At 59.6% G+C, this 57671-nt stretch carries 49 protein-coding genes (1 of these 49 running past the window's edge); 28 read left to right on the forward strand and 21 right to left on the reverse strand.

Annotated elements, in window-relative coordinates; translation table 11 throughout:
• Window positions 1-68: 68 nt before the first annotated feature.
• Both E7002_RS07485 and E7002_RS07490 read right to left on the reverse strand, forming a co-directional pair.
• Window positions 69-527, reverse strand: a complete 459-nt coding sequence (locus E7002_RS07485) for an MFS transporter (RefSeq protein WP_369692500.1) — start codon at window positions 525-527, stop codon at window positions 69-71.
• 459 nt (window positions 528-986) lie between these two features.
• The gene (locus E7002_RS07490; protein ID WP_303728246.1) at window positions 987-1196 is read right to left on the reverse strand and encodes a hypothetical protein; all 210 of its coding nucleotides are present in this window, start codon (window positions 1194-1196) and stop codon (window positions 987-989) included.
• 299 nt (window positions 1197-1495) lie between these two features.
• On the opposite strand from E7002_RS07490, the gene E7002_RS07495 reads away from it, so the two are divergent.
• Window positions 1496-2179, forward strand: coding sequence for a hypothetical protein (locus tag E7002_RS07495; protein ID WP_303728247.1), 684 nt, complete (start codon window positions 1496-1498; stop codon window positions 2177-2179).
• 24 nt (window positions 2180-2203) lie between these two features.
• Window positions 2204-2998, forward strand: a complete 795-nt coding sequence (locus E7002_RS07500) for a DUF1295 domain-containing protein (RefSeq protein ID WP_303728248.1) — start codon at window positions 2204-2206, stop codon at window positions 2996-2998.
• 42 nt (window positions 2999-3040) lie between these two features.
• Here E7002_RS07500 and E7002_RS07505 read toward each other — a convergent pair whose 3' ends face one another.
• Complete coding sequence (locus tag E7002_RS07505; protein WP_303728249.1) at window positions 3041-4333, reverse strand: hypothetical protein; 1293 nt, start codon at window positions 4331-4333, stop codon at window positions 3041-3043.
• Between the two features lie 184 nt (window positions 4334-4517).
• Here E7002_RS07505 and E7002_RS07510 point away from each other — a divergent pair, with 184 nt between their 5' ends.
• Together E7002_RS07510 and E7002_RS07515 are read left to right on the forward strand one after the other, a co-directional pair.
• Window positions 4518-4733 (forward strand): hypothetical protein, encoded by a 216-nt coding sequence (locus E7002_RS07510; RefSeq protein ID WP_303728250.1) that lies wholly within the window; start codon window positions 4518-4520, stop codon window positions 4731-4733.
• A 66-nt stretch (window positions 4734-4799) separates the two neighbouring features.
• Window positions 4800-5234 carry a hypothetical protein gene (locus E7002_RS07515; protein ID WP_303728251.1) on the forward strand — a complete coding sequence of 145 codons (435 nt, stop codon included), beginning with the start codon at window positions 4800-4802 and terminating at the stop codon, window positions 5232-5234.
• A gap of 322 nt (window positions 5235-5556) precedes the next feature.
• Here the strand turns inward: E7002_RS07515 and E7002_RS07520 are convergent, their stop codons facing one another.
• From E7002_RS07520 to E7002_RS07560, 9 genes are all read right to left on the reverse strand, one after another.
• Window positions 5557-6162, reverse strand: coding sequence for a flavodoxin family protein (locus E7002_RS07520; protein ID WP_303728252.1), 606 nt, complete (start codon window positions 6160-6162; stop codon window positions 5557-5559).
• 210 nt (window positions 6163-6372) lie between these two features.
• The gene (locus E7002_RS07525; RefSeq protein ID WP_303728253.1) at window positions 6373-7686 is read right to left on the reverse strand and encodes an amidohydrolase; all 1314 of its coding nucleotides are present in this window, start codon (window positions 7684-7686) and stop codon (window positions 6373-6375) included.
• A gap of 162 nt (window positions 7687-7848) precedes the next feature.
• The gene (locus tag E7002_RS07530) at window positions 7849-9168 is read right to left on the reverse strand and encodes a (Fe-S)-binding protein (RefSeq protein ID WP_303728254.1); all 1320 of its coding nucleotides are present in this window, start codon (window positions 9166-9168) and stop codon (window positions 7849-7851) included.
• The gene (locus E7002_RS07535) at window positions 9161-9628 is read right to left on the reverse strand and encodes a GNAT family N-acetyltransferase (protein WP_303728255.1); all 468 of its coding nucleotides are present in this window, start codon (window positions 9626-9628) and stop codon (window positions 9161-9163) included. The genes E7002_RS07530 and E7002_RS07535 overlap by 8 nt, the downstream gene beginning before the upstream one ends.
• A gap of 14 nt (window positions 9629-9642) precedes the next feature.
• On the reverse strand, window positions 9643-10668 hold the full coding sequence (locus E7002_RS07540; RefSeq protein ID WP_303728256.1) for a DUF169 domain-containing protein: 1026 nt from the start codon (window positions 10666-10668) through the stop codon (window positions 9643-9645).
• Window positions 10665-11963, reverse strand: coding sequence for a radical SAM protein (locus E7002_RS07545; RefSeq protein WP_303728257.1), 1299 nt, complete (start codon window positions 11961-11963; stop codon window positions 10665-10667). The genes E7002_RS07540 and E7002_RS07545 overlap by 4 nt, the downstream gene beginning before the upstream one ends.
• Window positions 11964-11971: 8 nt before the next feature.
• Complete coding sequence (locus E7002_RS07550; RefSeq protein ID WP_303728258.1) at window positions 11972-12838, reverse strand: DUF2064 domain-containing protein; 867 nt, start codon at window positions 12836-12838, stop codon at window positions 11972-11974.
• Between the two features lie 13 nt (window positions 12839-12851).
• Window positions 12852-15074, reverse strand: coding sequence for a molybdopterin-dependent oxidoreductase (locus E7002_RS07555; RefSeq protein ID WP_303728260.1), 2223 nt, complete (start codon window positions 15072-15074; stop codon window positions 12852-12854).
• Window positions 15075-15208: 134 nt separating this feature from the next.
• Window positions 15209-16399, reverse strand: a complete 1191-nt coding sequence (locus tag E7002_RS07560) for a (Fe-S)-binding protein (protein ID WP_303728261.1) — start codon at window positions 16397-16399, stop codon at window positions 15209-15211.
• 142 nt (window positions 16400-16541) lie between these two features.
• Between E7002_RS07560 and E7002_RS07565 the strand changes: the two genes are divergently transcribed.
• The 7 genes from E7002_RS07565 (at window position 16542) to E7002_RS07595 (ending at window position 26756) form a co-directional block, all read left to right on the forward strand.
• Window positions 16542-16955: a hypothetical protein gene (locus E7002_RS07565; RefSeq protein ID WP_303728262.1), complete on the forward strand. Its 414-nt coding sequence runs from the start codon at window positions 16542-16544 to the stop codon at window positions 16953-16955.
• A gap of 10 nt (window positions 16956-16965) precedes the next feature.
• The gene (locus tag E7002_RS07570; RefSeq protein WP_303728263.1) at window positions 16966-19140 is read left to right on the forward strand and encodes an NHLP family bacteriocin export ABC transporter peptidase/permease/ATPase subunit; all 2175 of its coding nucleotides are present in this window, start codon (window positions 16966-16968) and stop codon (window positions 19138-19140) included.
• A gap of 14 nt (window positions 19141-19154) precedes the next feature.
• Window positions 19155-21335 carry an ATP-binding cassette domain-containing protein gene (locus tag E7002_RS07575; protein WP_303728264.1) on the forward strand — a complete coding sequence of 727 codons (2181 nt, stop codon included), beginning with the start codon at window positions 19155-19157 and terminating at the stop codon, window positions 21333-21335.
• Between the two features lie 145 nt (window positions 21336-21480).
• Window positions 21481-22923, forward strand: a complete 1443-nt coding sequence (locus E7002_RS07580; RefSeq protein ID WP_303728265.1) for a dicarboxylate/amino acid:cation symporter — start codon at window positions 21481-21483, stop codon at window positions 22921-22923.
• 309 nt (window positions 22924-23232) lie between these two features.
• A complete protein-coding gene (locus E7002_RS07585) occupies window positions 23233-24483 on the forward strand; it encodes a chloride channel protein (RefSeq protein WP_303728266.1) in 1251 nt (416 codons plus the stop codon).
• A gap of 186 nt (window positions 24484-24669) precedes the next feature.
• Window positions 24670-25455: an SDR family NAD(P)-dependent oxidoreductase gene (locus tag E7002_RS07590; protein ID WP_303728267.1), complete on the forward strand. Its 786-nt coding sequence runs from the start codon at window positions 24670-24672 to the stop codon at window positions 25453-25455.
• Between the two features lie 125 nt (window positions 25456-25580).
• Window positions 25581-26756: an SLC13 family permease gene (locus E7002_RS07595; RefSeq protein WP_303728268.1), complete on the forward strand. Its 1176-nt coding sequence runs from the start codon at window positions 25581-25583 to the stop codon at window positions 26754-26756.
• A gap of 9 nt (window positions 26757-26765) precedes the next feature.
• On the opposite strand, the gene E7002_RS07600 is transcribed toward E7002_RS07595, so the two are convergent.
• The 3 genes from E7002_RS07600 to E7002_RS07610 all read right to left on the reverse strand — a co-directional run bounded on the left by E7002_RS07600 (window position 26766) and on the right by E7002_RS07610 (window position 30505).
• Window positions 26766-27326 (reverse strand): CDP-alcohol phosphatidyltransferase family protein, encoded by a 561-nt coding sequence (locus E7002_RS07600; protein WP_303728270.1) that lies wholly within the window; start codon window positions 27324-27326, stop codon window positions 26766-26768.
• A 386-nt stretch (window positions 27327-27712) separates the two neighbouring features.
• Window positions 27713-30034 (reverse strand): lectin like domain-containing protein, encoded by a 2322-nt coding sequence (locus E7002_RS07605; RefSeq protein WP_303728271.1) that lies wholly within the window; start codon window positions 30032-30034, stop codon window positions 27713-27715.
• Between the two features lie 192 nt (window positions 30035-30226).
• The gene (locus E7002_RS07610; RefSeq protein ID WP_303728273.1) at window positions 30227-30505 is read right to left on the reverse strand and encodes a hypothetical protein; all 279 of its coding nucleotides are present in this window, start codon (window positions 30503-30505) and stop codon (window positions 30227-30229) included.
• A 364-nt stretch (window positions 30506-30869) separates the two neighbouring features.
• On the opposite strand from E7002_RS07610, the gene E7002_RS07615 reads away from it, so the two are divergent.
• From E7002_RS07615 to E7002_RS07640, 6 genes are all read left to right on the forward strand, one after another.
• Window positions 30870-33068: an EAL domain-containing protein gene (locus E7002_RS07615; protein ID WP_303728274.1), complete on the forward strand. Its 2199-nt coding sequence runs from the start codon at window positions 30870-30872 to the stop codon at window positions 33066-33068.
• Between the two features lie 282 nt (window positions 33069-33350).
• Window positions 33351-34304, forward strand: coding sequence for a 1-phosphofructokinase family hexose kinase (locus E7002_RS07620; RefSeq protein WP_303728276.1), 954 nt, complete (start codon window positions 33351-33353; stop codon window positions 34302-34304).
• A 61-nt stretch (window positions 34305-34365) separates the two neighbouring features.
• Window positions 34366-36300, forward strand: coding sequence for a fructose-specific PTS transporter subunit EIIC (locus E7002_RS07625; RefSeq protein ID WP_303728277.1), 1935 nt, complete (start codon window positions 34366-34368; stop codon window positions 36298-36300).
• Between the two features lie 3 nt (window positions 36301-36303).
• Window positions 36304-36567, forward strand: coding sequence for an HPr family phosphocarrier protein (locus tag E7002_RS07630; protein ID WP_066664438.1), 264 nt, complete (start codon window positions 36304-36306; stop codon window positions 36565-36567).
• Complete coding sequence (ptsP, locus tag E7002_RS07635; protein ID WP_303728278.1) at window positions 36567-38273, forward strand: phosphoenolpyruvate--protein phosphotransferase; 1707 nt, start codon at window positions 36567-36569, stop codon at window positions 38271-38273. The genes E7002_RS07630 and ptsP overlap by 1 nt, the downstream gene beginning before the upstream one ends.
• Window positions 38274-38305: 32 nt before the next feature.
• Complete coding sequence (locus E7002_RS07640; RefSeq protein ID WP_303728279.1) at window positions 38306-38515, forward strand: hypothetical protein; 210 nt, start codon at window positions 38306-38308, stop codon at window positions 38513-38515.
• Here the strand turns inward: E7002_RS07640 and E7002_RS07645 are convergent.
• Window positions 38456-39835, reverse strand: coding sequence for a radical SAM protein (locus E7002_RS07645; RefSeq protein WP_303728280.1), 1380 nt, complete (start codon window positions 39833-39835; stop codon window positions 38456-38458). The genes E7002_RS07640 and E7002_RS07645 overlap by 60 nt on opposite strands.
• A gap of 191 nt (window positions 39836-40026) precedes the next feature.
• Between E7002_RS07645 and E7002_RS07650 the strand changes: the two genes are divergently transcribed.
• From E7002_RS07650 to E7002_RS07670, 5 genes are read left to right on the forward strand one after another with little or no spacing between them, the layout of a single operon-like run.
• On the forward strand, window positions 40027-40533 hold the full coding sequence (locus tag E7002_RS07650; protein ID WP_303728281.1) for a hypothetical protein: 507 nt from the start codon (window positions 40027-40029) through the stop codon (window positions 40531-40533).
• Between the two features lie 3 nt (window positions 40534-40536).
• Entirely contained in the window at window positions 40537-42696 is a 2160-nt protein-coding gene (locus E7002_RS07655; protein ID WP_303728283.1) for an NHLP family bacteriocin export ABC transporter peptidase/permease/ATPase subunit, read from the forward strand.
• Complete coding sequence (locus tag E7002_RS07660) at window positions 42689-44875, forward strand: ATP-binding cassette domain-containing protein (protein ID WP_303728284.1); 2187 nt, start codon at window positions 42689-42691, stop codon at window positions 44873-44875. Before E7002_RS07655 ends, E7002_RS07660 begins: the two co-directional genes overlap by 8 nt.
• Before the next feature lie 39 nt (window positions 44876-44914).
• On the forward strand, window positions 44915-45907 hold the full coding sequence (locus E7002_RS07665; RefSeq protein WP_303728285.1) for a hypothetical protein: 993 nt from the start codon (window positions 44915-44917) through the stop codon (window positions 45905-45907).
• On the forward strand, window positions 45904-46923 hold the full coding sequence (locus tag E7002_RS07670; protein WP_303728286.1) for a hypothetical protein: 1020 nt from the start codon (window positions 45904-45906) through the stop codon (window positions 46921-46923). Before E7002_RS07665 ends, E7002_RS07670 begins: the two co-directional genes overlap by 4 nt.
• Window positions 46924-46948: 25 nt before the next feature.
• Here the strand turns inward: E7002_RS07670 and E7002_RS07675 are convergent, their stop codons facing one another.
• Together E7002_RS07675 and E7002_RS07680 are read right to left on the reverse strand one after the other, a co-directional pair.
• Window positions 46949-47698: an LrgB family protein gene (locus E7002_RS07675; RefSeq protein WP_303728287.1), complete on the reverse strand. Its 750-nt coding sequence runs from the start codon at window positions 47696-47698 to the stop codon at window positions 46949-46951.
• 4 nt (window positions 47699-47702) lie between these two features.
• Window positions 47703-48272, reverse strand: coding sequence for a CidA/LrgA family protein (locus E7002_RS07680; protein ID WP_303728289.1), 570 nt, complete (start codon window positions 48270-48272; stop codon window positions 47703-47705).
• Window positions 48273-48477: 205 nt separating this feature from the next.
• Here E7002_RS07680 and E7002_RS07685 point away from each other — a divergent pair, with 205 nt between their 5' ends.
• Window positions 48478-48780: an STAS domain-containing protein gene (locus E7002_RS07685; RefSeq protein WP_303728291.1), complete on the forward strand. Its 303-nt coding sequence runs from the start codon at window positions 48478-48480 to the stop codon at window positions 48778-48780.
• Between the two features lie 234 nt (window positions 48781-49014).
• On the opposite strand, the gene E7002_RS07690 is transcribed toward E7002_RS07685, so the two are convergent.
• Window positions 49015-50637: an FAD-dependent oxidoreductase gene (locus tag E7002_RS07690; protein ID WP_303728293.1), complete on the reverse strand. Its 1623-nt coding sequence runs from the start codon at window positions 50635-50637 to the stop codon at window positions 49015-49017.
• A gap of 185 nt (window positions 50638-50822) precedes the next feature.
• Here E7002_RS07690 and E7002_RS07695 point away from each other — a divergent pair, with 185 nt between their 5' ends.
• The gene (locus tag E7002_RS07695; RefSeq protein ID WP_303728294.1) at window positions 50823-51713 is read left to right on the forward strand and encodes a LysR family transcriptional regulator; all 891 of its coding nucleotides are present in this window, start codon (window positions 50823-50825) and stop codon (window positions 51711-51713) included.
• Between the two features lie 101 nt (window positions 51714-51814).
• Here the strand turns inward: E7002_RS07695 and E7002_RS07700 are convergent, their stop codons facing one another.
• Both E7002_RS07700 and E7002_RS07705 read right to left on the reverse strand, forming a co-directional pair.
• Window positions 51815-53935: a C69 family dipeptidase gene (locus E7002_RS07700; protein ID WP_303728295.1), complete on the reverse strand. Its 2121-nt coding sequence runs from the start codon at window positions 53933-53935 to the stop codon at window positions 51815-51817.
• A 458-nt stretch (window positions 53936-54393) separates the two neighbouring features.
• Window positions 54394-54825, reverse strand: a complete 432-nt coding sequence (locus E7002_RS07705) for a C-GCAxxG-C-C family protein (RefSeq protein ID WP_303728297.1) — start codon at window positions 54823-54825, stop codon at window positions 54394-54396.
• A gap of 259 nt (window positions 54826-55084) precedes the next feature.
• Here E7002_RS07705 and E7002_RS07710 point away from each other — a divergent pair, with 259 nt between their 5' ends.
• The 4 genes from E7002_RS07710 to E7002_RS07725 form a co-directional block, all read left to right on the forward strand.
• Window positions 55085-55951 (forward strand): aldo/keto reductase, encoded by an 867-nt coding sequence (locus tag E7002_RS07710; RefSeq protein WP_303728298.1) that lies wholly within the window; start codon window positions 55085-55087, stop codon window positions 55949-55951.
• A 41-nt stretch (window positions 55952-55992) separates the two neighbouring features.
• A complete protein-coding gene (locus E7002_RS07715; RefSeq protein ID WP_303728299.1) occupies window positions 55993-56619 on the forward strand; it encodes a hypothetical protein in 627 nt (208 codons plus the stop codon).
• A gap of 48 nt (window positions 56620-56667) precedes the next feature.
• A complete protein-coding gene (locus E7002_RS07720; RefSeq protein WP_303728300.1) occupies window positions 56668-57141 on the forward strand; it encodes a flavodoxin in 474 nt (157 codons plus the stop codon).
• Between the two features lie 183 nt (window positions 57142-57324).
• Window positions 57325-57671 carry the beginning of a hypothetical protein gene (locus E7002_RS07725; protein WP_303728301.1) on the forward strand. The gene runs 1687 nt beyond the window's last position, so the window shows 347 of its 2034 coding nt (coding positions 1-347); its start codon is at window positions 57325-57327; the stop codon falls past the right edge of the window.

Genomic DNA, 57671 nt, shown 5'->3' on the forward strand with positions numbered 1-57671 from the left:
AGGAAGGGCCTGGCCCCTCGAATTGGGGGTCAGGCCCGGTTTTGCCTCTTGACAATGTCCTGCTCATATTAAAAAGGCGCGCGCCACCCGAGCAGCGAGAGGAATCCGCCGCTCGTTTCGAGCACGAGCACGCTGGCCCCCGAAGCGGCGCTTTGCCAGCTGAAGACCTTTGCGCGCATCTCTTCGTCGTAGTATTCAGACGCGAGTGCAGCCGAAGTGGTAGCAATGCCCGCGATGGCAATGCCAAGCACGAAACGGCCTACGAGCAGCGTCTCGAGCGTGGGAGCGGCAAGTCCCCAGAGGCCCGCTGCCGTGAATGCCGCCAGCGAGATAACGAGCGTGCGCGCCTTGCCAACGCGGTCAGCCAGTACGCCCACGAACAAGCCCGAAAGCGCTACCGCCAATGAAGGCAGTGTAATCACGAGGGAAACAATTGCTTCGGAGGCTTCGGGGTAGGCTTCGCTTATGGCGGGAAGCGCCGGTGCAACCGCGGCACCGCCCATCACGTTGAGCATAGCCACAAGCACCAGCGTGATGAGCGCGCCCCTTCCGGGCGCGAAGCGTTCCTTGCCATCGTTCTCCTGGGTGGGCGGTGAATGCGGTTGTCGTTCAGACGCAACAAAGGAGCGTCCCTGGTAAGAGGGATTCTCCTTAGTTGCGATTACATTATAGGTTGCGCAGTAGCGCGGCGAGTGCAACTCGCGGTGCGTTCCCCTCTAGAGGATCCTGGGGTTGTTGCCCGGATTCTGTGCGTCACCCTCGTTGGTGGGATTGGTGGGGATGGGGTTGCCGCAATACGGGCACGTGCCGGATGTGGTGCCGGCGTCTGCCGCCACGGGCTGCCCGCAGCTTGGGCACGTCCCCGTTTCGATCTGCGACCCTGATGCGTTTAGCGCGCTAGGCCTGAAGCACATGATGAACCTCCTGTCGGTTTGCCGAGCGTTCGGTCTCGGCTATCTTATGTGACCCTTCGTGGGAAATTGAAACTACCAGGTGCTGCCGCACTTGCCGCAACGCGATTTCCCAGTGCCGGGGCAATACATAGTGCCCGTATGCCCGCACGTGGGGCAGGCTTCGTTTTTCCACTCGCCGCCACCGACGACGCTTTCAAGCTCTTCGTCCGAAAGCGCGTAGCCTTCTCCCTTTGCGGCTTCCAGTATCTCCTCGGGGGTCAATTTCTTGCCCTGTTCTGTCATTCGCGATCCTTCCCCTCGTTTCGGTATCGTTAGCGAATGAAACTGCTTGTGCGTGCTTATTATCGCGTGGGGTCGTGTTGCGCATCTTCGTTTCCGGCCTTTGTTGCGTTCCCATTTCGTAATTGATACTGCTTTGTTGCCATTCGTTGGAATCTACGAGATGTTTTCCGTTGGGCGAAGGGGTCTGGTTGCTGCCTGATGGGGCGCGTGTTTTCGGGGTCTGCGGTATACGTCGAGTACAATTGTGAGTAGTCGAAAGGCGCATGGCGCATGCCGCTTGCGGAATGAAAGGAGGTCCCATGGCAAAACGAACGACGCTTCGCGATAGCGTTCTTCCTGCGCTGGAGCATACGTACGAATTGCGACAAGACGACCTGGGGGCAGATGCCCGCATGTCCGCGAAGGGAATGACATTCGAAACCGAGAGTTGGGATGTTTCGGGGGTTGGCCATCTTTGCATCATGCGGATGAAAGCGTTTTTCGGATTGATGCGCATGGAGACGGCGATCATTGCCCCCACCTGCGTTGACGCTCCGCTTTTCAATCTCGATTGGGTGAAGGCCTTTGGCACTGAGACTCAGATTGCGGAAGTGTACGACACGCAGCTTCAGCCTTGGCCAGCGGAATGCCTGGAGGCGCTTGAGTCTGTTCGCGCTCAATACGAGGATGTTCCCGATGCGCCTGCGGGGGATCCCCGTTGGTACGACGATGTGCTGTATCCCTGTTCGTTTCACAAGAAGGCAAAGGGGATGACGGAGCGGATGTCGCAAGCCTCCGTGGATTTCCTGGCGGGCTATGTGGCGTCGCTTGCTTCCGCCCTGGCCTGCGACAAGGCGCAGAAGGTTGCGAAGGTGCAGGCGTTCGCCGAAAGGCTGTTCGATGAGGGTGGCCCTGCGGTTGACCAGGTCACCAAGCTGTTTGGCAATCGCACGGCGAAGCGTCTCATTTTGCGTCATATGTACGGAGTTCGGGTGCCTGAGTAACGCAATCTTGTTCGGAGGATTGAAATGCTATTGTTTGTAGCGATGCTGGCTGTCGCGCTCGTGTTTAGCGCCGTCGGTTTCAAGAAGTACGTCTGGTTTATCTCGATTGGCTACGGTCTTTCGATTGCGGCCATTGGCGCGGCATTGCTTATTGCGGCGCGCGAGCAGCTGACTGCGGGCGTAGTGTGCGCCTGCATTCTGTTCATTGCGTACGGTATCAGGCTTGGTGGGTACCTTATCTTCCGAGAGCTGCGTTCGTCGAGCTACAACTCCAAGATGAAGACCGAAATCAAAAGCGGAGACGGCATGAGCATGGTCGCCAAGTGCGCCATCTGGATTACCGCGGCGCTTCTGTATGCGTGCCAGACGTCCCCGGTTATCTTCCGAATTGCCAATGGCGCGGGCGGCGATGCCCTGCTGGTGGTCGGGATGGTCATTAGTCTCGTGGGCCTGGTGGTGGAGTCTATGGCTGACCTGCAGAAGAATGCCGCGAAGAAGGTAAATCCCGGCCGCTTCGTCGATACCGGCCTGTTCCGCATCGTTCGCTGCCCGAACTACTTCGGCGAGATGCTGTTCTGGACGGGCGTGTTTGTTGGCGGCATTTCGATTTATGCCGATCCGCTGCAATGGATCGTGGCGCTTCTGGGCTACCTGGGCATTATCTACGTCATGTTCGGCGGCGCCCGCAGGCTGGAGATTCGCCAGAACAAGTCATATGGCGATGACCCGGAATACCAGCGCTACGTGAAGACGACACCCATTATGATTCCGCTCATTCCGCTGTATAGCGTCGAGAAATACAAGTGGCTGGTAGCGTAGTTGCGGAGTAGCCCTTGCGCGCCAAGGCGCTTCGAGGTGAAGCTAGTATTCCTCGCCCGCTACGATCTTGCTGACGTAATCGCGTTGCGAGACGAACAGGTGGGAGATGAGCTCCGCGAACCCTAGGGGAAGCCCCTGGCAGGAGGAGTATGCCTTCATGATGGTGTCCTCGAAGCCGTCGAGCACGTGCGGGTCGCACCACGACCAGTCCCAAGACGATTTGAGGAATGCGAAACGGTGCGCGCAGAGCAGCTGAACGAACATGGGGTTTTCGCATAGGGAGGCAATCGAAATGCCGTTGAACGGGAAGCCGAACGAGCCGTCGTAGTCGAAGAGGGGCGCCACGCGCCATTCGTTCGAGCCGACTGCGCGGATGGCGCCGAAATTACCCGAGGTGTAATCTAGAAGCAGCGAGAGGCTGAAGAAGCAGGCGCGTCGCGCCACCTGCGCCGAGGCATCCTGCACCCCGATGGCGGTATAGGCGTCTATGAGCTCGTCGCATGCTTCCGTCGTGACGCTGCCCTTTCCCAGGTGGGGGCTATCCCACATGTCGGCCATTGCGTAAACCTGGTTGCCGTCGGCGAACTCCTCGTTGGAGTTCAGCATGAGCGGGCTTACCGAACATGGTTTGCCATGGCGTTCCGTCATCTCCATGGGTATGCAGTGATCCTTGCCAAGGAGGAGGGAACAGAGGATGAATCCGAGTTTGGCGCCGATGAGTTCGGCTCCGTTGGGGAATTCGCCCGTCTTGATGAGGTAGATGCCCTTGCTGGTGCGTTCCCATGCCTTGATGGCGTGCCCGGGCGTCGTGACTTCGGGCACGTCAAGCGCGCAATCTGGTAGGTGGGCGTAATCGCCCCGCAGGATGGTCGAGCCGAATTGCGGATCCCATTCGTTGTCGAAGAAGTTGATGTCGGCCCAGCGCTCGGTTGAATGGGGCTCGCGATACCAGAATTGGTCGGATAGGGAGAGGCCGTGTCCCTTGAATGCGAGTTCGAGGAGCGACTTTGCCCTGAATGCCGCCAGGATTTTGCTTTTGTCCCTGCGCATGCGCGACATGGACCGCCGCTGGATGAGGGCGGTTAGCATTTCGTCCCTGTTTTTTGTGCCGAGCCCGATGGCGGTGCAGAGCTCGTTGTTGTGTGTTTCAACGACGTGAGCCGTGCCCGTTGCCGGATCTATCTCGAAATCGACCAATTCCTGGTCGCGTTGCATGAGCGTGCGCCTGATCAAGGTCTCTCCTCTTGCTTCTTTGGCGAGCGCCAATACCTCTTCGGGCGTCTTGCACTTGCGCGCCTTGTCTTGCAATTCGGGTGATAGACCCTTGAAGTCCATGGTGGCCTCCTTGGTCGAGTTGCACACGCGCCAGTGTATGTCGCGAGGGAATGGTGGGCGATTCCCCTTGCGCGTTCGTCAACGTAACGTGAACAAGAGGTGGAGGTTTGTCCGGACGCGTTCTTTGACTTTCGGAAGGCTGAACGCTTCCTTGCCAAGCTTGATGCTCTTGATGAGGAACGCCATGTTGCGCGCAACGACGCGCATTCGCGACGAGAAGGCGTCTGAAATCATTCGTTCGCTTGGCGTTGATGTGAGTAAGTACGACCACTTCATGTCGCATGAAGGTGTTGTGGCGCGAACCATCATGTTTGCCGACACGCTGCGTAGGCTTATCGTACGGTACCCCGATGCCATATGCGTGAACCTGGGGTGTGGCTTCGACGACAAGTTCACCTAGGTCGACAACCAGCGCATTAATTGGTTCGACGTCGACCTGCCCGACCAGATCGAGGTTCGGCGCAAGGTGTTTACCGATCGCCCGCGATGCGTCATGGTAAGCGGCAGCGCGCTCGACGATGCATGGACAAAGCAGCTGCCGAAGGGTCGCATGTGCATAGTGGTGGTGGAGGGCGTATTCCAGTACTTCACCAAGGGGGAAACCGCGCAGTGCCTGTGCATGCTCTGCGACAGCTTCGATCATGGTTTTCTGCTGGCGGAAATGAACTCTCCGAAGCTGGCGAAGTATACCGACCATCACGACACTGTGAAGAACACGAACGCCAAGTTCAAGTGGGGTACCGACAGTGGTCAGGCATTTGTTGCGCTGGAGCCTCGCTTGCACTTGGAGTCCGAAACGAGCTTCAATGCCGAAATGAGCAAGTACACGCTGCGAGGCAAATTGTTTGCCGCTACCGTTGGGAAGAACCTGAACAACCGCTTGGCAGTGTTCAGCTGGTAGCTGTCGCCTCCGCCTCGTGCATTAATCCGGAAAAGGACGGGTTTTCGCGCGGCTTGGGGCGATCTTCCGTTCGCAAAATCTCGCGACCTGGGTAAATGTAATGGTATAAGCGCGGTGTCACAACATTAATCCGGAAAAGGCATCTTCCCAGGTTGGGGGCAGATGCGAGGACGTGGAGGGGTGCGAACTGGGGAAATGCGCGGGTGGACGTACCCCTGGAATGAAAAAGGGAAGCGGAACTTCCTGTCGTTGTCGCTGTACGCTATGCATTGACGGGGTGTTAACGGGTGGCGGGGCTCTGAAACCACCCCCTTGTCACCCTTTATCGAATGAAGTTGGTGCGCACCCGCTGCTCTGGCTTTGGCAAACCGAACGCGTCCTTGCCGAGTTTGATGCTCTTGATGAGGAATGACATGTTGCGCGCAACGACGCGCATTTGCTGGAGGCCCTCTTCGTCCTGAGAGCCTTCGCCTTGGGCGCGTCCGTGCAGCCCGTTCCAATACTGGCCGGTCGCGATGGGCATGCCGGTAAGGGCGAAGAACTTGTTGAGCTCATCATAGGTGGCCGACGTGCCGCCGCGGCGTGCCACGGAAAAGCCTGCGCCCACCTTCATGGTCTTGTCGAAATGCGTGCTGTAGAACAGGCGATCGAGCAGGGCGACAAGCGTGGGGTTGGCGCTGCCGAAGTACACGGGCGTGCCAACCACCAGGCCATCTGCCTTTTCGAACTCGTCGGCGATTTCGTTCACGATGTCGTCGAACGTGCACTTCCCCGTCTTTCCGCATGCATCGCATGCGATGCAGCCGCGTATGTCCATCTGTCCAACTTGGCGGATGGTGCAGGAGATGCCCTCTTCCTGGAATACGCGTTCCATTTCGTCGAGGGCCAGTGCGGTGTTGCTGTGCGAACGGGGGCTTCCGTTAAGCATGAGGACGTTCATATGCTTCTCGCTTCTATTTTCTTGCGGTCTGACTTCGCGCCGCGCTGGGCTGCCACAATCTGAGCTGACTTTGCTCCGCGCTGGGCTGTCGTGACCTGGGCTGACTTTGTGCGGGGCTGGGTTGCCATGACCCGCTGGCTTCGCGCGAGGCCAGGCTGCCGCGACCTGCGCGCATGGCAGCAGCCTCGCCAGAGGTGGCTATTCGTGCAGCGCGTCGAGAATCTCGCCAACGCTTCGACACACTTCGGCCTTTGCCTTCTCGATGTCGATGGTCTTGTATTCGCCATTCTCGTAGAGCACCTTGCCATCGCACATGGTCAGCAGCACGTCTGCGCCGTTTGCGCTGTACAGCAGGTTCGTCGCCATGTCGTAGACGGGACACATCCAGGGCGTATCGACATCGATGACCACCAGGTCGGCTTTCTTGTCTACGGCAAGGACGCCGCAATCGGAGCGCCCCTGCGCGCGTGCGCCGTTGATCGTGAGCATTTGCAGCGCTTGCTTTGGCGTGATGACGGTTGGGTCGAGCGCGTTGCCCTTCTGCGAGCAGGCAAGCAGGTATGCGCTCTGCAGGATGTTGTGCGTGTTGTTCGAGGCCATGCCGTCGGTGCCCAGGCTGCAGTTCACGCCGGCGTCGATCATGGCTTGCACGGGCGCAAACCCGCTGGCCAGCTTCATGTTGCTGGCGGGATTCAGGCTTACGTTCACGCCCTTGCGCGCCATGAGTTCGATGTCGCTGGGCTCGACCCACACGCAGTGGGCGGCGGTAACGGGAACGTCGAACGCGCCGAGTGAATCGAACCAGGCGGCCGGGGTCATGCCGTCGTGCCGCTGCTTGCATTCTTCGTGCTCGGTCTGCGTTTCCGACATGTGGATATGCAGGCCGGCGTTGTTCGCCTTGGCTTCCGCCACGCAGCGCTCGATCATGCCCTGCGGCGTGGTGTATTCGGCGTGCACGCACATGTCGATGCGAATGCGCCCGTCGGCCGCCAGATGGTATTCGTCGAAGAGCTGCTTGTTCAGCGCGGCAACGGGAAGCGTGTCGTAGTCGGTTTCCACGAAGCACATGGTGCCGCCGTCGCAATGGTTCGCCTTCATGCCCGCTTCGATGGCGGCCTTGCAGCGATCGATGGTCCCGAAGTACATGTCGGTGTAGCCCACGATGCCGTAGCGCAGCATTTCGGCTTGCGCGAGCATGCAGCCCCAATAATGGTGGCCGTGTTCCACGCTCATCTTTCCCTCGAAGGGCCAAACGGTATCGTTGAGCCATTGCTGTAGGGGCTGGTTTTCCGCGTAGCCACGCAGGAGCGTCATGGGAGTGTGGGCATGCGTGTTGTAGAAGGCGCTCATGAGGAGCTTGCCGTGTCCGTCGTAGCGCTCTCCAAAGCGTTCGGGATCGGTGGGCTCGGTGGCGCCTACGTAGGTGATGGTGCTGCCTTCAACTCCTACGAACTGATCTTTCTGCCAGTCGAGGTTTTCATCGAGAACATTGATGTGGGTGAATAGCATCATCGGCCCCCTTCGCTGCGCCCTTCGTTATGTAAGGATGATACCCACGCGATATCCTTTTCGCAAGGGAACGCCAGTTGATGCGATAGACCAGATCTTCGGTGACGTAGCAAATGCAATCGCCGGCGATCTCGTCGATGGCTACGTCGGCCCTACGCGTGTTGGCTAGGATTTGCTGCCTGGTTCGCTTTGGGAGAGCCGTTCGGCCACCCAGGCGCCCTGTTCGCCTTGCCACATGTTCGTGAGGTTGGCGAACACCCGTGACCAGTCGATGCGCATGTCGAATGCCACTTCCAGGTAATTCAGGCTGCCTATGCCATTCCATCGTGCGTTACCTTCCTGCGCCTGCATCCATCGTTCGAAGGCGTAGGTATACGCGCAGGTGGGGCACACGGTAACGAGCGTATGCGCGCCTGCTTGCTCGCAGAGGCGGAAGGACCGGCAGGTGCGGCTGCGAGCCAGGTTGGGATCGTAGGCGTTCACGGCGCCGCCTGCACCGCAGCACCAAGCGTCTTCGTCCGTACAGGGGAAGGGCTTGGCGTTTGTGCGCTCGAAGAGAGCGCGCACCGCAGGGCCATGAATGCTTGCGCGGTCGTTGCAGGAGGTCACAACAGACAAGGGGAGCGTGCAATCGGGCAGGCTCTCGTCGTCCATGCGCACTCCCGCATCAAAAAGAAGCTGGGCAAGGGGTACGAATTCCATGCCGGGGGCAACCGCTGCGGCTGCGGCTTCCAGCTGCCTATCGCAACCAGGGCATACGCCCACGATGCGGCGAACGCCTTGGTCCTTTGCGGCTGCGATGACGCGCTCTCGCCAGGTCTGCGCTCGCTCAACTTCGCCCGCGCATTCCAGGGGCCATGCGCAGCACTGCGTAGCGAGTAGGGTGGGCCCAACGTGCTCGTTGAGCCATGCGTATGCTGCGCGCGTGAGCTCGGGTGCGTAGGTACAGAGCGTGCATCCGGGGAAGAACAGCGTCTCGGCATGCGCTTTGCGCGCGGCCGCTTCCTGAATGGTGGCGCCTTCGGTTTCGTCGATGCTGGGAACTTCCAGGAGCGATAGGTCGCTATAGTCGATGTTCCAAACGTGGCGGTATACGCTGAACGTGTTCCACGTGCAATCGGTCTTGATCATGCCCACGTCGGAATCGGGGATGTATTGCGCCCCTCGCAGCAAGGCGCGCCAGGGCTGCCACAGGTCGCTCATGCTCAGCTGCTGAGGGCAGTGGACGGTGCAGCGATTGCATGATTCGCACGAACGGAGGAACTGGTAGAGCGAGGGGTGGCCATCGATTCCTTCGCGTGTGCTCTGTACGTCGCGGGCGTCGCCTATCGCGTCGTTGCTTTCCTTGCAGATGGCGCGAATGTTCCACGTGCGCGATTCCAGCAGGTCGCATCGTGTGGTGCAGGTGCCGCACGCGATGCATTGGTCTTCCAGGTTGGCAATGGCGTCCCTAGTGCGTTCAAGCAGCGTGGTGAAATCAGCCATGCGTTGCCTCCAGCGTGAGAATGAACGCGACGGGCTGGCATGCTGCACGGTCGGCGCAATGCTCGCAATCTTCTTCCAGGTCGCCCGATATTTCGTCGAATGAAATCTCGGTGCCGCCCAGCGCACGGTAGAACCCCGCCGCATCGCCGCGGGAAACCAGCTTGAGAGCGTGATGCTGTTCCAGTTCCGCCTGCATGAGCGCGCGTCCTACGCCGTGGCCTTGCCAGGCGGGCATAACGGCAACGGGGGCGACATGAGGCCCCTTGCTGGTTTCTTGAATGCGAATGTACCCGATGAGCGTTCCGTTGCTATCCACCGCAACCGTGGCGTTTTGCCAATCGGCGGCCAAGCCCATGCCCCCTAGTTGCATGAGGGCGCGTACGGCTTGCTCGTCTGTGGCAATGGCCTTGCGGAGTGAGTACTCGTTTGCCTGTTGACGGTCGTGCGTTGAATCGTTCATGACGCCTCCCGGTTTTAGGGCAGGTAGACCTTGGCGCGCGATTGGGGAATGGCCCGCTTCGATAGCTCCCGCAGCCCCTTTACCACCGTGGGCATCATGCTGCGGGGAATGCCCATGAACAGGTGGTCACGGGGAACGTCGGTGGCCGCGCGGTTGCCGTAGCAGCCAAGCGACAGGTTCATGACGCCCTCTTCGCGTGGGATGAGCACGGCTTCGACGCACATGCTGTTGTATCCGGAAACGCGGTAGTTGAAGCGCTTGCCTGTATAGTACGAAGCGCTCATGGTGAGCCACATCATCTGCTCGGCGTCGCCGGTGACCACCACCACGTCGGGGGTGGTTGCCGCCTTGGCGAGCGGCGTTGCCACGGTGGCATCGGTGCTGCGCTGCGGCAGGCGCGGGCGCTCGGCCACCATTTGGGAGGCGGCCTCCATGGTGTCGAGCTTATGGAACAGGATGTAGAGCTCTCCGCTGGCCAGCTTCGGGGGCACGTCAGTCATGCCCAGGATGGAGGTGCCGTCGGGGCATGAATGCCGGTTGGGTGGCAGCATGATGGAGCGCCCCAAGCGCGCGTACGCGAGCTGCTGGCAGAAGCGCATGCGCGTGGTGGGTACGGGAACGTCGGGCAGGGGCGCGCCGGCGGGAATGAGCGTGAGCGCAACGGGCTCGGCCTGCAGTTGCAGTACGTCCTTTAGCACCGCTGCCCATTCGACGTAGAGGTCTTGTTCCTTTTGCGGTAGCGGGGCGGCCTTTTCCCTGTTTTGGAAGGGGTCGTATGCGATCCCGTCGCCCTCAATGCGAATGGCGCTTACGGGGCATTGCCCCTCGCACGTCTTGCAGCCGACGCATCGTTCCGGCTGCACGGCAACGGGAGTGTCGGTGGCGTCTTCTTGCCCCTCGCGGACGATGGACTGCATCTCGTAGACGTCCATGGGGCAGAAGGCCGCGCAGAGCCCGCAGCCTACGCAGAGGCTGGCGTCGTGCTTGATGCGATACGTTACCTTGGGGCCGTCATCGGCGCCGGTGTCCCAATCCTTCACTGGGAACCGCCCTCCTTTCGGCCGAGCGATGGGTAGATGCGGTTGCCTTGCGCGTCGTTGAGTTCGCTGCTGCAGAACGGGATGAGCCTGTCGTCGACGGTGGCGTGGAACATCGAGCATTGCTCCAGGCGCTCCAGGTCGATGTTGCTGCGGTCCATGTAGTCCATGATGATGAGCGACAGCCCGCCTTCGAACTGGGGAATCGTACGCGCGGCGATGTCCCAGAGCACCGCGCCCTGAGGCGAGTGCGGGTCGTAGTACGACAGGTAGTCTTCATGCGAAAGCCCACGCGTGATGGGCGTGTAGCCATCGGGCGTGCGCGCCAGGTACGTGCCTGCGTCGCAGAGCGGATGCGAGGAACCCAATGGCACCATGTCGTCCGCGAGGATAAGGCCGTCGGTCTGCTCTTCCAGCAGTGCGAATGTGTCGCCCATGGTGAGGGGCTTGCTGCGTTTCACGTCGAAGCGGCCGCTTTCGAAGGCCGGCTGCAATGCCACGCCCACGACCACGTCGTTGTTCTGAATCGCGAATCGAATGACATTGCCCACTTGTTCTTCGTTCACGCCGCCGACGATGGTCATGGCTAGCACGACCTGCACGCCGCATTCGCGGCAGTTCTGAATGGCGCGCAGCTTCACATCGAGCAGGTCGGCGCCGCGCGTGGCCAGGTAGGGCTCGGGCGTCGTGCCGTCGAATTGCAGGTAGATGCCCGAAATGCCCGCTTCGCGTAGCTCGAGCAGGTAGTCCTTGCTTCGTGCGATGGCAAGGCCATTGGTGCTGATCTCGATTGCCTGAATGCCCACTTCGCGGCCAATGCGCACGATGTCCGGCAGGTCGTCGCGCACGGTGGGTTCGCCGCCCGTAAGGTTCACGCCGCAATCGCAGCCCGCGGTATCGCGGATCGTCTGGAAGATGGCGCGGAAGTCTTCCGTGGGAAGCTCGTTGTCGTCTCCGTGCGCGGCCATGAAGCATACGGGGCACCTCAGGTTGCAACGCTGGGTGAGCTCGATGCCCACTTGCGTGGGACGCCGCACGTGATGCGTGCAGATGCCGCACGAAAACGGGCAGGGTGCCGTCATGGGCCTGGTCACCGCTGGGGCGGTGGCGGGCAGCGCCCGTGCGCAGTAGCGTTCGTATTGTTCCGCATCGGGCCAGCGATATGCTTGGAAGAAGCCATGTTCGGGGCAGGTGCGCTCCATCCATACGGTGCCATCGTCGTGCTCTACCACGCGCGCGGGCAATTGCTTCAGGCATTCGGGGCAGATGCTGCGGGTTGTGCTAATGAGCCGCGACATGGGAGTCCCTACTCGTCGATTTCTTCGCGGCTGTCGAAATTGCGATTGGGCGGAGTGGTGACCTTCAGACCGAATGCGCGGATGAATTCGAGCGTGCGATGGGGCACGAATACATCTTGGAACTGGCTGGCGTACTCCAGCGCGTTGATGACGGAGATGACGTGGGCGAAATCTTCGATGTTGTCCACGTCGCCCACGGGCTCGAGCAGCGCCATGGGCATGTCGCCAGCTTCGCGGCCCTTGTCCAGGTACGCCTGCAGGGCAGGACGCCCGTCGAGGTTGTAATAGACCGTCTGATGGTTCATGCCGCAGTTGTGCGTGTAGCCCACCAGCGAGGTTCCGCCCGCCTGGCAGGGTGCGAGAACCATGCCGCCCGTTGGGTAGCGCTTCTGGAATTCGTGCAGGTAGTTGTAGGCGTCGATGATGTGATCGCGCGGAATGATGGGGATGTCGCCGCCAACCGAAATGCACGTTTCGTAACCCAGGTCGAAGATCTGCTGGAATGCGTCATCGAAGTGGTCGTCGAACACTTTCCCGTGGTCTTCGATGAGGTGAATCTCGCGCGGCCAGCTTTGCCCCTTTTCGAAGATCTCGCGCATCTTCTCGACGTGCTTATGAGGGGTGGTGCTTACGAAGACGTCGTATACCCGTTCCGGAACGGTGGGGTCCGCTTCGCGTTCGCGCTTGTTTTGCTCTTCCAGGCGATCGAGCGCCTGCATGGTGCATTCGAGCACGTCAAACATCATGCGATGGAACAGCGTGGAAGCCTGCAAGGGCGTGAACGGCCCATCGTGCATGGTGGTAAGCCGCGTCTTCACCAGGCCGGGAATGGGCGGCTTCGAGAACATAAGGAATGCGTTCTTCTGAACGGTCATGGTATCCCCCTCACTACGCGTTGCTTGATGACGCGCTGTCGAACTCGATGGGACGCGAAGTCTTTTCCACGAGTGCCTCTATGCCATTATAGGTCCAGGTGCCGATGAGCGGCTCGCAGCCTTCGATGCCGTTGTCGGTGAGCATGTTGATATTGCTGGTCAGCGAGCCCGAGAAACCCGGTGCGCCTGGGGGCGTTTCGGGAAGCCACCAGCCGTATTCGGCGCTTGCCACCCCTTCGGGCATGTCCTGGAATGCGACGTTGAACACGGCACTGCCATTCTTGTTGCTCAGGCGTGCCCAGTCTCCTTCGGCAAGCCCCAACGCCCGTGCCGTGGTGGGCGCCATGGTTACCCGAGGGTACGGCCTGCGTTGCCTGAAGTCCTGGTTGTGGAAGTACGACGACCCCCAGAAGGGCTGGGAGCGGGCGCCTGTGATGAGCACCACCTTGCCCGTGGCAAGGTCTGCCCGTGGGATGCTCTGGGAAATGGGTTGCGGGTACGCCGAACCGCCCAGCTGCTCGATGAGCGACGAGGCGAGTTCCACCTTTCCCGACGGCGTGGCAAATCCCCGGGGCTTTCCCTGCCCGTTTCGCTGCTCGTGCTTGCGGAAGGTGGGGGCAGGCGCGAACATGCCCTCGTTGGCGAACTGCTCGAACGTGATGCCCACCGGCTCGAAGAGGTAATCAAGCTCCTCTTCGAGCGTGGCATGGGGCCATTCTGCTCCCATGCCAAGCCGTAGGGCAAGCTCGCGCATGATGTCGTAGTCGTTGCGTCGCTCGTGCAGGGGCGGAATGACCGCGGCGCCTCCGTAGGCGAAGTCGGCGACGCCGCCATGAATCTGGCAGTTGGGGCGCTCCAGCGCGCCTGCGGCGGGGAGCACGTAGTCGGCCAGCTGAGCCGTGGGCGTAAGACGATAGTCGACCACGACGCATAGGTCGAGCGATTGGAGCGCCTCCAGCACGAGTTTCGTATTCGCGTAGGTGAGCACGGGGTTTGCCCCCATGACGAAGAGCGCACGGATGGGGTAGGGCTCTCCCGTGACCATGGCGCGCATGACCATGCCCGGATGCGCGGACGACAGGTAGCGTTCGGGCAGCGAACTTCCGAATTGCTTTGCGTAGTCGTTTATCAGGTTGTATCCGCTGTAGCTTTGAAGCGGCGTGGTGTTCAGCTGCCACGCTCGGTCTTCCTGCGAAAGCAGGTCGGGGCGTTCCATGGCCGCTTCGGCCCTAAATGAGCTGCGCTGGTGCAGGAAGCATGCGCCGGGGCGGTCGACGTTGCCCGTGAGGGCGCGCAGCAGGCAGAGCGAACGTACGGTGGGTTCCGCATTCGGTCCCAGCTGGTCGATGCCGCGACCCGAAAGCAGCACGCCGGGAGTGTGGGTGGCATAGAGACGCGCGGCCTTGCGTATGTTCTCGGCGGGGACGCCGCAGAGTTCCTGCGCGCGTTCGGGCTCATATGAACGCACATGCTCGCGCAGCCCGCTGAAGCCCACGCACCAGGTGCTCACAAATTCGCGGTCGAAGAGCCCTTCTTCGATGATGACGTTGAGCAGCGAAAGGGCTAGCACGGGGTCGGTGCCGGGCCAGGGGGCAAGGTGCACGTCGGCCTGGCGTGCGGTTGCGGTGGCGCGGCAATCTACGACCACCAGCGGAACGCCCGCTGCGTGCCGCTCTTTGATCTGGCTCCAGAATAGCGAGTTGTCGCTGATGGCTGGATTGGTTGCCCAGAGCATGATGCATTGGGTGTGGTCGTTGAGGTCGGGGTCGGTGGGCCATCCGAAGGTGATGGCATCCATGAAGATGCGCGGGTCCCAGCAGATTTGCCCAATGCCCATGTTGTTGGGGCTTCCGAATTGGTTCATGAAGCGGTGCAGGGGCCAGTAGGTGGTGTGAGGCCCCGCGATGGCGCTTGCCAGCGTTCGCGCGCCATATTCGCCCCGTAGGCCTTCGAGCCTGCTTGCGATATCGTCGAGCGCTTCGTCCCAGGTGACGCGCTCGAATTTGCCGCTGCCACGTTCCCCAACGCGGCGAAGCGGGTAGTTCAGGCGGTCGGGGGCATCCAGGTCGTCGAGGTTCATGCGCCATCTGCGGCAGCGCGAGGAGATGGATGCGTCGTAGGGATAGCGCGTGGGGTCGGGGGCGATGTCTGTGATGCGGCCGTCTTCGACGGTCGCAGTTAGGCCACACAGATACCCGCAGTAGCTGCAATTGCCCTTGCGCATCTCGATCGTCATGGGACCCCCTCGGCTCAGGATTCCATTGTATGCCTAGCTCGTGGCGTATTCTCCTTACGGCTTGTTGCCGTTTTCGTTCTAGGTGCGCCGTGCTGGGCGCACGTCGTGCTGCGTTGGGCGCTTGCCGTGCGGTGTTAGGGGAGTATTGGGTCGTTCAGCCCGGCGGGCATGCCGTTGCGTTCGTCGCTTTGCGCGAGTTCGATGCTTGCGGCCCGGTGAGCTTCCCAGCGTATGGGGGTGTCGAAGAGCAGCTCCAGATAATGGTGCGCGGAAACGGGGGTGCCCGAGCGAAGCATGGAATTCGTGCAGCTCACGCATGCGGTAACGAGGCAATCGGCGTTGGTTTCCTGGAACTCGCCCACGCAGCGCGTGCGCCGCGTTTGGCATACGCTCACATCGTAGAAGGAGACCATGCCGCCCGAGCCGCAGCAGAGCGCATCTTCTCCCGCGTGTTGCATTTCGCGCCATGACCCTGGGGGGAGCAGCTCTCGGACGGCGCTGCCGAATGCACGCGTTGCGCGATCGGAGCATGAATCGTAAACGCAGAACGTTTCGGCGTCGGGCGCGACGGAGCGTTCGGCGGTAATGCGCGCGCCTGCGTCGACGAGCACCTGGGGAAGGGCGCTTATTTCAATGTTTGCGGCGATGAGGCCGTTAACCTGCCTTTGCCGCAGTGCGCGGTAGCAGTTGGGGCATCCGGCGATGATGCGTTGCGTGTCCAGCATGGCAAGGCGTTCGCTCAATGCGCTCGCATATGCGTCGCCGCGTTCTTTCAGCCCAAGACCCCAGAGGGGGTTCCCGCAGCAAAGGGCGGTCATACCATCGGCAAGGTGCTTGCTGGCCAGGTAGTCAAATGTGGCCATGGTGAGCTCGGGGCCATACGTGCTGAGCGTGCAGCCCGGGAAGAATAGCGATTCGCAAGGCTGACGTGGGTCGAGTGCTGCGTCGTCGTAGGATATGCCGCGCCACGCGCGTAAGCGCGCGAAGGAGTTGCCCGCAAGGTCGACCATCATGGGGCGCCAGCGTTCGCGTGCGGATGGGTGCTGGCCGTGGAAGACGCGTCTGCCCTCGCGCACTACGGCGGCAGCGCTGATGTCAACGGGGCATGCTTGTGTGCAGCCATCGCAGAGCGAACAGGTGAACAGCAGGCGTTCGGTGGCGGGGTCGATGGACCCGCGCGAGGCCCCTTCGGCGATGTGATGGGCAAACGGCCCCCACATGCCCGGCGTGCAGCCGCAGCCTTCGTCTTGCACCGTTTCGCAGATGCCGCACTCTATGCAACGCGCTGCTGCGTCGCGGATGGCTGTTAGTTCGCATTCGTTCATGTACGCGCCTTCGGTCGTTTTGCCCAGTTTCCCATAATCGCCATTCGGGGACAATACGCGCCCAATCTGGGTGCATGTGCATGGGTATCGTTGTAATATGTGCTGTAGCTGCGCATGTTTCCGACATGGAAGGGGCCTTGTCATGGGGCGGGAAGATATGCGGGGGCAAGGCACGTCCAGACTGTCTTCTCCCGAACAGCTCAACGATTATCTTCGAGTCACGAATCCCAAGATCTGGGTTTTGCTCATTGCGGTTGTCTTGCTGTTTGCCGGTTTCATGCTGTGGAGCAGCGTAACCTCCTTCGAAAGCTACGTTTCCGCGCATGTCACTGCTGAAAAGGGCGAGCTAACCGTCGTGCCCGATAGCATTCCCACGGGAAGCATCGAAACGGGCATGAAGCTGGAAATTGGCGATGTTGAAACAGAGATCCTTGCCGTGGGCGTTGACGAGAATGGCAAGGTCACGGCATCGGCGAAGGCCGATGTTCCCGATGGAAGCTATTCGGCGCGCATAGAGTACAAGACCACACAGCTCATATCCATGTTAATGAACTAGCGGGGCCGCCGTGGAACGAACCAAGCGTCCAATTACCTCGGGCATTGCGAAAGTGCCCATGATCATGCAGATGGAAGCGCTCGAGTGTGGCGCGGCCTCGCTTGCCATGATCATGGCGTACTACGGGAAATGGATGCCGCTCGAGCAGGTTCGCGCCGACTGCGGTGTTTCGCGCGATGGCACGAGCTTGGAAAACCTGGCCAAGGCAGCTCGCAGCTATGGCTTGAACATCGAAGGCTACCAATACGACATCGAGCATCTTAAAGCGGAGGGCACCCTGCCTTGCATCGTGCTTTGGAACGTGAATCGCTACGTTGTCCTGCGGGGCTTCAGGGGTGGCAAGGCCCACCTGAACGACCCTGCCCGAGGGTCCATCAAGGTCCCGATGTCCGAATTCGAGCGTTCGTATGGCGGCATCTGCCTGTTCTTCGAGCCAACCGATTCGTTCGAACGCGGGGGCAAGCGCAAGAGCACGCTGGAATTTGCGCGCAATCGCTTGCGCGGCGCGCATGCGGCCGTTGCCTTCGTGGCCATAACGACGCTTATCGGCTACCTCTTCGAGATGACGACCCCTGCATTCAGCAGGTTCTTCATGGACCATCTGCTCACGGGTGAAAACAAGGAACTCCTCATGCCCTTCATTGGACTGCTGGCCGCCGTTGGCGTGATGCAGGTGCTGGTAAGCGCCGTGCAGTCCATCTACTCGCTCAAGATCAACGGCAAGATGGCCATCGTGGGCAGCAGTGCGTTCATGTGGAAGGTGCTGCGTATGCCCATGGAGTTCTTCTCGCAGCGTATGGCGGGCGATATCCAGCAGCGCAAGACGACCAACAGCGTTATCGCCAGGTCGCTCGTAAACACGTTCACCCCGCTTGTCCTCAACGTGGCCATGATGCTGTTCTACCTGCTGATTATGGTGCGCTATTCGATTGTTCTCACCGCCGTTGGCATACTCGCCATCGTCATCAATTCGTTTTTGGCCAGCTACATTTCCCGCAAGCGCGTGAACATCACGCGCGTTCAGATGCGCGATACGGGCAGGCTCGACTCGAGCACCGTTTCGGGCATTCAGATGATCGAAACGATCAAGTCGTCGGGCGCGGAAAATGGCTTCTTTGCGAAGTGGGCTGGGTATCAGGCTTCCGTGAATGCCGCCACTACGCGTTTCGCGAACCTCAACTTGTACCTGGGCATGGTTCCCAACTTCTTGGCGAGCCTGGCGAATTATACGGTGCTCGTGGTGGGCGTCTTCCTGGTTATTCAGGGGAACTTCTCCCTTGGTATGGTCATGGCCTTCCAGGGGTACATCCAGTTGTTCATGAACCCTGCTATGCTCACCATCCGAGCTGGCCAGACGCTACAAGAGATGCGCACGCAGATGGAGCGCATCGACGACGTTATGGATTATCCTTCCGACCCTAACTATCGCGACGATCCCATCGACGAACAGGCTGATTACGACAAGCTCATGGGCAAGGTGGAACTGCGGAACATCACGTTTGGCTACTCGCGCTTGGGCGATCCGCTTATCGAAGACTTTTCCATGAGCGTTGAACCGGGGCATAGCGTTGCGTTCGTGGGTGCTTCCGGATGCGGCAAGTCCACGCTTTCCAAGATCATCGCCGGTTTGTATAGGCCTTGGGAAGGCGAGGTCCTGTTCGACGGCAAGCCCATGGCGGAAATCGACCGCAGCGTGTTTACCAGTTCGGTGGCCGTTGTCGACCAGGACATCATCCTGTTCGAGGACACCATCGCCAACAACATTCGCATGTGGGACAACTCAATCGAGAATTTCGAGGTCATTATGGCGGCGCGCGATGCGCAGATTCACGATGACATCGTTTCGAGGCCCGGTGGTTACAGCGGCATGATTCTGGAAGGCGGTCGCGATCTTTCTGGTGGCCAGCGCCAGCGGCTGGAGATCGCGCGCGTGCTCGCGCAAGATCCGCGCGTCGTCATCATGGACGAAGCTACGAGTGCGCTCGATGCGAAAACCGAGCATGAATTGGTGGAAGCGGTGAAGGAGCGCGGCGTTACCTGCATCGTCATCGCGCATCGCCTTTCCACCATTCGCGATTGCGACGAGATTATCGTGCTTGACCATGGGCATGTGGTCGAGCGTGGAACGCATGACGAGCTGTACGCCAAGGGCGGCGCGTACGCGGAACTGGTTATCAACGATTAGCAGAGGAGGCGACCATGGGATTATTTGACGAGCAGATACGTCAGCGCAAACAAGGCGACCAGGCGGTTTTCGAAGACTCCATCCTGCGTATGGCCTCCGCTGTGGTGGGAACCGCTACCGCGGGGTCGTTCGCCACCTCGCGCATCGTAACGAAGGAAGCCGTCGACGACATCCTGAAGTACTACGGCATCAATCCTGTGGAGATTCCTCCCGAGATAACCGACCCCGACGAACAGCTGGAATACGCGCTGCGCCCGCATGGCATCATGCATCGCATGGTGGGCCTTGGCGAAGACTGGTACAAGGATGCCATTGGCCCCATGATTGCGTATCGTGAGTCCGACGGGACCCCCGTGCCGGTGTTTCCAAAGCCACATACGGGCTATTGGTTCCGCGATGAGCGAGGGCGCAAGACCGATGTAAATGCCCAGACGATTGGCGAGTTTGCCCACGAGGCGCGCTGCTTTTACCGCCCACTTCCCCTGGGGGAGATCGGCATTACCGACCTGTTCGCGTACATGCGGCAATGCGTGAATGCAGTTGATGTGGGCTTGCTCGTGATCCTTGCGTTGGGCGTGACGCTTACGGGTATGGTGCTGCCCATCATCGCGAAGATGCTTACGGGTTTCGTGGTGGATACGCGAAGCTATCCCATTCTCTGGTCGTCCGCTGCGTTCCTGCTGTGCGCCGCTTTTTCTCAGCAGCTCATATCGGCAACGCGCGACGTTGCCATAGCGCGCATACGTACGAAGGTGGCAACGTCCGTTTCGGCGGCGGTCATGATGCGCGTGCTTAGCTTGCCCACTGCGTTTTTCCGCAAGTACAGTGCGGGCGAGTTGGCGAGCAGATGCTCGGCCGCGAATAGCCTGGTAGATCTGCTCATTACGAACGTTGTTTCGCTGGGCATAACGGCTTTGTTCTCGTTGCTGTATGTCGTGCAGATTGGGCAGTTTGCTCCTGCGCTCATGCTGCCCGCCGTTCTAATCATCGTGGCTACGGTTGCGGTGAATCTTGCCACGTCGCTCGTTCAGATGCGCGTTACGCGCCAGCAGATGAAATACTCTGCCAAGGAAAACGGTAAGAGCTTCGCGCTCATCAATGGCGTGCAGAAGATCAAGCTTGCCGGTGCCGAAAAGCGCGCGTTTGCTCAGTGGGCTCGTGCTTATACGAAGAGCGCCGAACTGGAGTACAATCCGCCGATGTTCCTGAAGCTGAGCGGGGCCATTACTTCGGCCGTTTCGCTTGCTGGCGCTATCGTGCTGTATTACCTCGCGGTGGTTTCAGGCATGAGCCCGTCCGATTACGTTGCCTTCTTCGCGGCGTACGGCATGGTTATGGCTGCCTTTGCTTCGCTGTCCGAGGTCGTGCGCGCGACCGCGCAGATTCGCCCGTACTTGGAAATGGTCGAGCCGATCTTGCGCGCCGAACCCGAGGTGTCTCAGGGCAAGGAAATCCTCACCAGGCTTTCGGGCCGCATCGAGCTGAATGACGTCTACTTCCGCTACAACGAGCAGTCGCCCTACATGGCGAAGGGGCTCAATCTGCGCATCCGCCCGGGCGAGTACCTGGCAATCGTGGGTAAGTCGGGGTGTGGCAAGTCCACGCTCGTGCGCTTGCTGCTGGGTTTCGAAACGCCGGAAAAGGGCGCCATCTACTACGATGGCAGGGACATGGCGAATTTGGATTTACGTTCCCTGCGTCGTCGCATTGGTACGGTTACCCAAGATGGCATGCTGTTTTCGGGTGATATCTACTCGAACATCACCATTTCCGCGCCGCAGCTTTCCGTGGAGGATGCTTGGCGCGCGGCGGAAATCGCCGATATCGCTGACGACATTCGCGCCATGCCCCAGGGCATGAGCACCATGATCTCGGAAGGGTCGGGCGGTATTTCGGGTGGTCAGAAGCAGCGCCTTATGATTGCGCGCGCCGTGGCGCCCCGCCCCCACGTTCTCATTTTCGACGAAGCCACGAGCGCCCTGGACAATCGCACGCAGCAGCAAGTTTCCAATGCACTCGACGAGCTGAATTGCACGCGCATCGTGATTGCCCATCGCCTTTCCACCATCAAGAATTGCGACCGTATCCTGTACCTGGAAGACGGTTGCATCGTGGAAGACGGTACCTACGAAGAGCTCGTCGCGAAGGGCGGCCTGTTCGCCGAGTTGGTGGAGCGTCAACGCCTCGACATCTAGCGTGAGCAAGAGGCGGAGATTTGATTGCGCCTAGGATTACAATGACGCATATGCGGCGTATGCTCTGTGGCGGCTAGGCGGTTTTCGCTAAGCATGGGTGAGAGCGTGTGTCGCGAAAGAGGGAGACGGTACGAAGGGGGTTGTTGTGAGTCCGAAAGTCGAAACCGGTGAGCCGAAGAAGACAATGAGTCTCACCACGTGGATTCTCATTTCACTCGCAGCGGGCATTGTGGTTGGCATTATCTGCTCTGTTGCGGTTCCGGAGGGTTCGCCAGTTGATACGTACGTAATCGAGGGCGTGTTCTACGTCTGCGGCCAATGGTTTATTCGCCTTATGCAGATGCTGGTCGTGCCGCTCGTGTTCTGCTCCATTGTGTGCGGCGCGGCGTCCATGAGCGACCCGAAGCTGCTGGGCAAGGTTGGCCTGGGTACCATCCTCATGTACCTGTGCACTACGGCTCTGGCCGTTATCATCGCCATCCTGCTTGCGCAGCTCACCAGTCCGGGCGTTGGCCTTGACATGGCCTCCATCGTGCAGGTCGAGCCGAAGGCAACTTCCACCGACCAGACCATGGCCGATATGCTCATTAACATCGTTCCCACGAACATCGTTGCGGCCATGAACAGCGGCGCCATGCTGCAGATCATCTTCTTCGCGCTCATCCTGGGCTTCATCCTGGGTCGCCTGGGCAAGAAGGTCGCCACGGTCAATCGCTTCTTCACGCAGTTCAACGCCGTCATGATGTACATGATTGGCCTCATTTTGAAGGTAGCGCCGCTGGGTATTTTCTGCCTGATTGCGCGCACGTTCGCGAATCTGGGCCTTACGGGCATCCTGCCCATGGTGAAGTTCATCGGCACGGTGTACCTTGGCCTGTTCGTTCAGCTGCTCATCGTGTACATGGTCATCCTGTTCCTGTTCACGCGCCTGAACCCGTTCCACTTCCTGCGCAAGATGCTGCCGGTTATGCTGTTCGCGTTTTCTACCAGTTCTTCCAACGCCACCATCCCGCTGAACATGGAAACGCTCGAGAAGAAGATTGGCGTCGACGAGAAGGTCGCGTCGTTCACCATTCCGCTGGGCGCCACCATCAACATGGACGGCACGGCCATCATGCAGGGCGCCGCGGTTATCTTCATCTCGCAGGCGTTTGGCATCGACCTTTCGTTCACCGCGCTGCTCACGGTTGTCATAACGGCTGTTACGGCCTCCATTGGCACGGCGGGCGTGCCTGGCGTTGGTACCATCATGCTGGCCATGGTGTTCGAGTCTGTTGGCCTGCCTGCTGAAGGCGTTGCCATGATCATGGGCATCGACCGCTTGCTCGACATGGGCCGCACTGCCATCAACGTCACGGGCGATGCGGTGGTTACCACGTGCATGGCGAAGGTGTCGGGCATGCTGGATGCGGGCGTGTTTCGCAACAACGATTACGCTGCCGTAAGCGAGGAAGACCTGGTGGAGTCCGAGACCGACGAGCCCGCGGGCATTGCCGACTTCACCGCCGAAGGCGATCCCACCGAAATCGGCGAGCAAGGCGACCCCGACAAGTTCACCGATATCGAGGTGCCCCATAAGCAGAAGTAGCGTGAACGAGGGCGAAGGTTTCTTCGCCGTCTACCGCCCCGTTTGCAAAACTGTTCAACCTCTTAGGAGCTGCGTTACCGCGCAGCTCCTTTTTGCGCGGCGCGGATTTCCGTGCTTTGGCTCACTCTATCTGAGCCATCCTGCAAGTATCTTATCCTCGCGTGGCTCGATTTGGATAAGATGCTGCCCCTCGTTTCTCTGGCGCATCGCATGGCTCGGGCGTACACTTTGCCATGTGATTGCATATAGCGTCGAGAAGATGCAACATCGTGCATTAATTGAAGAGCGTACGAATTCGGAGGGGCCAGCATGCGTAGGGAGGCGGTTGCGAACATAGCGGCGTTCGTTGCTACGGTGGCCGTATGCACCGCCCTCGCCCTGTTGTTTTCGGTTGCCGTCGACCTTTCGTTCTGGGTTTTCTCGCACGTCGACCACGTGGCCATCTTGCTTCCCGCGGTAGGGTATGCCACGGTGCTCTATTACGACCTGGCGCGCGTGCCGTTCGGCACGGCAACGGGCTCCGTTATCGAGTCACTGCGCCAGGCGACCGCAAAGGCCCGTGCTGCCAATGGGGAAGAAGGTGCCGAATACGAAGTTCCCCCAGCCCTCATTCCCATGATCTTCCTTGGCACGTGCCTGACCATCCTCTGCGGCGGATCGGTGGGGAAGGAAGCGGGCGCGCTGCAGATGAGCATGTCTGCTGCTGCCGTAATTCGCCGGCTGTTTCACGTGAAAACCCGGCATCTCACGTTCCTAGCCTCATGTGGCATGGCCTCCGCCCTGGCGGTGCTTCTGGGTATGCCCCTCGCCTCGGCGGCGCTTGCAATAGAGCTCATGCGGGGATTCGACTGTCGTGTTCGTGATCTGGCTGGCGTGCTTCTGGCTGCCCTTGCGGGTTCGGCGTGCGCGCAGGCGCTTGGCGTGCAGGGCCTTGTTCCCGTGAGCAATGTGGTGCTGCCTGCTCTTGCGCAGGCTCCGCAGTTCTTCCTGCTTGTCGCGGCGTGCGCGGCGGCGGGCGCGTTGTTCTGCTTTGTGGTGGTCCGGGGCAAGCAGCTTATCGCGAAGTACGTGGCCCCCATCTGGGTGGCCCCCGTCGTAGGCGGAGTGCTCGCCGCGGCGCTCTTGCTGCTGGTGCCCGATGCCGCCAGCCTGTCGGGTACGGGCATGAACTACGTGTCCGCGGCGCTTCAAGGCTCGGTCGCAAGCCCCTATTTCCTGGGAAAACTCCTGTTCACGGCCTTCTTGCTCGTTCATGGATTCAAGGGCGGGGAAATCATGCCCACGATGTGCATCGGCGCCACGTGCGGATGCTGGGTGGCAACGCTGGTGGGGCTCGATCCTTCCTTTGGCGCGGTCGTTGGTATTGTGGCGGGGCTCGCTTCTGCGGCGAATTGCCCCCTTGCGGCAGCTTTGCTGGGAGTCGAGCTGCTGGGCGTGGCAGGCGTTCCCTGGATTGTCGGCGGCGCGCTCGTGGCGTTTGCATGCACCATGCGGCTGAGCCTCTACGGAAACACGTATTCGCTTGCGGCGCTCTTTCCGCGTCTGCGGCGCGTTCGTTAAGGAATTGTGGAGGCGTTTACCGCTCATCCGGGCGGTTGCGACGCTCACCGCCCGTCGCTTTGCCAATGTTAACAGCAGGTTAACCAGACGCCTTTGAGACCAATTCGGTGTCTATACTCGACCCATGGTTCGATTGGGGTTAGGTCGAACCCACCATCTTTGTTCGGTAGAAGAGAAGAGGCATGTATGTTCGATTTTTCTGGCAAAGTAGTAGCGGTTACCGGCGCGTCTTCCGGTCTTGGCAAGCAGATGGCAGAAGGCTATGCGCAGCAGGGTGCCAACTTGGTTCTTCTTGCTCGTCGCGTTGAGCGTCTTGAGGCCAGCGCCAAGGAATTCTCCCAGAAGTACGGCGTCGAGGTACTGCCTGTTGCCTGTGACGTTACCGACGAAGCTTCCATCGATGCTGCCGTGGCTGCGGCTGACGAGAAGTTTGGCCATATCGAGGTGCTGGTGAACTCTGCTGGCGGCGAGAAGGGCACGGGCACGAAGCTCGTCGACTTCGATCGTGGCGACTGGGATTTCACGATGAACCTGGACCTCACCTCCATCTTTACGATGTGCAAGAAGGTTGGCGGCTACATGGTGAAGAACATTGAAGCCGGCAAGCAGGGCTATGGCCGCATCATCAACATCGCTTCTATCTATGGTCTGGTTGGCAATACCGCCATCCCCACCATTGCCTATCACGCTTCCAAGGGTGCTGTGGTGAACTTCACGCGCGGCGCTGCCGCAGAGCTTGCTCCGCAGGGCGTTACCGTGAATGCCATTTGCCCGGGCTACTTCTACACCGAGCTCACCACCGAAACGCTCGACACCGAGTACTTCCAGAACTTCGCGAAGAGCACGGTGCCGATGCAGCGCTATGGTCAGTCGGGTGAGCTGAATGCAGCCGCCATCTTCCTGGGCTCCGAAGAGGCCAGCTACGTCACCGGTCAGATGATCGCCGTCGACGGCGGCTACACTGCCGTGTAAATTCGCAGAGCAACATGTGCTTGCAGCGGGCTCGTGCCAGATGGCGCGAGCCCGTTTTCATTGCATGTTGTTCCTTGCGTGGGTCCGGGGATACTCCGCGTGGTGAACGTCTATACTAGCGGGCTATGTTGAACACCATTCGCACATTCGTACATAACCACGCCATGCTGTGCGTGGCTGCGGTTGCTGCGCTCGTTACAAGCGTGTTTGCCATGCCGTCGTGGGAAGAGCTGGGCGCCTCGATTGACGTGCGCGTTATCGCGCTGCTCTTCTGCCTGATGGTGGCTGTCGCTGGATTAGTGGCGCATGGCGCGCTGTCGCGTATTGCGCGTCGCCTTATCGCCCATGCCTCCAACGTGCGTAAGCTGTACACGCTGCTCGTGTTCGCACCGTTCTTCGTGTCGATGCTCGTCACCAACGATGTGGCGTTGCTCGCGTTCGTTCCTCTTACGGTGACCACGCTGCTCATGGCGGATCGTCGCGGCGACATCGCGCATGTGGCGGTCGCCCAGGCGGTGGCCGCGAACCTGGGCAGCATGGTCACGCCGTTCGGCAACCCGCAAAACCTGTTCATCTACCTTACGTACGATGTGAGCGCGTGGGAGTTCGCGTGCGCAATCGCCCCGTACTGCGCCCTGTCGTTCGTGCTCATCGCTCTGCGCTGCGTGGCGTGGCCGAAGACGCCGGTTGCCATCGCGGTGAGCGAGGGCAAACGTGCGCCCGTTGCCGCCGAGGCGCCTGACGCAACCCGGCCCGCATCGCGCAGCCGCGTCTTTGCCAGCGAGCGCTCGTGGTGCGCGTTCTACCTGGCGCTCTTCGTGTTTGGCGTGCTTGCGGTCGTGCGGCTTGTTCCCTGGCAAGTTGCGTGCGTGGTAGTTGCGCTTTGCGTGGCGCTGCTTGATCGCGCAACGCTGAAGCGCGTTGACTGGTCGCTGCTCGCGACGTTCGTATGCTTCTTCGTGTTCTCGGGCAATATGGCGCGCATTCCCGCCATCGAAGGTGCTCTTACCTGGGCGGTGGGTCAGGCACCCTTTGCAACCTCGCTACTGGCCAGCCAGGTAATCAGCAACGTGCCCAGTGCGGTCTTGCTCTCGCATTTCACGGTGGATTGGCATGCGTTGCTGCTGGGCGTAGACCTAGGTGGGCTGGGCACGCCCGTCGCCTCGCTTGCGAGCCTTATTGCGCTTCGAGCGTTTCGTCTGGTACCCGGTTCGACCACACGCGAATTCATGGTGCCGTTCCTGAAGGTGAACGCGGCGTTCCTTGCGTGCCTGGTTATCGCGTATGCGCTGGTGGGCTAGCTGATTGGTCTATCCCCAGTCGAGCCCGAGCCGAATGTAGTGGCCTTCTTGAATTACCGCGAAGGTGGCCGCAATGCAGGCGGGTATGGCGGGGATGACCGCGCCGAAGATAGGGATGACGAACGGTACTAGGAATACCAAGACGCCCGCTATCTTGTTTGCCGTGGTGTGTGGCGCGATGAGGCGTCGGTACATGAGCAGGCCGCCGGCCAGGTTGGCAACCTTTTCGACGGCGATTACGGCAATCCAAATGAGCAGCCAGAGCGGAAGCGAGACGGCTGGCAGGATGGTTACCAGGCAGATTGCGGCAAGAACGACGTCGGCAATGCTGTCGAGTTTTTCTCCGAATTCGGTTTCCGAGCCAGTGGCGCGGGCGATGGCGCCGTCGATCATGTCGGTGATGCCCGCTGCTGCGAGCAGTGCGAGAAATGTGGGAGAAAGGGGCGTTTGGGTGAGAAGTGCAACGCTGAGCGCGATGCGGGAAAAGGTGAGCACGTTTGCCACGGTGGCGTACCGCGACGTGGCGAAGATGTTGGTGCGGGCGTAACCCGGAGTGCTATTCCAGGCCATATGCGCCGTCCCTCGCATGTGCACGGATGGGGTTCGTTTGTGCTGCGTTTACCGTGGGCATACGTTTCAAGCTGGAATGATTCCCCATGAATCCCTCCATTCCGCCGCCGCGCTGGGCGGCTTGGCCGCTACCGACGGCCAGTGAAACGAAAAGCTCACAACATGTGCAATATTACCTCCTTTGAGGCAACAATATGTAGGGTACTTCATAAATGAAAGTAATTGTTTCCCAATTGTTGCCAATCTAGGGGTTGTGGTTGAGATGCGGCGATGTCCACAGCTGGTGGTGTTGAATGGGTCGCAACGCAAAAATCCCCCGGCAGGATGTGGGCTCTCTGCCGGGGGATTTCGTCTGGCTAAACGCTTGCTAACGGAATGCGGTGCTACTACGAGGTGGTCTTCAATCCGTACCAGCCAATGCCTTCAGCCTGCCAGCCAAGGGCAATGAGCGAATCGTTCTCTTCCTTGCTGGTGGTGTAGTTGTGGGAGCCTGAGGTCGCATTGGGGTTGTACTGGCGGTACAGCGGCGTTCCCTCTTCGGGGTCGCTATACCAGCCTACGCCCTCGTAGGTCCATCCAAGCTTCACAAGGCCGGTCATTTCCTCTTCGCTCATCGTGTAGTGATGGTCTCCGCCATTGGGGTTGTACAGACGATATACGGGTACGGTGCTGGAAATCGGTGCGGTCCAGCCAACGCCTTCGTACTGCCACCCAAGTTCGACGAGGCCGTCGCGCTCAGATTCGCTGGCAGTGTAGAAGTGCTCGCCGCCGTTGGGGTTGTACAGACGGTACATTTCGGTGGTGGTAGCAGCGGGGGCCGCTTCGGCATATGCCTTGATCGAGAAGTTGTCAACGGGCGCGCCACCGATTTCGGCGGAAGTCGCTTCCAGGTAATCGCTCCAGTCTTGCCATGCCCCATCGGCATACAGGTAGCTTTCGCCCTTGTTTACAACGGCTTCGCTCCAAGCCGGCGCGCCCTGTTCCTGGGCGGCCTGCTTCGACAAGCCCTTGTTGGCCGATGCGTTGTAGATGCGCTGCCCGCTGTCGTCCAGGCGGGAAGACGTGGCAACGACCGAGAACTTGGTGCCGGCGGGGATGGTGACGGTCTGGTCCAGGTCGATGCGATGGAACCCGGCGTATAGGAAGTTGGTCGACGTGCGTGCGACCAGCTCGCCATCAGTGGGGTTTTGCGCGTTGTCGTTCAGCAGGTATACCGCAAACGTCACGCGCATGTTTTCCTGCGAGGTGCGCGTGGACACGCTCTTAAGGACGGTCGGATCGACTTCCTCGAACACGTTCGCGGAGCTCACCACGCTCGAAGAGTCGGGCGTATCGTAGAAACCCCTGACGGCGGGCATGTAGTCATACTGCATGGTGTAGAAGCCGCCCGAAGAGGCGAGATTGGTCGAGAACTCCATCGTCTCCGCTTGGATGACCGTCTTATCGTAGTACGACAGGTAGAAGTACCCCGTGTATTCGTCCTTGTCATTCAAAAGGCCATATTCGTTGCGGTTGAATCCGTCGGCTGTGGCGTCGGCGGTTGAGCCCCAGCTGTTCTTGACGATCCAGGCGCCATCGCCGGGTGCTGCGGTCTTGAAATTGTCTTTGGAGTAGGAATCATCCCAGCCCACGATGCATACGGCATGGGTGGGGTTCAGGATGTCGGAGGTGTACTGGTTGTACATAGAGCCATGCACGCCATCGCTCAGGGTGTAGGTTCCGCTCTGGTCTGCGTGGTATACGAGGCTGACGCCGCGCCCGTTCAGCAGCTCTTGCTTAATGGCGGTCTGCGCCGATTCGTTGAGCGTTGTCCTCGTTTCGTAATCGGTCCAGTAGTCGGGCATGATATTGCCGTTTTTCAAGAGGAACCCCGAGGTGAGGAGGCGGTTGGACTGTCCCTCGCTATTGGTTTCGGGGATGGTCCAGTCGTCGTACCTCGAATAGGTCCTATCTATCTTGGACTTTTCGAGCATGCTGTTTACGTAGAATTCGAACAGCTCATCTACGGTTTTGCCTGTGGATGCCGCCTGGGCTTGCATGAATTCGTCGTACGTCATTTTCCGGGATGCCGCAAGGAGCTCGAGCTGGCTCTTGGTGTCTGCGGCAAGTACATCGGGATGCGCTTCGTAGTACTCATCCGTGGCGATTCCTTCGGCACCCTGGAAGGGGAACGCCGATTCTGGCAGGGGGCCTACGCCCTGGGAGAAGAGCGTGGTGACGTAAATGGGCAAACCACCCGCATCGTATGCCGCGGTGTCGGCATCGCTGAAGAGGTGCAAGCCTTCGCCCACCTGGGTCGAGTCAACGGCTTCCGTTACCGGATGCAGCGAGAACCAGGTGAGGTGCTTTTCGGAAAGGTCGAGTCCCGAAGACGTATAGGTTGAGCCGTACGAAGAGAGAATGGAGGTTTCAGCGGCTGCGATTCCGCCGAAGGACCAGCAGTTTTGCCAGGGATTCTGCAGTTTGACGGAGGTGACGAGATCGTCGCTACGTAGGTCGTACGTGGTTGGCAGCGAAGCTTGGGCGGTGAGTTCGCTCGATGCGTCTTGCCCGTCGTCGATGGCCCAAGCGGGTACATCGCTGGCCTGCGCGTCGCTTGGCGCGGCGAATGCGCTTGCGACGCCTGGCGCGAAAGCCAGCGAGAATGTCATCGCTACGGATGCGATGACGGAAACGGTTGATCGTTTCCACTTCGGATTGTGTCCCATAAACCCTCCATTCCGTCGTCGTTGCAGGAAGCACGTTTCGTGCCGGTAACGTGATTGATAGGAATGCCCCCACACGAGTGAAGTATACGTGCGGGCGGTTGGAGGGTGATGGGCGTTATTGGGGTATGTTTCCAAGTCGTAGCGGGCGACATGGGCAAATGCATGCCGGCCCGCAAGTAGGCTGGAGCTCGTTTATGCCCGCGTCCTTTGCGCGTCTAGTGCCTTGTTGCGAGCGAAGATGATCCAGTTCGCTGCCAGCGCTGCCAGATTCAGGAAGTAGACGATAAGGACCCAGTTCACGGTGCCGCCGACGAATTTGGCGGCAATGCCGGCAACATAGCCGAGCGTGATGAGCGCTAGGAACATCCACGAAGTGCCTGCAGCGGTGCGCGCCTTCCAGGCTTTCATTGCGTTGATGGGCCAGGAAAGGCCGAAGCATACCAACATAATCGCTTCGAGAACTGCAGCCATGAACAAACTCCTAATCATGAAATGGACCTATGACGGTATAGACCCCCGACAATGGCGCGTCCATGCGTGGGGCGATTTCTCACAGGAACGATATGCGCAGGCGCGCCCGTTCTGGGACGGCGAGGGGTGGGGCTTGGACTGGCACGCTGGCTGCAATTCATATGTCAATCGCCGCGAGGGCGGCATGCTACGATTGCCGGTTTCATGGGTATATTGTGCTTGGCTTCCATGTAGGCATACTGCATATAGTGCCTGATGGGGCACTTTGTTCTCTCGTGTGCCATATTGGTATCAGAAATGTGCCAATAACCTTTTGTGGCGTAAAATGTGCTCGGGGGTATGGTGTGCATAGGGGTTGGTTTCCATGGCGAAAATGAGAATCCTTTGGGGGCTTGTTGCGGCTCTCATTTTCGCGTTCGCGATCACCTGGCTTGTTGCCCTCGCCCCTGCTTCTGCATGCGCCGATGACGCCAACGAAGTTCTTGTGGTGGGCGTACCCACCGATCGATGCCCCATGATCTACCGGGACGCCGAAGACGGGGCCCCCGTGGGAATTGGCGTTGACCTTCTGACGGCTGCGGCTGAAGACGCAGGTTATACGGTCGTATTCAAGGAAATCAAGGAAGGCAACCTGAAAGAGGCCCTGGATGGTGCTGGCTACGACGTGCTCATGCCATTCGGTAGCGCTATCAAGAGCGCTTCGGGGCAGGAAATCGTGGTAACCGACAATCTCATCCAAACGCCGTTTACCCTGGTGACCGAGGAGGAGCGCACCATGCCGTCGCTTGGTGGCATGTGCGTGGGCATGCTCGAGTCCCAAAGCGGCGTGGCGGATACTGTTCGGGACCTATACCCTGGCGTGGAAATCAAGATGTATGCGACCACGGACGACGGCGTGAGAGCTCTCCGCACGGGTGAAGTGAATGCGCTGCTTCATAATTCGTACTTCTGGAGTTACATGCTGCAGAAGCCCGCGTATGCGGACTTGCAGGTGCAGCCTGCCACGATGTTTGCCATGGACTTTCGCGTGGGGGCTTTGGACACTCCCAGGGGACGAGAGATTATCAGCCGCCTGAACGGGGGCATTGGGTCGCTTTCGGATACACAGCGCCAGGCGATCGTCCTCGACTATACGTCCCGGCGTCTCTATCATTACGACTTCTTTGATTATGTGCATCAATACGGTGCAATTGCATTGGCGATCGTTTCGCTGTTCGTCATGTTGGTGGCAATCTTCCTACTGCGTCGTCGTGCGTTGCGCTTGCAGCAGAAAGAGGAGGTCCGCCGCCTTATCGATACCGATCCTCTCACCGGCGCATTGAGCATGGAAGGGTTTCGCAAGCGGGTAACGGAGTTGCTGAAAGAGCATCCTGACACCCCCTATTTGCTGTCGTACAACAACATAAAGAACTTCAAGTACATCAATGACAGCCTTGGCATGGAGGCGGGCGATGAGTTCCTCAAGTTCTGGGTGAATACCTCCAAGAAGGTGCTTGGCGATGACGAGGCGATAGGGCGCGTCGAAGGAGACAAGTTCGCCGTGCTTCGCAGCATTGCCAAGGAGGGTCAGCTTCTCCAGGACGATTCGGACGTGTACGAGCCCCTGCGCAACTACTTCATTAACCAGGGACTGGGAAACCAGGTGCGCATCTGCAGCGGTATCTACGTCTTGACTCCAACCGACCACAAGAATATCGACGTCGATCGCATGCTCGACTTTGCGCGCGTAGCGGAAGAGCGTGCGAACAAGGCGGGGAAGGGCGGCTACGAGTTCTACAACGCCGATCAATGGCGCAAGGAGAGGCGTGACGCCGACATTAGCAGCCATCTTTCCGTTGCCCTTCAGTTAGGGGAAATCCAAGTGTGGTATCAACCGCAGGTCAATTTCGAGACGGGCGAGCTCGTAGGTGCCGAAGCGCTCTGCCGCTGGAAGCATGCGACGTTTGGGTGGCTGAGCCCCGCGGAGTTCATCCCCGTGCTTGAAGAAGCGGGGTTAATCTACGATTTGGACTGCTACGTGTGGGAGCAGGTGTGCCGCGACCTGCAAAGATGGAATAAACAGGGAAGGCGTCTGACCGTTTCGGTGAACGTTGCGCGCAACGACGTTCGTGACGACAAGAATCTGCTCGAGCATTTCATGAGCCTTGTGCAGCGCTATGGCGTGGACCCAGGTCAGCTTCACATCGAGATTACCGAGACGGTGTACATGAGCGATCCCGAATTGCTCATTCGCACGGTTTCCCGGTTGCGGGAGCATGGCTTCCAGGTGGAAATGGATGACTTCGGCAGTGGCTATTCGTCGCTGAACATGCTCAAGGAGATGCCCGTCGACCGCATTAAGCTTGATCTTCGCTTCCTCACCGAAACAGGGGACCAGGTGAAGGGAGGCATCATCGTGAACCATGTGGTCAAGATGGTGCGCGCGTTGGGGATGGACATCCTTGCCGAGGGCGTAGAGACCGTCGATCAGGCTGCTAACCTGCTGGAATGCGGCTGCCTTGAGATGCAGGGCTTCTATTTTTACAAGCCCATGAACGTACGCGAGTTCGAGCGTATTGCCTAGACGCGTCGTAGTGGGGCGTAAAAATGCCGCTTGCCGATATTCCGCTCATTCATAGTGTAAATGTGATACCAGCGCGCTTTGCCCATGATACCAGCGCGTCATTGCTACCATGTGCGTTTGGCCGTATTCGACTGCGCTCGTGTTTGCGAGGCAGCAGTGCGAGTGCTGCCGTATCGGGAGTCTGTGGGGCAGGGCCACATTTGAAATGGGACTAAACCAATAGACTTACGATGGTTTTGTTCGTATGATGGACCAGGGGTTTGCCCGGGGAAAGGTGACGCCGTGATTTACACGATTACGTTCAATCCAGCCATAGATTGCGTAATGCACGTGGATGATCTTGCCTTTGGGCACATCAACAGGGCCGCTTCTCAGGAATTCTTTTTCGGTGGCAAGGGCGTCAACGTTTCCTACGTTCTCAGCCATTTGGGCCGCACGAGCACGGCCTGGGGTTTCATTGCCGGTTGGACGGGTGCAGCGCTCGAAGCTGCGCTCCAGGAAGACGGCATTCCCACGGGGTTCATTCATCTTCCCGCAGGTAATACGCGTATCAACGCGAAGCTGAAGGGAACCGTTGCCGGTGGCGCTTCCGATGAGGAAACGGCTGTCAATGCTGCGGGCCCCGTCATCGACGAAGCTTCCTTGCAATGCTTTTTCGACCAGCTCAGCGAAGTGCAGCCGGGCGATTTTGTCATCCTTTCGGGTGGCATTCCCAAGGGCACGCCGAAGGACATCTACGCGCGTGTCATGCAAGAGCTCGAAGGGCGTGATGTGCGCGTAGTGGTGGATGCCACCCAGGACGTGCTCATGCTTTCGCTTCCGTACCGCCCCTTCCTGGTGAAGCCCAACGACGAGGAGCTTGCGGAAATCACGGGTTGCGACCCCCTGGATGAGCAGGCGCTCGCCGACGGCGCGCGTATGCTGCAGGAGCGTGGAGCCCAAAACGTGCTGGTCAGTCGTGGCGGACATGGCAGCTTGCTGCTTGATGCTACGGGTCGCCTGCAGTATGCCCCCGTTATCGTGGGCACGTTGGTGAATAGCGTGGGTGCTGGAGACAGCACCGTGGCCGGTTTCGTAGAGGGTTTCCTGCGTGGAACCGAGGCGGGCCTTCCCGAGACCCAGGTGTACGACGAGGCCTACAAACTTGCGCAGGCATGCGGAAGCGCAACGGCGTTTTCGCCGGGCCTTGCGCCTGCCGAATTGGTGAACGAGCTGCTCGCGCGGCTTGAGTCATAGTGTTGAGCGCCGCCGCAGCGCTTGATGCGGCAGAGATTCTTGTGAGAAAGGAGACTCCTCCATGAGAATCATCGATTTGCTGGCGCCCGAAGCCATCGAGCTTGGCGCGTCGGCCGCATCGAAGTCCGATGCGATTGACAAGTTGATTGGTCTGCATGAGGCTGCCGGCAACCTGAGCGATGTTGCCGCATATCGCGAGGCCATCCTGGCTCGCGAGGCCACGGGCACGACCGCCATTGGCGAGGGAATGGCCATTCCCCACGCAAAGACCGATGCCGTGGCGAAGCCCGCACTTGCGGCCATCACCGTTCCCGAGGGCGTGGATTACGACGCTCCCGACGGCAAGGATTCCACCCTTCTCTTCATGATCGCGGCTCCCTCTGACGGCGAAGTGCACCTGGAGGTTCTCAGCCGACTCATGACCATGCTCATGGACCTCGACTTCCGCGAAGCCCTCATGGGCGCGGGTAGCGCGCAGGAATTCCTGCAGCTCATCGACGCGAAAGAGCGAGAGAAGTTTGGCGAGCCCGAGCAGGCCGCTGCTCCCGTGGTCGTAGAGGAAGCGACCGACGATCGCATTCGCGTGCTTGCCGTGACGGCATGCCCCACGGGCATCGCCCACACGTACATGGCTGCCGAGGCGCTCGACCAGCAGGCCAAGAAGATGGGCGTTTCCATCAAGGTCGAGACGAACGGTTCGGGCGGTGCGAAGAACATTCTCACCGCCGACGAGATCGCCGCATGCGACGGAATCATCGTGGCTGCCGACAAGAACGTGTCCATGGCTCGCTTCGATGGCAAGCCCGTGTACATCACGAAGGTTGCCAATGGCATCAACAAGCCCGAAGAGCTCATCAACAAGGTCCTGAACGGCGAGGCTCCCGTGTACCACCATTCGGGTGCCGCTGAGGCTACCGCCGATAGCGCGGAAGGCGAAAGCGCTGGCCGTCGCGTGTACAAGCACCTTATGGAGGGCGTTTCCCACATGCTTCCCTTCGTGGTTGCCGGTGGTATCTTCATTGCGCTCGCGTTCCTCATCGACACCATCATGGGTGCTCCGCAGGACGGCTCCTTCGGCTCTGCCACGCCTGTCGCCGCTTGGTTCAAGGGCGTTGGCGGCATCAGCTTCAACTTCATGCTCGCCATTCTGGCTGGCTATATTGGCCGCTCCATCGCCGACCGCCCCGGTTTGCTGGTAGGCTTCGTGGGCGGCGCCATGGCTGCCGCGGGCTGCACGTTTGCCGCTCCCGCTGGCACGGAAGTCTCCGCTGGCTTCCTGGGCGCCCTGCTCGCTGGTTTCGCTGGCGGCTACTTCATGAAGTGGATCGAGCATATTAGCGAGCATATCCCGCAGGCGCTCGACGGCATGAAGCCCGTTCTCATCTTCCCGCTCATTGGCCTGGCCTTCATCGGCCTGGTCATGTGCGCCGTGAACCCTGCTATGATCGTCCTGAACCAGGCCATCAGCGACTTCCTGAATAGTCTGGGTCATGCGAAGATCCTGCTGGGCATTCTGCTGGGTGGCATGATGGCCATCGACATGGGTGGCCCCATCAACAAGGCCGCGTACCTGTTCGGCACCGCCTCCATCGCCAACGGCGACTACGATATGATGGCTGCCGTTATGATTGGCGGTATGGTTCCGCCGCTGGCCATTGCTCTGGCCTGTACGTTCTTCAAGGACCGTTGGACGGAAACCGAGCTGAAGAGCGCTCCCGTGAACTACGTTCTGGGCCTTTCGTTCATCACCGAAGGTGCCATTCCCTATGCCGCTGCCGACCCGCTGCGTGTCATTCCCGCCTGCGTCGTGGGCTCCGCCGTTGCCGGTGCCATCTCCATGGCCTTTGGCTGCACGCTGATGGCCCCGCATGGTGGTATCTTTGTATTTGCCGTAGTTGGCAATTGGCCCATGTATTTGGTTGCTCTCGCAGCCGGCGCGATTGTTGGCGCCCTTATGCTGCGCATTCTGAAGAAAAAGGTTTCGAAGGAAGGATAGGACATGTTCTCCGAGAAGGTTACGCTCGTTAATCCCCAGGGCTTTCATATGCGTCCCGCCAGCCTCATCGTGGCCGAGGTGGGCAAGCATGACGCCACCGTTACCATTGTGCGCGATGGCAACGAGATTCCCGGCAACAGCCTGATGGCCATGATGGCCGCTGGCATCAAGTGCGGCGAGGAAATCGAGATTCGCGCTGAAGGCCCCGAAGAGGAGGCCGCCGGTCGCGCCATCGTCGACTTCATCGCATCAGGAATGGGCGACTAATGGAGCTGAAGGGCATCGCTGCCAGCGCCGGACTGGGCATTGGCACTGTCGTAATTATCGAGGAGCCTTCTCTGGAGTACGCCAGTCATGCCGTGGATGACACGGCGGCAGAAGCCGAGCGCCTGAAGGCTGCCATTGCGAGCTACATCGAGTACACGAACGCGCAGGCCGACGCCGTGCGCGAATCGGTGGGCGCCAAGGAGGCCGAAATCCTTACGGGTCATGTTGCCATGATCAACGACCCGTATATGCAGGGCGAAATGGTGAAGCTGGTTGATGGCGGTTCGTGTGCCGAAGACGCTCTCGTGCAGATCTGCGACATGTTCGCAAATATGTTCGAGGCCACGGGCGACGAGCTGACCATGCAGCGTGCGACTGACGTACGCGACGTGAAGACGGGCGTTCTCGCCGAGTTGCTGGGGCAGCGTCCCGTGGACATGGGCGCGCTTCCCACCGGCAGCGTCGTCGTGACGCACGACCTCACGCCTTCCATGACGGCGGGCATTCGCCCGGGCACCGTTGTGGGATTCGTTACCGAAACGGGTGGCCTTACCAGCCATTCCGCCATTCTGGCACGCGCCATGGAAATCCCCGCCGTGCTTTCGGTGCCTGATGCATGCAGTCAGCTTGCCGCGGGTATGCAGGTTATCGTCGATGGCGGTGCGGGCTCGGTTGCCGTGTCGCCTTCCGCGGAAGAGCTGGAAGCGGCCCGTGCCGAGCAGGAGCGCCTCCTGGCGGAGCGCGCCGAGCTTGCGAAGTTTATCGGCGTGTCCACGGTTGCGGCTTCGGGCGAGCAGTTCGAGCTGTTCGCCAACATCGGCAAGCCCGACGATGCCACGCAGGCTATGGAGCGCGATGCCGAGGGCATTGGCCTCTTTCGCACGGAATTCCTGTTCATGGACGCTATGTCCATGCCCACCGAAGACGAGCAGTTCGAGGCGTACAAGAAGGTTGCGCTCATCTGCAAGGGCAAGCCGGTCATCGTGCGCACGCTCGACGTGGGCGGCGACAAGGAAATCGGTTACCTGGGCTTCGAGCGCGAGGACAACCCGTTCATGGGCTATCGCGCCATTCGCTATTGCCTGTCCAACGAGGACATGTATCGCGCCCAGCTGCGCGCCATCCTGCGCGCCAGCGCGTTTGGCGAAGTGCGCATCATGGTGCCCTTCGTGACGTGCGTCGACGAGATTGTCGCCGTGAAGGCGCTCGTGAAGCGTTACATGCAAGAGCTCGACGCCGAGGGCGTTGCCTACGATGCCAACATTCAGGTGGGCGTCATGGTGGAGACCCCTGCTGCGGCGCTTGTGGCCGACCTGCTTGCGCAGGAGGCCGACTTCTTCAGCATTGGCACGAACGACCTTACGGGGTATACCATGTGTGCCGATCGGGGCAACGACAAGGTGCGCTACCTGTACTCCACGTACAACCCGGCCGTGCTGCGCAGTATTCGTCGCGTCATCGAGTGCGGCAATGCGGCGGGCATTCAAGTGGGCATGTGCGGCGAAGCCGCTGCCGACCCGTTGCTCGTTCCCCTGTGGATCGCCTTTGGCCTGGGCGAGTACTCTGTCTCCGCCACCAGCGTACTTGCCACGCGCAAGAGCATTTCGTTGTGGAGCAAGGAAGACGCATGTGCGTTGGCTGAAAAGGCCATGCAGTTGAAAACCGCTACCGAGGTCTACGACCTGCTGAGGGAATCGGCTCGATAGCCGCTGCACCCAATTGCCTTCAAGGGGTTCGCATGGCATTGCGCCATGCGAACCCTTTGTTTTGCCCTTGCGGCGACACCAGTGGGTCGCTCGTCGTCATGCGCCAAGGGTCGAAGGCGGCCGACGTGCTCGTTGAGGGAAGTGGCTACCGGGACGTGCATGTGAATGGCGATAAGGTTGCGTTATGCGTCGCCCTCGTTTTGGCCTTCCTCGTCTTTGCCGATGCGAGCCTGAAGAGCTAGCACGTAACCCTCGGGATCGTTTTTGAATGGAATGCACTTTCGCTCTTCGAAGAGGCGCCTGTAGGGGCACCCGCCTACGCAGGTGGGCAGCCAGACGCATTCTCGGCATTCCTCGTCGGGAACGGGACAGGCGGTATTCAGGAACTTCGTGAGATTGTCGGCGTTGGAGGCCGATTTGATGGGGTCTGCCGGGTCCCAGTCGTGTGCGGTGCCGAAGCTAATGTCAGGCTTGTCCACGGCCTCCCAGCACTTATGCAGGTTGCCCGCATCATCGATGCCAGTCGACCATAGGGTATGCGCGCCGCAGTAGTGGCCGCGCCCCTGGCTGAAGCGCTCGGATTCCTGACGGATGCTCACCTCGGATTCCGAACTGGAGCAAAGCAGGCCCACCTGTCTGCCCCGTTCTTCCGCGGTCGAACTGTCCGATACGGGGGCGGGGTAGTAGTGGAGCTTGTTTCCTGACTCGCTTGCGAGCTGGTTGATGAACGCCTCGAGCTCGTTTACCTCGTCTCGATTTCCCTCGTGGACGTTGTGGCGTATGTGTACTTGGAAAGGCAGATGCAATTCGCGCAGATTTGCGATGATCCGATCGAACGTGGGGCCTCCTCCGCGCAGGTAGCGTGTGGCGTTGTGGGTGTGCCCCAGCCCGTCGATGGTGATTTGGGCCGATTCCACCTTGTAGCGGTGGAGCATGTCGGCGATGTCCTGGGTGAGTAGGTACCCGTTCGTGATGATGGCCGCTCGGTAGGAAGCGCCATGCTTCTCGGCGAGGGCGATGAGCTGCTTGGAGAGCGATTCGATGATGTCGGGGGCCAGCAGAGGTTCGCCGCCGAACCAGTTTACGTGCAACGCCTTGGCCGATGACGTGCTGAGCATGCGTTCCGCCAGGGCGATCACGTCATCTTGCACTTCCTTCGTCATATGGCCGCGGCCATGATCCTGGAAGCAATACGGGCAGTCGAAGTTGCATCCCATGGTGGGGCAGATGGTGAGCCCTACCATGGGGGCGTTACCGCATGCGCCGCGCCCCATGCATTCGAGCGCCGCGCGTTCGTCGAAATTGGCGATGATGCCCCGCTTGGCAAAGCGCTCGATGATGGGGTGGTTCTCGTCGAGCTCTTCCAATACGGAAAGAAGGTAGAGTTCGATGGGGGTGTATTTGGCGCAGTTACCCTTGAACAGGTTTGCGATGGCCGTCATATTCGTATCGGGAATGGGCGCGCTGATGTTGTAGCGCGATACGTGCCATCCTGCTTCGCCCGCGGTGCGCGACGGCGCTGCCTGGCCTTTCTCCTCCGCCTTTTCTGCGTCGAGGTTCATGTTGCCCCTCCCTCGATATCCACTTCGGCCATTGTACCGTGCTCATCGATCGATTCGCGTGCTTGGATACCATTTTGAAACGCGGAAGCCGCGGCCCTAGAAACGGGAGAGTGACACTTCCAAATAAGTGATATTGTTTGTTTTGGCCTGCCATTACTCTGTACAATAGGCTCATGTTCTGAGGGGGCGGAATGGCTGAAACGGGTAGCTCCATATTTAATAACCGGGCTGTCGAGCGCTTGCGCAGCCCCGATGATTTGGAAAAGTACGTCCGCATAACTAGCCCCAGCGTCTGGGTGTTCCTGGGCGCCTGCATTGCGCTTCTTGCCGGGTTGCTCGTATGGGGCATTTTCGGTTCGGTATCCACCAGCGTTTCCTCTACGGGCGTGGTAGTAGATGGCCAGGCCATGTGCTTCCTCGATGCCGGAGATGTGGCAAAGGTCCATGAAGGCGATATCGTCAACATCGGCGGCGAGCTCATGGAAGTCAAGAGCGTCGCTCCTATCCCCGCTTCCCGCGATGAGGCGAACCAGATACTATCCAACGACTATCTGGTGCATGCGTTGCTGAAGGGCGATTGGGCATACCAGGTCATCTTCGAGGGTGATTCCTCGAATCTTCCTTCCAGCGTCCCCCTTACGGTAAACATTACGGTCGAACGCGTTGCCCCCATTTCCCTTATCCTTGGGAGGCAGTAGCGTATGGCGCGCCGCATTGTCAAAGTTCCGCAGGTCATGCAAATGGAGGCCTTGGAATGTGGGGCCGCCTGCCTAGCTATGATCTTGGCGTATTACGGGAAATGGGTCGCCCTGGAGCAAGTGCGCGCCGATTGCGGTGTTTCTCGAGACGGTTCGCGTGCGTCCAACATCCTCAAGGCGGCTCGGTCGTACGGCCTTTCCGCCAAGGGTATGTCGTATTCCGCTTCCGCCCTTCGTTCTTCGGGATCGTTTCCCTGCATTCTGTTCTGGAACTTCAACCATTTTGTGGTGCTGCGTGGGTTTAGGGGCAAGTTTGCCTACATCAACGATCCGGCGCGAGGGCAGGTGAAGATTCCTATCGAGCAGTTCGAGGATTCCTTTACGGGCATTGCGCTCGTGTTTGAGAAGACCGACGCGTTTCAGAAGGGCGGGAAGAAGCCCGATACCACTGCCTATGCGCGCGAGCGCCTGCGGGGGCTTGGCCCCGCGGTGGCGTTCGTGATGATCACCGCCGCCATCGTTTCCATCGCCACGATCGTTGATACGTCCATGGGTCAGGTGTTCCTGGACCGCATCCTTTCCGGCAGCAACCCCGATTGGCTTGTTCCCGTAACGATAGTGATGTTCGTGCTTGCCATGATTATCGGCATCGTTTCCATTATGAACGCTGCGTGGCTCATGCGCATCCAGGGCAAAATTGCCGTGGTGAGCTCCTCGCGCTTCATGCGTCATTTGCTGCATTTGCCGGCGGGCTTCTACGCCCAACGCATGGTGGGCGATCTGCAGCAGAGGCAATTGGCCAACGAGACGATTGCCTTTGCCCTCATCGGACAGCTCGCGCCTGTGCTCATCAACGTGGTCATGTTGGTGCTGTACCTGATCATCATGCTGAACTACAGCATTTTGCTTACGGTCGTGGGCGTGCTCACGGTTGTCTGCAATGCGTTCCTGGCGCGCTATATTTCAAAGAAGCGCATCAACATTTCGCGTTCGGGCGCCATGTCTGCCGGCAAGCTCTACGCGTCAACCGTAAGCGGCATCGAGATGATTGAGACCATCAAGGCTGCTGGTGCGGAAGACGGATTCTTCGGACGTTGGGCAGGCTATCAGGCTGCGGTGAACGAGAGCCATGCCCGTTCGGCCAAACTGAACGAGTACCTGGGCATGGTACCCCAGCTCGTTACGCAGATTGCCAACATTGCCGTGCTGGTGCTGGGCATTTGGCTCATCGTTGAGGAACAGTTCACGCCTGGCATGCTGTTGGCCTTCACGGGCTTCCTCAATGCCTTCATGCAGCCGGTGGGGCAGATAGTCGTGCTGGGACAGTCCATTCAGGAAATGCAGACGCAGATGGAGCGCATCGAGGACGTCATGCGGTATCCCGTAGATGTTCCCGAAGATGGTGACGAGGCCGTTGACGCGCAGAGCCTGGATCGAGAGAAGCTTCAGGGCTACGTCGATTTGAATGGAATCACGTTTGGCTATTCGCCGTTGGAGCCGCCACTCATCGACGGCTTCGATTTGCATATGAAGCCCGGTCAGTGGGTTGCGCTCGTAGGCGGTTCCGGATGCGGAAAGAGCACGATTGCGAAGCTGGTGAGCGGCTTGTATTCGCCTTGGAGCGGAGAGGTTTCAATCGACGGCACGCCCATTGCCGATATTCCTCGCCCGGTGTTGCGTGGGTCGCTTGCCGTAGTGGACCAGGACATCGTTTCCTTCGACGACACCGTTTCGGAAAACGTGAAGCTGTGGGATGCCTCCATCGAGGATTACGAAGTGGTGCTGGCTTGCCGTGATGCGGGTATCCACGATGTCATCCTAGAGCGCGAAGGTGGTTACTCTTCGCCTGTTCAGCCTGGTGGTGGAAACTTTTCGGGCGGGCAGTTGCAGCGCTTGGAAATTGCCCGCGTTCTAGCCCAAGACCCTACCATCATCATTTTGGATGAGGCAACGAGCGCCTTGGATGCCAAGACGGAAGAGGAAATCATCCGATGCATCCGCGAACGCGATATCACCTGCATCGTTGTGGCCCATCGCCTGTCGACTATACGCGATTGCGACGAAATCGTCGTGATGGAGGATGGCAAGATAGTGGAGCGTGGCACGCACGACGAGCTCGTGGCAAAAGACGGCGCATATGCGGAGTTGGTGCGCAATGACTAGGTGGATCGAATCTCAAATAGAAACGCGTGCGAAGCTCGACAGCGAGATGACCGAGCGTGCGTACGCCGAGCTTGCCGCCAGCGTGAGCAACCCTCAGAACGCTCCGCACTTTTCCGTGAACGACGTTGAGCAGGTTGATGGCGCTTCGCGCGCGTGCCTGCGGTTTCTGGGCATTCATGCGGGTCACGTGCCCGACGATATTACCGATGTCGAAGAGCGACTCGATTGGCTTTGCCGCCCCACGGGCACGATGCGTCGTCGCGTTCAGCTCACGGATGGCTGGCAAGACGAGGCGTTTGGCGCAATGCTCGGCCGTCTGGATACGGGCGAAGCGGTGGCCTTACTGCCTCGGGGCGTGCATGGATATTGCTATCTCGAGCCGGGTACGGGCATAAAGCGAAAGATTACCGCGAAGAATGCCAAGCACTTTGAAACCGATGCCATCTTGTTCTACAAGGGCTTGCCCAACAGGCCTCTTGCCGTACGCGACTTGATGATGTTCATCATAGGCGCGTTTAGGTTCAACGATTACATGCTTGTGTGCGCGGCTGCTCTCGCCGTTGCACTCATGGGCTTTCTTCCCGCGTGGGCCAACAAGGTTGCCTTTGGCGTGGTTGCGCCATCGGGGCAGTCCGAGCTCATTTTGCCCATTGCGGCGTTTTTACTGGGCATGACCATTTCCACGGTGCTCATAACCGCCTGTCGTAATTTGATAATGCAGCGCATATCGTTGAAGCTCGACATACTTGCCGAGTCGGCTGCCTTTGCGCGCGTTCTCTCGTTGCCGAATGCCTTCTTCAGGAAATACTCGTCGGGCGATCTGGCGAGCCGCGTTGCGAATGTCACGCTTTTCACGCAGCATTTTACGTCGGTCATGCTGGGCAGCGCGCTTACGACGCTCATTTCGCTTGTGTACGTGCTCCAGATTGGGGCATTTGCCCCGGCGCTCACCTTCCCCGCCCTTATCACGATGGCGCTGCAGGTGCTTGCGGTGGTGTTCATCACGTCACTTACGGCGCGTTTCGAAGTTGCCACCGTCGAAGCGTCGGCTCATTTGTCGGGCGAGGTAACCGCCCTGCTCAATGGCGTGCGCAAGATCAAGCTCGCAGGTGCCGAGGACCGTGCGTTCTCCAAGTGGGCGCATAGCTATTCGGAGTATGCTCGTTCGGCGTACAACCGCCCCGCCGTTACGCGCGCGGTTGTGCCCATCGTCACCTTCATTGGGCTTCTTGGCCTTATCGCCATGTACTATCTGGCGGGCGCCTCTGGCGTGACGGTCGACAACTACATGGCGTTCAATGCCGCGTATGGTCAGATGAGCGCGGCCGTCCTTACGCTTGCGCAGATTAGCGACGAAATGGCCCGCATCAAGCCCATGCTCAATTCCATTTCGCCCATTCTCGAGGCGCAGCCCGAGATATCCGAGGGCAAGCCTTCGGTGGAGTCGATCACAGGTAGCGTCGAAGTGGCCGACGTGTCCTTCCGCTATGGCGATACCCAGCCCTACGTGCTCAAGAACCTCTCGTTTAGCGTGAAGCCGGGGGAATATGTGGCTCTGGTTGGGGCTAGCGGCTGCGGGAAGTCCACGGTGATGCGTTTGCTGCTGGGGTTCGAGATGCCCGAACGCGGGCGTATCTCGTATGGTCCATACGACGTGCGCCGCGTCGACTTGAAGTCGCTGCGCCGTCACATTGGCGCCGTTATGCAGGATGGCAGCTTGTTCATGGGCGACATCGCTTCGAACATTTCCATTTCCACTCCGTCCGCTACGCTCGACGATGTGTGGAATGCCGCCGAAATCGCGGGCATTGCCGAAGACATTCGCAAGATGCCCATGGGCATGCAGACGCTCGTGAGCGAGGGTGCGGGTGGCGTTTCGGGTGGCCAGCGCCAGCGCATCATGATTGCGCGCGCCGTATGCGGAGGGCATAGGATTCTCCTGTTCGACGAAGCCACGAGCGCGCTCGACAACGTAACACAGCGCCATGTCGTCGATTCTCTTGCGTCGTTGAAGTGCACGCGCATCGTGATTGCCCACCGACTTTCTACCGTGCGCTATTGCGATCGCATCCTCGTTTTGAACGAGGGGCGCGTTGCCGAGGAGGGGACGTACGAAGAGCTCATCCAGAAGCACGGGCTCTTCGCTGGCTTAGTTGAAAGGCAGCGCCTCGATACCTAGCGTACGCCGAGGCCGCGTGGAAAGGGGCGTGCAGGCCACATGGATAGGCTTATTCTCTTCAACATACTGTATGCCCTGATGGCAAGCGAGGGCCGCGAGGCTGTGCTCTTTGGGCAGTCTGCGCCTGCGATGAATGCGGCGTTTTCGCGCAGCTTGGGCGTTCCCTCGGCATTTCCCGAGGTGTGGTTCGAGATTCCCCTGCTGGGCGATCCCTGGTGCGATGTGCATGCGCTTACTTCGATTGACGATGCGCGGCAGGGTCTCACGCTGGGCGAAGGGGTTCGTGGCGCGAGTGCGGATGCATTCACGTGGTTTGCCCAGCAGGGCGATTCCGTGCGTCAGCTTGCGCTGAGCTGGGACACGGGTTCGGGCAATGCCGACGTCCCAGCCATTCAGCTACTCATGCGAAAGAATGATGTGCCTGCTACATGCGATTTCCTTTCCGCGGTGGGCAGATCCGATGCCGTGGATGCCTATCGTTCGTTTGCGCGGTCCCTGCCCGACGAGTGGTTTGCCTGCTATGCGGGGGTCTTTCCCGAGCGACCGGGCCACAACCTGCGCGTCGAATGCGTTCCCTCCTATGGCATGCAGCGCGCCTATGCCGAAGATGCCGCATTGCTGGGACGCCACCTGCGCCAAGTGGGGCCGTCTTGGGTGGACGATTCCCTTGTTGCGCTGTGCCAGGAGCTGGCCGCTTCGCCGTTCCAGCTGGAATTCCAGTTCGACGTTGATGCTCGTGGCTGTGCGGAAGGCGCCCTGAGCGCGAGCGTGCGCTTTGCGTGCCCGCCGGGAGAGCCGGGTTACGAATCGTTTGGCATGGACGGCGCGGCTGCCGAACTCATGACGAAGCTGCAGGATAGGGGTCTTGTCGATGGGCGATGGCAGGCATTGGCGGACGCTGCGTTCGCAAAGCGCGTTGCCCGCGGGGATGGCGGCGTCTTGCTGTCGGCGTATCCTGCGTTCGTGAAGCTCAGGTGGCGCGATGGCGCGTTGCTTGATGCGAAGGCCTACGTGATAGGAGGCGCGCAATGAGAGCCCTATCGTACGAGGATGTCTATCAGGTCCTCTTGCTTCAGGCTGCCGACGAGGGGCGAGGGCCCGCCTTGTTTGGTGACTGCCTCGATCGCGCGCGCATGGTGCCGCTGCCGTTTTTGGTGGGCGAATCGTTCCCCGACGTCTATCTGGAGTTCCCCCTTCTGGGAGAGCCGTATCTCGATGTGACGCTGCTTTATAGCGAGGTGCAGCCTGGAACGCGCGTCGATTCGCCTCTTGCGGGCGATCATGGGGCGATGTTCGACTGGTTTGCCCAGGCATCCAAGGCGCAGTCGGGGATGTCCTTCGGGTTCGAGCTCGATACCGGGAATCCCCAGATGCCCGAGGCGGCCGTGCATTTTCAGCCGCGTGAGGCCATGTCGTTTGTGCGACCGTTCTTCGATGCCCTGGGAGAACCCGAGCGGGGCATGCTGTACGAGCGGCAGGCGGCGCGCATGCCTGAGGGTTGGTCGCTGGCGTTTTGCGGCATGTTTCGCAGGCGGGAGAATGCCCCGCTACGCGTATGCGGCTACATGGACAAAGCGCAGCAGAATGCATGTGCTTCGAGCGGCAAATGCCTTGATCAGGCATTTCGTTGCGTCGGGTTCACGGCGTACACCAGCTCGATGCTCGAGCAGGTTCAGCGTCTCCTTGCCCTGGCGCCAGGGGGCGTTGACTTTCAATTCGACGTGTATCCCGATGGGTCGCTTGGCGACGTGTTCGCCATTGATGCGCAGTTCCAGATCAAACAGCCGCATGTGGTGAACGAGATGTTCGAATCGGGAGCTCCGGGGCGCGTTATGCACCAGTTGGAAGAGTGGGGCATTGCAGATGGCAGGTGGCGCCAGGGCATTCAGGCGACATTCGCCCGTGCATTGCCCATCGAGCTTCCGCAGGGTGGAATGGGGCGCTATGCCCTTACGGTCATGCCCCAGTGGGTGAAGGTACGCTGGACGAAGGGCGTATTGCAGCCCTCCAAGTTGTACCTGTGCGCGCAGGGTACGGTTCTGGATTAGGTGCGCTCGCGTTTGCTTGGCGCGCCTAGCTCTGGAACACGCAGTGCGCGATGATGACGATGATCGTGGTGAGGATGCCCGACACGGCCAGGGCCACGCCCGACATTGCGCCTTCGAGTTCGCCCATTTCGATTGCCTTGGTGGTGCCCACGGCGTGAGAGCATGCGCCGATGGCCACGCCCTTGGCGATGCTGCTATTCACATGGAAGACCTTCGCCATAACGGGCGAGAAGATGGCGCCCAGTATGCCGGTGATGATCACGGCGGCAACGGTGATGGACGTGATGCCGCCCAGTTCCTGCGATGCCGCGATGGCGATGGGCGTCGTTACCGACTTGGGGATGAAGGAAAGGGCCATGTCATTGCCTAGGCCGAGCAGCTTGCACAGGCCATACGCGCTTGCCATCGATACGACCGAGCCTACGAAGCAGCCTGCCACGATGGGGATGAAGTGCTCTTTCAGGATCTGGCGCTGCTTGTATACGGAATACGCGAGCGCTACGGTAGCCGGCCCCAGCAGGAACGAGAAGATCGACACGCTTTGTTCGTACGAGTCGAGCGAGATATGGAAGAACGTCAGCGCGAAGATGAGTCCGATGAGCGTGATGAGCAGCGGGTTCAGCAGCGGCGTCTTCACTTTCTTGTAGAGCAGCACGCAGAGTTCGAATACCGCTATGGACGCAAACGATCCAACGAGGAGCAGGATGGCGAAGCTGAAGTCGGGCAGCGCGATATCGAGCACGCCGTTGGGTGCCAGGAAGAAAGGAATCTGCATGGCCTTATGCCTCCTGGCTTACGCGGGCGCCGCTCTTGCGCTTTGCCTGGTGGTTTTCCATAAGGCGCGATACGAGCCGCACGGTAAGCGAGGTGGCCAGAAACACGATGACCGTCGTGACGATGCAGACGAATGCGAACTTTAGCGCGGCGTCCTGCAGGAGCGTAAAACATCCCATGATGCCCACGCCAGCGGGAATGAAGAATATGGACATGTTGTCCACCATGTAGTCGCACGCATCGCCCACGTGCTTTGCCTTCACGATGCCCGTCGCCAGGAGCGTGAGCAAGAGGGCCATGCCTACGATGTTGCCGGGAATGGAGATGGGCAGGTACTGCGAGATGAGGCAGCCGAGCTCGTAGACGGCGATGAGCAGCGCGAGCTGCATGGCCAGCGTTGCTATGCGCTTGACTTTACCCTTGGGGGTGCTGGCTTGTTGTTCGGGATCTTCTTTGCGGGCGCTGCACGCAATCTGTTCCGTGGAGTCGCTGCCCTTCGCTGCCTCCTGGCTTTCAGGATGGTGGCTGATGGTGGATTCGTGCGTTTGGGGCTGTGTTTTTCTACTCCGGAACATGTTTTTGTGACGCTCTCGATTCATTTTCGTCCGTTTACCGATTTCTCAACGTTGCGTGACTATACACCCATTAGGGATTCGTGTGGCATTTTCAACGTTTCACCACGTAGATATGCGAGAGCGTACAAACTACGACCAGATAACGCTCATGCGGCGATATAATGGGCGGAGAAGTTAGCGCAGCCGCCATACGAAGGGGTGTGTCATGGATTTGAATACGAACATCGAGGGAACGAGCGCAGTAATTGCCATCGACGGCAAGCTTACCGTTGCCACGGCCCCCGAACTAGAGGCGGCCCTTGCCGATCTTCCCGAAACCGCTACCGACGTCGCGCTCGACATGACGAATCTCGTGTACGTCGCCTCTGCTGGCCTGCGCGTCTTGGTTGCTGCGGAAAAGCGCATGCTGCGTCAGAATGGCACGCTTCGCCTGCTGCATCCGAACGACGAGGTCATGGAAGTATTCGAAATGACGGGCCTGGTCGACATCTTCACCATCGAGCGCTAGAGCAAGCCTGCCAGAGCGCGAAGAGCCGCGCGCGGAGCACGGTTCGGTATGGGTAAAGCTAATCCCGCTACCTTAGGGTGGCGGGATTTTTTTGCCCAAAACATAATGATGCCGGGCCGATAGGGGGTCGGCCCGGCATTTACTCTGCGCCCGTGGGAGGATGGGCGTGTGGCGGAGCGCTCTTCAGCTGCAGAATTGAATCACGCTGCCGCCGTGCCCGTGGGCGTCGAAGAGCTATAGGGTTGCGGCGCTTTCGCCGGCCACGTACCCATGGGTAGAGGCCAGGCCGTTAGAGCCGCCGTGGAGAAGCGATTCGTAGCTGGCGCCGAAGCGGTAGCCAACCGTGTTGCCGCCTGCATACAGGCCGGGGATGGGATCCCAGTTCTCGTCGAGTACCTGCATCTTGTCGTTGCAGCGTACGCCGCCCAGCGTGCAGTAGAACAGGTACTGCATCTTCCAGGCCTGGTATGGACCATCGTCGATGGGGTCCAGGTAGCGCTTGGACTTGCGGAAATCCAGGTCTTCGCCGGCTTCGCACAGCTCGTTGTAGCGCTTAACCGTTGCGGCCAGGGTGTCGGCGGGAACGTCGATCTTCTTGGCCAGCTCTTCGATGGTATCGGCCTCGTAGTGCTCGGTCTTCTCGATGTCGAACATCTTCGCGGCGGCTTCCTTGTCGTAGCCGAAGGAAGAGGGCATCTGGAAGTCGTTCGTGGGGATGATCTGCCATACGTAGCCTTCGTGGCCGGGCAGGTCGGCAACGATGTGCGCCGAGGTCAGAAGCGAGGTGCACTCGTTCATGAAGCGCTCGCCCTTGGTGTCTACCAGCAGGTAGGGGAAGGAACGCCATGCGGTGGTCTGCCATGCAGCGTAGCCGCAGATCTCTTCCATTTCCGCGCCAGCCCAGCAGAGCATGCGATGGCCCAGGCCGTCGTCCATCTGCTTGTCGGTAACGGGGTCGCTGCCCATGTAGGCCTCGTAGGAGTTGTACTTCAGCGCCCAGTCGGCGAAGTGCTTGGGGAAGAACTTCTTCATCATGGCTTCGTTCTTGCCGAACGAGCCGGTGCACATGACTACGCCCTTGGCGGCCTTGAAGTGGATGTGGTCGCCATTTTCGTCGGTGGCGATGACGCCGGTCACGCGACCGCTGTCGTCCTGAACCAGCACTTCGGCCTTGGTCTTGTAGTAGGTCTCAACACCCTTGTCCTCCAGGAACTTATGGATGTTGTGGGTGAAGTCGGTCAGGATGTCCGTTTCGGAGAACGCCACGCCCGTGCTGATGTAGGAGGTGATCTCCTGGTCGGGGTCGGGGAAGATGCCCTCCAGGCTCAGGGGCAGGTAATACTGGTTGTAGGGTTCCAGGAAGTCCTTGCGCAGGTTGTCCATCAGTTCGCCGGAGCGGTTGATCCACAGCGTGTTCAGGCGCATGTCGGAACGATACTGCGTGAGGTTGAACATGTCGTTGGCGGTCTTTACCGGATCGTACATGGGAAGGCCAGCTTCCTTCTGCGTATCCGAGTTGAAGAACGAGATGGTCATGCCGCCAATGTGCGGAGCGGCATTTCGCTCGAGCACGGTAACCTGGGCGCCGTTCTTCATGGCGCCATAAGCGGCCATGGAGCCAGCGAGTGCGGAGCCGACGACGATGACCTCGGTCTCGACGGTCTTCGAGCAGTCGTTCGGCGTCAGGTTGGGGGCTTCGCCCAGCCAGTCTTCGCTGCTTGCGGCAGCGCTCTTGTCGGCTTCCTTCTTGGCGGAAGATCCGCTCGGGGATGCGCAACCCGCCAGGCCTGCTCCCATGCCCAGCGCGCCGGCTACTGCGCCGACTTTCAGAAAATTACGACGAGAAAGTTCCATCATTCCCTCCTAGATGAGTCCTTGCTTTTCTCGGCATCAAAAATTCTGCGGAAGCGCAATGCGAATGTGAATCTGCAAGATATTGGCGAATTGAAACAAAATGCGAAAGGCAATGCGTTTACGGGTGAAGCACGACCCAGTATGATGGGGCGAATGGCATGGGGGTGCCAGTATGAGGGAGGGACATAATGGATATGAAGGTATTCGAGTACTTCGTTGCGCTTGCGCGCACGAAGAGCTACTCGCGCGCCGCACATGAGCTGTACATCACTCCGCAGGGGCTATCGAGCGCCATCAAGCGCTTGGAATCGTCCATGGGAGTTTCCCTGGTGAATCCTTCAAACGGTGGTTTCGAGCTTACCGAGTACGGTCGCATTTTTCACCGTTACGCTCAAACGTTCGTGCTCGATCAGACGTCGATGATGAATGAAATCAACGACCTGGCACGCAGGAAGACGGGCAACATTTTCGTTTCCATCACCGTGGGGCTCATGAATAGCTTTCCGCGTAACGCCATTCAGGATTTCAACGAAACCTCTACCACGGGCGCGCACGTTATGGTGTCGCGCACCGTGTTCGACGAGGCATGCGAGCGCAGCTTGCTCGAACGGCGATGCGATTTCGCACTCATGAACGACCCGGTAGACCATAAGGTGTTTTCGTCGTTGCCGCTGTTCCGCGACACGATGTATGTGTGCGTGCGGCCCGATTCGCCGCTCGCGCAGCGTACCGAGCTGAAGAAGTGCGATTTGGCGGGGCAAACGGTGTCGTGCCTTACGCCCACGGAGTTCAAGAACGTGCGCGAAGAGCTGCGTCCGCTTGAAGAGGGCGAATCGTGTTGCACGCTGCTCTACGGCGACGAGATGATTGAGGTGCTCGAGCTTGCCATGCAGAATGATTGCTGCGCTATTACCCTGCGCCCGCATATTCCCATTTTCGCAAAAGAAGATTTCGTCGCCATTCCCATTACCGATGCGTTCTGGGGCTTTTCCCTGGCGTGGCGCGCCGATCGTGTGCTCAGCCCTGCCGATCAAGAATTCATTTCGGCCATGGAGGTCCATCGCGTAATGTATTGCTAACGATAGCGTCCCTGTTCAACTGTCTGTTTGACGCCTGCGCAAAAAGGGGGAGGCGATGTGCTCGCCTCCCCTCTTCCGAGTTTTACATGTGGTGGTAAAGCCTACAGGGCGTACCAGGCAATGCCTTCGCCCGACCAGCCCAATTTGACCAGACCGGCGTGCTCTTCCCAACTCGTCGTGAAGTTATGGGCGCCAGATTTGGCGTTGGGGTTGTACTCGCGCCAGACAGGCGTGGCGTCGTGACCAGCGGAATACCAGCCAATGCCCTCATCGCGCCATCCGAGCGAGACCAGGATGTCGCGCTCTTCCATGCTCGTCGTGTAATGGTGGTCGCCACCGTTGGGGTTGTACACACGGTAGACGGGCTCGTCAGACTCCACGGGAGCAACCCAGCCTTCGCCTTCGTCGGTCCAACCAGCGGCAATAACGTCCTGACGCTCCGAAGCGCTTGCCGTGTAGAAGTGCTCGCCCGAATTCGGGTTGTACAGACGGTACATCGTTTCGCCTTCAACTTCGTCGCCTTGCGCGTACTGGGTCATCTCGGACGCATAGGTTACGGGGTCGACAAGTTCGCCCTGGGCGTCCAGGCCAGCCGAAGCGAACGGCGTGGAGAAATCACCTGCGCTCAGATATTCACGCAGCTCGGTGAGCAGGGCATGCGCATGGTCGTAGACCTCGCGCGCAGCGACGGCATTTGCCTTGTTCGCGAAATCGGTGCGTGCGTCGTCACCTTGCACGGCCTGCATCAGCTCGTCGACGGAATCCTGTTGCTCGACGATTTCGGCCTGCAGTGCGTCTAGGTATGCACGCACGCCGTCGGCGGCATCGGTACGATGGTTGTATGCCAGGGTATTCAGGTCCATGAATACGTAGGCGAGTGCCTTGGAATCGGCGTCTTGCATGGCCAGCGCCTCGTTGGTGGCCACCTTTTCGGCGTCATTGCGCTCGTTTTCGTAGCCTACGTGATCGGTGCCGGCTTCGAGCGCTTCGACGGAAGGATAGTAATCGGCATCCGTCTCGGTAAGGAGTGCGGAATAGCTGGGCACGAACACGCTGAACTCGCCACGCGAAAGAGCCGTCCACTGTACGGTTGCCAGCTGGTCGTCCAGGCCCTCGCGGCACTGGAAGATGTGGCCCTCGACGGTGCGGTTATTGCCGATGGCGTACAGATTCGGGTTTGCGTTCGCGTCGACGTCGGTGCCCTCGCCACGAGCGGCAATCGCACGAAGTACGTTGGTGAGCGTGTAGTTGTCGCTGCCCGGCTGGAAGAACAGCTGCGGGTTGGCGATGGATTCCACCTGGCCCTGGCCGTTCAGCGTGTAGTCAGTACCAGCGGCCAGGTCATCGTCGAAGTACTTATGCCCCTGCACGTAGCGGGTGTTCTGACCCACGCCATCGTTTTCGACGCCATAGCTCTTGGCCACGTTGATGGAGCCGTCTTCGAAGGTGACAATCGTGTTGGCTGCGGTGGGGACGGCCACCAGATCCGCGGAATGCAGGCACGTCGTGGTGTCGTTGATGTCGACCTTGTATTGCAGGCACGACATATTCGGATTGACGGACGCGACATCGGAGTCCATGCGAATGGCGATCCACTGATGGCCGGAGAGCTGCTGGAAGTTCCATACCTCATCCGGATCGCCGATCCAGATCTGGTTGCAATCCTGCGATCCCTGAGCATCGATGATGGAGCCAAGGAGCTGTACGCCCTCGCGTGCCGTGGAAGCCTCGGAGAGCACGACGTCGGCGATGTTGTATTCGCCGATGCCATTATCGAGCAGCGGGTCGACGGCGCTCACCGCATCGTTCACGTTGGTCGTGAGCGTGGAGTCGACGGTGACGCCCTTTTCGTTGATGCCCGCCTCGGAATAGGGGCTGGCCGCGCCGTCCCAATCGGAGGGCAGGTCGCGTACGTAGGTATAGCGGAACGTGGCGCCCGGGGACGTACGCGTGAAGTTCTCGGCAGGATCCTGATTGGAGCTGTTTTCGCCGCTCCAGTACGTCTTGCCCGCAGTAGCCTGCTCAACACCAAACTGCTTGATGTAGCGGTTTGCGGCGTCTTCCGAGCGACCGTAGAGGGTATCGCCCGAGCTCGTGAGGTCGGAGCCCACGTAGACCTGCGTGCAGGCCAGTGCGGTGGCGGGCGCTATCACCAATGACAGCGATAACGCGCCCGCGGCGAACGCTCTCGACATTCTGGAGAATTTGAAATGCACACTCATGTTTTCATCCCTTTCGTTGCCCTTGCGATGGGGCGTGCCTTCTCGTCTATGCCATTCGAAGACGCGACAGTTGGATTGCGCGATACCCCAAATGTGCCCCATCGAAGTCGGCCATGACATCTCCCTAGCCATGGCCGGCATTCCCAAACGGGCTGCATTATACCTTCATAATTCGTTCGCAAACCCCACAAACCATGGGAGCGCAGCCAGATTTTTTGCGAATGAAAAGTGCTAATCTACCTGGGATTATGCATGCAAGTGCATATAATCAGCAATGTTTTCACTACGTCCAGGCATTGCCCCAGTGGAGGCAATGATGCCATGCGGAAAACTGTTGCACACGGCGGCTAGAAACGTTGGGGCGGCGAAGGTCGGCGCGGCTCGTTACGTGGGCGCGCATAAGGCGATGATGGGGTGAGTTAGCTTCGAGAGTTGGCGCGCTATCGCGCTAAAGAGCGCTAGGGGCGTGGCGCTTCTTCTAGCAGTGCAAGCGTCATGCGCATGGCGTCTTCGATGCAGCCGGGGCACGAGCGCAACACGGGGCCGCCGGTGAGGCCCTTCAGCTCCTCGCAGATTGTCGAGGTGTTCTTCTGCTTGAATTGCTGGGCAAGCTGGCTTACGAGCATGTACGTTTGCGTCTTCGTGTGGGGGTCGTGCGGTCCGTGGCTTATGGCGTATCCCAGCACAACGGCGCCTCCCGAAATGGCGCCGCACGTTTCCGTGGCACCGCCCATTCCGCCACCCAGGCCCTCGGTGGCCTTGAATGCGGTTGCCTCGTCGATCCCAACCAGGTCGGCGCATGCGCAAGCAACCGATTGCGCACAGTTGTATCCGCGTTCGTGCAGTTCGTGAGCGTGCATGACGCGTTTTTCGATGTCGGGTTGATTCATGGGATTCCTTCGAGCTCCAAGACTATCTGGCGCGACGCAGCCCCGTCACGCCAGTGCGAAGGTTTTGAGTTTGCGGGTGGAATTATCGCATGGTCGATTTTGCGCGGTCGTTTTTGAATGCATTTCGTAACGTTTGGGGCGAGTGGCCCGACCGGGTGAAAAGGTCCTATGAAGAAAATTGACAATGTGTCAGTAGGAATGTACCATTTCGATTGTCTTATTGGTGACAAGCTGTCAGTATTAGCGAAAGCGAGGAACCATGATTCTTGAAGAGACGTATACCCTCAACAACGGCGTTGCCATTCCCAAGCTGGCGCTGGGCACGTGGCTCATTGACGATGCCCAGGTGGGCGATGCCGTGCGTTCGGCCGTGAAAATCGGCTATCGTCACATCGATACGGCGCAGGCGTATGCCAACGAGCGGGGCGTAGGCGAGGCCGTGCGTTCGTGCGGCGTTGCGCGTGAGGACCTGTTTGTGGTGTCGAAGGTTGCTGCCGAACATAAGACCTACCAGGAAGCCGCGGCGGGCATCGACCGCACGCTGGCTACCATGGGGCTCGACTACCTGGACATGATGATCATCCATTCGCCGCAGCCTTGGGTCGAGGTCAATCAGTCGAGCGACCGCCATTTCCAGGGCAACGTGGAAGCATACCGTGCGCTTGAAGACGCGCTTTCCGCAGGCAAGCTGCGCGCGATTGGCGTGTCGAACTTCCTGGTGGACGACCTGCAGAACATTTTGGATTCGTGCTCGGTAGTGCCGGCCGTGAACCAGGTGCTGGCGCATGTGGGCAACGTGCCCGTGGAAGTCGCTCAGTTTTGCGCCGACCACGGCATTGCGGTGGAAGCATATTCGCCCATTGCCCATGGCGAGGCGGGTCGCATTGAGGGCATTGCCGATATGGCTGCGAAGTACGGCGTATCGGTTGCGCAGCTGTGCATTCGCTATGTGCTGCAGCTGGGCATGATCGCCCTGCCGAAGACGGCGAACCCGGCGCGCATGAAGGAAAATGCGTCGGTCGATTTCCAAATTTCCGACGAAGACATGGCTGTGCTCAATGGCCTTGCGGGTCTGCCCGATTACGGCGCGAGCTCGTTCTTCCCCGTGTACGGTGGGAAGCTGTAGGTCACGCATGGGCATTGGGTTTTTGTGGGCGGTGAAGCTTCGTGCCTAGGATCACGCAGGAAGAATCGGAAGCGCGACGCGAGGAGATCGTGGACTCGTGCGAGCGGCTGTACGCGTCGCTTAGCTATCGCGACATTACGATGACGCAGATCGCGGCTGGTGTGTCGTTTGGCCGCGCGAACATGTACAACTACTTCCGCTGTGCCGATGAGGTGCTGCTTGCTCTGCTTCAGCGCGAACATGCGCGCTGGGCGGCGGCTCTGGAAGAGCTTGCCGGCAGGTGCGCGGGCATGGCCGACGCGGAGTTGGCGCAGGCGCTGGCGCATACGGTCGAACAGCGAACGACGATGCTGAAGATGCTTGCCATGAACCTCTACGACATGGAGCAGAACAGCCGCTTGGAACGCTTGGTGGAATTCAAGCGTACGTATGCCCAGACGATGGAAGCGCTACGTTGTGTCATTGGCACGGCAAAGCCCGCATGGAGTGAAGAGCGCGTGAGCGCATTCGCGTTCGCGTTCATGCCGTTTCTGCATGGGGCGTATCCGTATGCGCATCACACCGAAAAGCAAGAGGAAGCCATGCGCGAGGTTGGGGTTGACGCGTATTCGCAGGGTTTGTTCGAAATCGTTCGCTCCTGTGCGTTTTCCCTGCTGCAGGGTGAATAAGATAACTAGCTAGCGTGCGCATGTGCGCGCAGAATGATTGGAGAGCATATGAGCAAGGCATTGGTGGCGTATTTCAGCGCGTCGGGCACGACGGCGGTAGTGGCTCGAACGCTGGCGCAGGCGGTTGGCGCGGATGTCGCGGAAATCGTGCCGGAGCAGCCGTATAGCACGGCCGATTTGAATTGGCGCGATTCCAAGAGCCGCAGCAGCGTCGAGATGAACGACGAGTCGAGTCGTCCGGCCATCGTGGATGATGGCCTGAACGTTTCCGCATATGACGTGGTGTATGTGGGCTTTCCCGTATGGTGGTACGTGGAGCCGCGCATTATCGATACGTTTTTGGAGGCGCACGACTTCGCGGGAAAGAAGATCGTTCCCTTTGCCACGAGCGGCGGGAGCGGGCTGGGCAAGGCGCCGCAGCGCATGCAGGCGATTGCGGCTGGTGCTACGGTCGTAAGCGGCGGGTTGCTGAATGGCAATCCCGGTATCGAGGAATTGCGCGATTGGGCTAACGCTCAGTAGATTGGCGTAGCTAGAACGTTCCCAGGTGCGGGTCGCTTGCCGGAAGGGCAGGCGACCCGCTTTTTTGCGCCTGTGGCGTTTGCTCGCTCGCAAGAAAAGTTTTCTAACTTCCCTCTTGCAAAAGGTAACATTTGTCTCTAATATGTAGACAAATGTTACTGATGTAACAGGAAAGGAAGAACAATGCATAGCACCAAGGGCCCTTCGCCCGAACCTCCCATTTCGTTGCAGCAGCAAGGTGTTTCGTCATACCCGGCAGGGGCCGCCGTGCCGATGCCGCAGCCGCAAACTCATGCGGTATCCGCGCCCGTCCCCCCGCAGGCCGCAGCGCCAGCGTATGGTGCCCCCGCTCAGGCGCACGTTGCGTCGGCCCCCGTTCCTCCTGCGCCGATGCCGTTTGCTCCGAGCGCGGGGCAGTACGCCCCCGCAGCTGCAGCTCCGGCACCTGCTTCGTTTGCCCCGGCGCCAGCGATGACCCCGCCGGCTCCTTCCGCCGGCGCGGAAGAGGTGCTTGGTCGCAACGTTACGGC

This window comes from Denitrobacterium detoxificans (genome assembly GCF_015062615.1).
Classification (GTDB): domain Bacteria; phylum Actinomycetota; class Coriobacteriia; order Coriobacteriales; family Eggerthellaceae; genus Denitrobacterium; species Denitrobacterium detoxificans_A.

Bases quoted from the DNA above. Each gene is read 5' to 3' on its own strand.
- E7002_RS07490 (WP_303728246.1), bottom strand. From the start codon at position 1,196: ATGACAGAACAGGGCAAGAAATTGACCCCCGAGGAGATACTGGAAGCC.
- E7002_RS07495 (WP_303728247.1), top strand. From the start codon at position 1,496: ATGGCAAAACGAACGACGCTTCGCGATAGCGTTCTTCCTGCGCTGGAG.
- E7002_RS07500 (WP_303728248.1), top strand. From the start codon at position 2,204: ATGCTATTGTTTGTAGCGATGCTGGCTGTCGCGCTCGTGTTTAGCGCC.
- E7002_RS07505 (WP_303728249.1), bottom strand. From the start codon at position 4,333: ATGGACTTCAAGGGTCTATCACCCGAATTGCAAGACAAGGCGCGCAAG.
- E7002_RS07510 (WP_303728250.1), top strand. From the start codon at position 4,518: ATGTTGCGCGCAACGACGCGCATTCGCGACGAGAAGGCGTCTGAAATC.
- E7002_RS07520 (WP_303728252.1), bottom strand. From the start codon at position 6,162: ATGCTTAACGGAAGCCCCCGTTCGCACAGCAACACCGCACTGGCCCTC.
- E7002_RS07525 (WP_303728253.1), bottom strand. From the start codon at position 7,686: ATGATGCTATTCACCCACATCAATGTTCTCGATGAAAACCTCGACTGG.
- E7002_RS07530 (WP_303728254.1), bottom strand. From the start codon at position 9,168: ATGGCTGATTTCACCACGCTGCTTGAACGCACTAGGGACGCCATTGCC.
- E7002_RS07535 (WP_303728255.1), bottom strand. From the start codon at position 9,628: ATGAACGATTCAACGCACGACCGTCAACAGGCAAACGAGTACTCACTC.
- E7002_RS07545 (WP_303728257.1), bottom strand. From the start codon at position 11,963: ATGTCGCGGCTCATTAGCACAACCCGCAGCATCTGCCCCGAATGCCTG.
- E7002_RS07550 (WP_303728258.1), bottom strand. From the start codon at position 12,838: ATGACCGTTCAGAAGAACGCATTCCTTATGTTCTCGAAGCCGCCCATT.
- E7002_RS07555 (WP_303728260.1), bottom strand. From the start codon at position 15,074: ATGACGATCGAGATGCGCAAGGGCAATTGCAGCTACTGCGGGTATCTG.
- E7002_RS07560 (WP_303728261.1), bottom strand. From the start codon at position 16,399: ATGAACGAATGCGAACTAACAGCCATCCGCGACGCAGCAGCGCGTTGC.
- E7002_RS07565 (WP_303728262.1), top strand. From the start codon at position 16,542: ATGGGGCGGGAAGATATGCGGGGGCAAGGCACGTCCAGACTGTCTTCT.
- E7002_RS07575 (WP_303728264.1), top strand. From the start codon at position 19,155: ATGGGATTATTTGACGAGCAGATACGTCAGCGCAAACAAGGCGACCAG.
- E7002_RS07585 (WP_303728266.1), top strand. From the start codon at position 23,233: ATGCGTAGGGAGGCGGTTGCGAACATAGCGGCGTTCGTTGCTACGGTG.
- E7002_RS07590 (WP_303728267.1), top strand. From the start codon at position 24,670: ATGTTCGATTTTTCTGGCAAAGTAGTAGCGGTTACCGGCGCGTCTTCC.
- E7002_RS07595 (WP_303728268.1), top strand. From the start codon at position 25,581: ATGTTGAACACCATTCGCACATTCGTACATAACCACGCCATGCTGTGC.
- E7002_RS07600 (WP_303728270.1), bottom strand. From the start codon at position 27,326: ATGGCCTGGAATAGCACTCCGGGTTACGCCCGCACCAACATCTTCGCC.
- E7002_RS07605 (WP_303728271.1), bottom strand. From the start codon at position 30,034: ATGGGACACAATCCGAAGTGGAAACGATCAACCGTTTCCGTCATCGCA.
- E7002_RS07610 (WP_303728273.1), bottom strand. From the start codon at position 30,505: ATGGCTGCAGTTCTCGAAGCGATTATGTTGGTATGCTTCGGCCTTTCC.
- E7002_RS07615 (WP_303728274.1), top strand. From the start codon at position 30,870: ATGGCGAAAATGAGAATCCTTTGGGGGCTTGTTGCGGCTCTCATTTTC.
- E7002_RS07625 (WP_303728277.1), top strand. From the start codon at position 34,366: ATGAGAATCATCGATTTGCTGGCGCCCGAAGCCATCGAGCTTGGCGCG.
- E7002_RS07630 (WP_066664438.1), top strand. From the start codon at position 36,304: ATGTTCTCCGAGAAGGTTACGCTCGTTAATCCCCAGGGCTTTCATATG.
- ptsP (WP_303728278.1), top strand. From the start codon at position 36,567: ATGGAGCTGAAGGGCATCGCTGCCAGCGCCGGACTGGGCATTGGCACT.
- E7002_RS07640 (WP_303728279.1), top strand. From the start codon at position 38,306: ATGGCATTGCGCCATGCGAACCCTTTGTTTTGCCCTTGCGGCGACACC.
- E7002_RS07645 (WP_303728280.1), bottom strand. From the start codon at position 39,835: ATGAACCTCGACGCAGAAAAGGCGGAGGAGAAAGGCCAGGCAGCGCCG.
- E7002_RS07650 (WP_303728281.1), top strand. From the start codon at position 40,027: ATGGCTGAAACGGGTAGCTCCATATTTAATAACCGGGCTGTCGAGCGC.
- E7002_RS07655 (WP_303728283.1), top strand. From the start codon at position 40,537: ATGGCGCGCCGCATTGTCAAAGTTCCGCAGGTCATGCAAATGGAGGCC.
- E7002_RS07660 (WP_303728284.1), top strand. From the start codon at position 42,689: ATGACTAGGTGGATCGAATCTCAAATAGAAACGCGTGCGAAGCTCGAC.
- E7002_RS07665 (WP_303728285.1), top strand. From the start codon at position 44,915: ATGGATAGGCTTATTCTCTTCAACATACTGTATGCCCTGATGGCAAGC.
- E7002_RS07670 (WP_303728286.1), top strand. From the start codon at position 45,904: ATGAGAGCCCTATCGTACGAGGATGTCTATCAGGTCCTCTTGCTTCAG.
- E7002_RS07675 (WP_303728287.1), bottom strand. From the start codon at position 47,698: ATGCAGATTCCTTTCTTCCTGGCACCCAACGGCGTGCTCGATATCGCG.
- E7002_RS07680 (WP_303728289.1), bottom strand. From the start codon at position 48,272: ATGTTCCGGAGTAGAAAAACACAGCCCCAAACGCACGAATCCACCATC.
- E7002_RS07685 (WP_303728291.1), top strand. From the start codon at position 48,478: ATGGATTTGAATACGAACATCGAGGGAACGAGCGCAGTAATTGCCATC.
- E7002_RS07690 (WP_303728293.1), bottom strand. From the start codon at position 50,637: ATGATGGAACTTTCTCGTCGTAATTTTCTGAAAGTCGGCGCAGTAGCC.
- E7002_RS07695 (WP_303728294.1), top strand. From the start codon at position 50,823: ATGGATATGAAGGTATTCGAGTACTTCGTTGCGCTTGCGCGCACGAAG.
- E7002_RS07700 (WP_303728295.1), bottom strand. From the start codon at position 53,935: ATGAGTGTGCATTTCAAATTCTCCAGAATGTCGAGAGCGTTCGCCGCG.
- E7002_RS07705 (WP_303728297.1), bottom strand. From the start codon at position 54,825: ATGAATCAACCCGACATCGAAAAACGCGTCATGCACGCTCACGAACTG.
- E7002_RS07710 (WP_303728298.1), top strand. From the start codon at position 55,085: ATGATTCTTGAAGAGACGTATACCCTCAACAACGGCGTTGCCATTCCC.
- E7002_RS07720 (WP_303728300.1), top strand. From the start codon at position 56,668: ATGAGCAAGGCATTGGTGGCGTATTTCAGCGCGTCGGGCACGACGGCG.